At 61.2% G+C, this 54414-nt stretch carries 61 protein-coding genes (1 of these 61 only partly in view); 42 read left to right on the forward strand and 19 right to left on the reverse strand.

What is annotated here, in order from left to right:
- Positions 1-812: 812 nt before the first annotated feature.
- The 5 genes from PKE71_RS06100 to PKE71_RS06120 all read left to right on the forward strand — a co-directional run bounded on the left by PKE71_RS06100 (position 813) and on the right by PKE71_RS06120 (position 5496).
- Positions 813-1211, forward strand: a complete 399-nt coding sequence (locus tag PKE71_RS06100) for a hypothetical protein (RefSeq protein WP_271186077.1) — start codon at positions 813-815, stop codon at positions 1209-1211.
- 120 nt (positions 1212-1331) lie between these two features.
- A complete protein-coding gene (locus tag PKE71_RS06105; RefSeq protein WP_271186078.1) occupies positions 1332-3419 on the forward strand; it encodes a type IV secretory system conjugative DNA transfer family protein in 2088 nt (695 codons plus the stop codon).
- A 133-nt stretch (positions 3420-3552) separates the two neighbouring features.
- Positions 3553-3753, forward strand: a complete 201-nt coding sequence (locus tag PKE71_RS06110) for a hypothetical protein (protein WP_271186079.1) — start codon at positions 3553-3555, stop codon at positions 3751-3753.
- A 190-nt stretch (positions 3754-3943) separates the two neighbouring features.
- Positions 3944-4195, forward strand: coding sequence for a helix-turn-helix domain-containing protein (locus PKE71_RS06115; protein ID WP_271186080.1), 252 nt, complete (start codon positions 3944-3946; stop codon positions 4193-4195).
- Positions 4195-5496 carry a type II toxin-antitoxin system HipA family toxin gene (locus PKE71_RS06120; RefSeq protein ID WP_271186081.1) on the forward strand — a complete coding sequence of 434 codons (1302 nt, stop codon included), beginning with the start codon at positions 4195-4197 and terminating at the stop codon, positions 5494-5496. The genes PKE71_RS06115 and PKE71_RS06120 overlap by 1 nt, the downstream gene beginning before the upstream one ends.
- 34 nt (positions 5497-5530) lie before the next feature.
- Here the strand turns inward: PKE71_RS06120 and PKE71_RS06125 are convergent, their stop codons facing one another.
- Positions 5531-6031 carry an antirestriction protein ArdA gene (locus PKE71_RS06125; protein ID WP_271186082.1) on the reverse strand — a complete coding sequence of 167 codons (501 nt, stop codon included), beginning with the start codon at positions 6029-6031 and terminating at the stop codon, positions 5531-5533.
- Positions 6032-6217: 186 nt separating this feature from the next.
- Entirely contained in the window at positions 6218-6820 is a 603-nt protein-coding gene (locus tag PKE71_RS06130; RefSeq protein WP_271186083.1) for a hypothetical protein, read from the reverse strand.
- Positions 6821-7065: 245 nt separating this feature from the next.
- Here PKE71_RS06130 and PKE71_RS06135 point away from each other — a divergent pair, with 245 nt between their 5' ends.
- The 3 genes from PKE71_RS06135 (at position 7066) to PKE71_RS06145 (ending at position 10468) form a co-directional block, all read left to right on the forward strand.
- Positions 7066-7362, forward strand: a complete 297-nt coding sequence (locus PKE71_RS06135; protein ID WP_271186084.1) for a hypothetical protein — start codon at positions 7066-7068, stop codon at positions 7360-7362.
- The gene (locus PKE71_RS06140) at positions 7359-8990 is read left to right on the forward strand and encodes a recombinase family protein (RefSeq protein WP_271186085.1); all 1632 of its coding nucleotides are present in this window, start codon (positions 7359-7361) and stop codon (positions 8988-8990) included. The genes PKE71_RS06135 and PKE71_RS06140 overlap by 4 nt, the downstream gene beginning before the upstream one ends.
- Before the next feature lie 125 nt (positions 8991-9115).
- The gene (locus tag PKE71_RS06145; RefSeq protein WP_271186086.1) at positions 9116-10468 is read left to right on the forward strand and encodes a tyrosine-type recombinase/integrase; all 1353 of its coding nucleotides are present in this window, start codon (positions 9116-9118) and stop codon (positions 10466-10468) included.
- A 99-nt stretch (positions 10469-10567) separates the two neighbouring features.
- On the opposite strand, the gene PKE71_RS06150 is transcribed toward PKE71_RS06145, so the two are convergent.
- From PKE71_RS06150 to PKE71_RS06170, 5 genes are all read right to left on the reverse strand, one after another.
- Complete coding sequence (locus PKE71_RS06150) at positions 10568-11281, reverse strand: hypothetical protein (protein WP_271186087.1); 714 nt, start codon at positions 11279-11281, stop codon at positions 10568-10570.
- On the reverse strand, positions 11278-14286 hold the full coding sequence (locus tag PKE71_RS06155) for an HsdM family class I SAM-dependent methyltransferase (RefSeq protein ID WP_271186088.1): 3009 nt from the start codon (positions 14284-14286) through the stop codon (positions 11278-11280). The genes PKE71_RS06150 and PKE71_RS06155 overlap by 4 nt, the downstream gene beginning before the upstream one ends.
- A 54-nt stretch (positions 14287-14340) precedes the next feature.
- On the reverse strand, positions 14341-14631 hold the full coding sequence (locus PKE71_RS06160; RefSeq protein ID WP_271186089.1) for a hypothetical protein: 291 nt from the start codon (positions 14629-14631) through the stop codon (positions 14341-14343).
- Positions 14632-14759: 128 nt separating this feature from the next.
- Positions 14760-15641: a nucleotidyl transferase AbiEii/AbiGii toxin family protein gene (locus PKE71_RS06165; RefSeq protein WP_271186090.1), complete on the reverse strand. Its 882-nt coding sequence runs from the start codon at positions 15639-15641 to the stop codon at positions 14760-14762.
- Positions 15638-16462 (reverse strand): type IV toxin-antitoxin system AbiEi family antitoxin domain-containing protein, encoded by an 825-nt coding sequence (locus PKE71_RS06170; protein WP_065383219.1) that lies wholly within the window; start codon positions 16460-16462, stop codon positions 15638-15640. Before PKE71_RS06170 ends, PKE71_RS06165 begins: the two co-directional genes overlap by 4 nt.
- Positions 16463-16578: 116 nt before the next feature.
- On the opposite strand from PKE71_RS06170, the gene PKE71_RS06175 reads away from it, so the two are divergent.
- Both PKE71_RS06175 and PKE71_RS06180 read left to right on the forward strand, forming a co-directional pair.
- Positions 16579-17628 (forward strand): restriction endonuclease, encoded by a 1050-nt coding sequence (locus PKE71_RS06175; protein WP_271186091.1) that lies wholly within the window; start codon positions 16579-16581, stop codon positions 17626-17628.
- Positions 17625-18227 carry a hypothetical protein gene (locus tag PKE71_RS06180; protein WP_271186092.1) on the forward strand — a complete coding sequence of 201 codons (603 nt, stop codon included), beginning with the start codon at positions 17625-17627 and terminating at the stop codon, positions 18225-18227. The genes PKE71_RS06175 and PKE71_RS06180 overlap by 4 nt, the downstream gene beginning before the upstream one ends.
- 135 nt (positions 18228-18362) lie before the next feature.
- On the opposite strand, the gene PKE71_RS06185 is transcribed toward PKE71_RS06180, so the two are convergent.
- From PKE71_RS06185 to PKE71_RS06200, 4 genes are all read right to left on the reverse strand, one after another.
- Complete coding sequence (locus PKE71_RS06185; RefSeq protein WP_271186093.1) at positions 18363-19724, reverse strand: hypothetical protein; 1362 nt, start codon at positions 19722-19724, stop codon at positions 18363-18365.
- A 16-nt stretch (positions 19725-19740) separates the two neighbouring features.
- Positions 19741-20358: a type IV toxin-antitoxin system AbiEi family antitoxin domain-containing protein gene (locus PKE71_RS06190; RefSeq protein WP_065382765.1), complete on the reverse strand. Its 618-nt coding sequence runs from the start codon at positions 20356-20358 to the stop codon at positions 19741-19743.
- A gap of 249 nt (positions 20359-20607) precedes the next feature.
- Entirely contained in the window at positions 20608-22473 is a 1866-nt protein-coding gene (locus PKE71_RS06195) for a hypothetical protein (protein ID WP_065382764.1), read from the reverse strand.
- Positions 22474-22485: 12 nt separating this feature from the next.
- Entirely contained in the window at positions 22486-22716 is a 231-nt protein-coding gene (locus PKE71_RS06200) for a hypothetical protein (protein WP_065382766.1), read from the reverse strand.
- Positions 22717-23028: 312 nt separating this feature from the next.
- On the opposite strand from PKE71_RS06200, the gene PKE71_RS06205 reads away from it, so the two are divergent.
- From PKE71_RS06205 to PKE71_RS06225, 5 genes are all read left to right on the forward strand, one after another.
- A complete protein-coding gene (locus PKE71_RS06205; RefSeq protein WP_065382763.1) occupies positions 23029-24225 on the forward strand; it encodes a DUF932 domain-containing protein in 1197 nt (398 codons plus the stop codon).
- Between the two features lie 125 nt (positions 24226-24350).
- Complete coding sequence (locus tag PKE71_RS06210; protein WP_065382762.1) at positions 24351-26408, forward strand: ParB/RepB/Spo0J family partition protein; 2058 nt, start codon at positions 24351-24353, stop codon at positions 26406-26408.
- Positions 26409-26504: 96 nt separating this feature from the next.
- A complete protein-coding gene (locus PKE71_RS06215; RefSeq protein WP_065382707.1) occupies positions 26505-27545 on the forward strand; it encodes a DUF7146 domain-containing protein in 1041 nt (346 codons plus the stop codon).
- Positions 27546-27865: 320 nt separating this feature from the next.
- Positions 27866-28804 (forward strand): DUF2493 domain-containing protein, encoded by a 939-nt coding sequence (locus PKE71_RS06220; protein ID WP_065382896.1) that lies wholly within the window; start codon positions 27866-27868, stop codon positions 28802-28804.
- 120 nt (positions 28805-28924) lie between these two features.
- A complete protein-coding gene (locus tag PKE71_RS06225; protein ID WP_065382895.1) occupies positions 28925-29350 on the forward strand; it encodes a hypothetical protein in 426 nt (141 codons plus the stop codon).
- 235 nt (positions 29351-29585) lie between these two features.
- On the opposite strand, the gene merA is transcribed toward PKE71_RS06225, so the two are convergent.
- From merA to PKE71_RS06245, 4 genes are read right to left on the reverse strand one after another with little or no spacing between them, the layout of a single operon-like run.
- Positions 29586-31010 (reverse strand): mercury(II) reductase, encoded by a 1425-nt coding sequence (gene merA / locus PKE71_RS06230; RefSeq protein WP_271186094.1) that lies wholly within the window; start codon positions 31008-31010, stop codon positions 29586-29588.
- 4 nt (positions 31011-31014) lie between these two features.
- Positions 31015-31248: a mercury resistance system transport protein MerF gene (merF, locus tag PKE71_RS06235; protein WP_139069000.1), complete on the reverse strand. Its 234-nt coding sequence runs from the start codon at positions 31246-31248 to the stop codon at positions 31015-31017.
- A 4-nt stretch (positions 31249-31252) separates the two neighbouring features.
- The gene (locus PKE71_RS06240) at positions 31253-31558 is read right to left on the reverse strand and encodes a heavy-metal-associated domain-containing protein (RefSeq protein ID WP_065383361.1); all 306 of its coding nucleotides are present in this window, start codon (positions 31556-31558) and stop codon (positions 31253-31255) included.
- A gap of 17 nt (positions 31559-31575) precedes the next feature.
- Entirely contained in the window at positions 31576-31965 is a 390-nt protein-coding gene (locus PKE71_RS06245) for a mercuric transporter MerT family protein (RefSeq protein WP_065383360.1), read from the reverse strand.
- Between the two features lie 76 nt (positions 31966-32041).
- Here PKE71_RS06245 and PKE71_RS06250 point away from each other — a divergent pair, with 76 nt between their 5' ends.
- Positions 32042-32488: a MerR family transcriptional regulator gene (locus PKE71_RS06250; protein WP_065383359.1), complete on the forward strand. Its 447-nt coding sequence runs from the start codon at positions 32042-32044 to the stop codon at positions 32486-32488.
- Positions 32489-32985: 497 nt separating this feature from the next.
- Here the strand turns inward: PKE71_RS06250 and PKE71_RS06255 are convergent, their stop codons facing one another.
- Positions 32986-33120 carry a hypothetical protein gene (locus tag PKE71_RS06255; protein ID WP_255360663.1) on the reverse strand — a complete coding sequence of 45 codons (135 nt, stop codon included), beginning with the start codon at positions 33118-33120 and terminating at the stop codon, positions 32986-32988.
- Between PKE71_RS06255 and PKE71_RS06260 the strand changes: the two genes are divergently transcribed.
- Entirely contained in the window at positions 33119-33451 is a 333-nt protein-coding gene (locus tag PKE71_RS06260) for a DUF736 domain-containing protein (protein WP_065383358.1), read from the forward strand. The two genes, PKE71_RS06255 and PKE71_RS06260, sit on opposite strands and share 2 nt — an antisense overlap.
- A 43-nt stretch (positions 33452-33494) precedes the next feature.
- On the opposite strand, the gene PKE71_RS06265 is transcribed toward PKE71_RS06260, so the two are convergent.
- On the reverse strand, positions 33495-33722 hold the full coding sequence (locus tag PKE71_RS06265; RefSeq protein WP_271186095.1) for a helix-turn-helix domain-containing protein: 228 nt from the start codon (positions 33720-33722) through the stop codon (positions 33495-33497).
- 171 nt (positions 33723-33893) lie between these two features.
- Here PKE71_RS06265 and PKE71_RS06270 point away from each other — a divergent pair, with 171 nt between their 5' ends.
- Both PKE71_RS06270 and PKE71_RS17625 read left to right on the forward strand, forming a co-directional pair.
- A complete protein-coding gene (locus PKE71_RS06270) occupies positions 33894-34169 on the forward strand; it encodes a DNA -binding domain-containing protein (RefSeq protein ID WP_271186096.1) in 276 nt (91 codons plus the stop codon).
- A gap of 131 nt (positions 34170-34300) precedes the next feature.
- Complete coding sequence (locus tag PKE71_RS17625; RefSeq protein ID WP_370337555.1) at positions 34301-34708, forward strand: transcriptional regulator domain-containing protein; 408 nt, start codon at positions 34301-34303, stop codon at positions 34706-34708.
- Here the strand turns inward: PKE71_RS17625 and PKE71_RS06275 are convergent.
- Positions 34626-34844: a hypothetical protein gene (locus PKE71_RS06275; protein WP_271186511.1), complete on the reverse strand. Its 219-nt coding sequence runs from the start codon at positions 34842-34844 to the stop codon at positions 34626-34628. The two genes, PKE71_RS17625 and PKE71_RS06275, sit on opposite strands and share 83 nt — an antisense overlap.
- On the opposite strand from PKE71_RS06275, the gene PKE71_RS06280 reads away from it, so the two are divergent.
- The 23 genes from PKE71_RS06280 to PKE71_RS06390 all read left to right on the forward strand — a co-directional run bounded on the left by PKE71_RS06280 (position 34746) and on the right by PKE71_RS06390 (position 53701).
- Positions 34746-35015, forward strand: coding sequence for a DUF2285 domain-containing protein (locus tag PKE71_RS06280; protein WP_271186506.1), 270 nt, complete (start codon positions 34746-34748; stop codon positions 35013-35015). The two genes, PKE71_RS06275 and PKE71_RS06280, sit on opposite strands and share 99 nt — an antisense overlap.
- Positions 35016-35157: 142 nt before the next feature.
- On the forward strand, positions 35158-35937 hold the full coding sequence (locus PKE71_RS06285; RefSeq protein ID WP_271186097.1) for a hypothetical protein: 780 nt from the start codon (positions 35158-35160) through the stop codon (positions 35935-35937).
- Between the two features lie 156 nt (positions 35938-36093).
- Positions 36094-36378, forward strand: a complete 285-nt coding sequence (locus PKE71_RS06290) for a helix-turn-helix transcriptional regulator (RefSeq protein ID WP_034766571.1) — start codon at positions 36094-36096, stop codon at positions 36376-36378.
- Positions 36375-36881: a DUF2840 domain-containing protein gene (locus tag PKE71_RS06295; RefSeq protein WP_271186098.1), complete on the forward strand. Its 507-nt coding sequence runs from the start codon at positions 36375-36377 to the stop codon at positions 36879-36881. The genes PKE71_RS06290 and PKE71_RS06295 overlap by 4 nt, the downstream gene beginning before the upstream one ends.
- Positions 36878-37456: a S26 family signal peptidase gene (locus PKE71_RS06300; RefSeq protein WP_271186099.1), complete on the forward strand. Its 579-nt coding sequence runs from the start codon at positions 36878-36880 to the stop codon at positions 37454-37456. The genes PKE71_RS06295 and PKE71_RS06300 overlap by 4 nt, the downstream gene beginning before the upstream one ends.
- A gap of 13 nt (positions 37457-37469) precedes the next feature.
- Complete coding sequence (locus PKE71_RS06305; protein ID WP_271186100.1) at positions 37470-37817, forward strand: DUF736 domain-containing protein; 348 nt, start codon at positions 37470-37472, stop codon at positions 37815-37817.
- Positions 37818-37836: 19 nt separating this feature from the next.
- Positions 37837-38523 (forward strand): lytic transglycosylase domain-containing protein, encoded by a 687-nt coding sequence (locus PKE71_RS06310; protein ID WP_271186101.1) that lies wholly within the window; start codon positions 37837-37839, stop codon positions 38521-38523.
- On the forward strand, positions 38520-38768 hold the full coding sequence (locus PKE71_RS06315) for a hypothetical protein (protein ID WP_271186102.1): 249 nt from the start codon (positions 38520-38522) through the stop codon (positions 38766-38768). Before PKE71_RS06310 ends, PKE71_RS06315 begins: the two co-directional genes overlap by 4 nt.
- Positions 38765-40516: a relaxase/mobilization nuclease domain-containing protein gene (locus PKE71_RS06320; protein WP_271186103.1), complete on the forward strand. Its 1752-nt coding sequence runs from the start codon at positions 38765-38767 to the stop codon at positions 40514-40516. Before PKE71_RS06315 ends, PKE71_RS06320 begins: the two co-directional genes overlap by 4 nt.
- A gap of 13 nt (positions 40517-40529) precedes the next feature.
- Complete coding sequence (locus PKE71_RS06325; protein WP_271186104.1) at positions 40530-42533, forward strand: conjugal transfer protein TraG; 2004 nt, start codon at positions 40530-40532, stop codon at positions 42531-42533.
- Between the two features lie 24 nt (positions 42534-42557).
- A complete protein-coding gene (locus tag PKE71_RS06330) occupies positions 42558-42965 on the forward strand; it encodes a ribbon-helix-helix domain-containing protein (RefSeq protein ID WP_271186105.1) in 408 nt (135 codons plus the stop codon).
- Between the two features lie 136 nt (positions 42966-43101).
- Complete coding sequence (locus tag PKE71_RS06335) at positions 43102-43899, forward strand: phosphodiesterase (RefSeq protein WP_271186106.1); 798 nt, start codon at positions 43102-43104, stop codon at positions 43897-43899.
- Positions 43900-44113: 214 nt separating this feature from the next.
- Positions 44114-45049 (forward strand): P-type conjugative transfer ATPase TrbB, encoded by a 936-nt coding sequence (trbB, locus tag PKE71_RS06340; RefSeq protein ID WP_271186507.1) that lies wholly within the window; start codon positions 44114-44116, stop codon positions 45047-45049.
- Between the two features lie 38 nt (positions 45050-45087).
- On the forward strand, positions 45088-45378 hold the full coding sequence (locus tag PKE71_RS06345; RefSeq protein ID WP_271186508.1) for a TrbC/VirB2 family protein: 291 nt from the start codon (positions 45088-45090) through the stop codon (positions 45376-45378).
- Positions 45378-45644: a VirB3 family type IV secretion system protein gene (locus PKE71_RS06350; protein ID WP_271186107.1), complete on the forward strand. Its 267-nt coding sequence runs from the start codon at positions 45378-45380 to the stop codon at positions 45642-45644. Before PKE71_RS06345 ends, PKE71_RS06350 begins: the two co-directional genes overlap by 1 nt.
- A gap of 4 nt (positions 45645-45648) precedes the next feature.
- Positions 45649-48150 carry a conjugal transfer protein TrbE gene (gene trbE, locus PKE71_RS06355; RefSeq protein ID WP_271186108.1) on the forward strand — a complete coding sequence of 834 codons (2502 nt, stop codon included), beginning with the start codon at positions 45649-45651 and terminating at the stop codon, positions 48148-48150.
- Entirely contained in the window at positions 48134-48907 is a 774-nt protein-coding gene (gene trbJ / locus PKE71_RS06360; protein ID WP_271186109.1) for a P-type conjugative transfer protein TrbJ, read from the forward strand. Before trbE ends, trbJ begins: the two co-directional genes overlap by 17 nt.
- 4 nt (positions 48908-48911) lie before the next feature.
- The gene (gene trbK-alt / locus PKE71_RS06365; protein WP_271186110.1) at positions 48912-49187 is read left to right on the forward strand and encodes a putative entry exclusion protein TrbK-alt; all 276 of its coding nucleotides are present in this window, start codon (positions 48912-48914) and stop codon (positions 49185-49187) included.
- Positions 49188-49190: 3 nt separating this feature from the next.
- Complete coding sequence (trbL, locus tag PKE71_RS06370; protein ID WP_271186111.1) at positions 49191-50480, forward strand: P-type conjugative transfer protein TrbL; 1290 nt, start codon at positions 49191-49193, stop codon at positions 50478-50480.
- Positions 50477-51166 (forward strand): conjugal transfer protein TrbF, encoded by a 690-nt coding sequence (gene trbF / locus PKE71_RS06375; protein WP_271186112.1) that lies wholly within the window; start codon positions 50477-50479, stop codon positions 51164-51166. The genes trbL and trbF overlap by 4 nt, the downstream gene beginning before the upstream one ends.
- Positions 51163-52203: a P-type conjugative transfer protein TrbG gene (gene trbG / locus PKE71_RS06380; protein WP_271186113.1), complete on the forward strand. Its 1041-nt coding sequence runs from the start codon at positions 51163-51165 to the stop codon at positions 52201-52203. Before trbF ends, trbG begins: the two co-directional genes overlap by 4 nt.
- Before the next feature lie 5 nt (positions 52204-52208).
- Entirely contained in the window at positions 52209-53441 is a 1233-nt protein-coding gene (locus PKE71_RS06385) for a TrbI/VirB10 family protein (protein ID WP_271186114.1), read from the forward strand.
- 2 nt (positions 53442-53443) lie between these two features.
- Positions 53444-53701, forward strand: coding sequence for a DUF2274 domain-containing protein (locus tag PKE71_RS06390; protein WP_271186115.1), 258 nt, complete (start codon positions 53444-53446; stop codon positions 53699-53701).
- On the opposite strand, the gene PKE71_RS06395 is transcribed toward PKE71_RS06390, so the two are convergent.
- On the reverse strand, positions 53643-54414 hold the 3' portion of the coding sequence (locus PKE71_RS06395; protein WP_271186116.1) for a LysR family transcriptional regulator. 107 nt of this gene lie beyond the right edge of the window; 772 of the gene's 879 nt are visible here — the last part of the coding sequence; the start codon falls outside the window, past its right edge; it ends in the stop codon at positions 53643-53645. The two genes, PKE71_RS06390 and PKE71_RS06395, sit on opposite strands and share 59 nt — an antisense overlap.

Genomic DNA, 54414 nt, shown 5'->3' on the forward strand with positions numbered 1-54414 from the left:
CTCGTAGCGGCGACGGCCCATGATCCATATCCTCCTCGCGAAGGTTGAATCAGGCTTCGGCCAAAAACGGAATCCCGTTTATGAGTTTATGACCTAGCAACAGCTTAAGACATGCACCACGAGCGCGGAAATCTTCCATTATTCAATCTACCACGCAACGAACGTGGAGCGATCAGGACATCGATGATATCTTGCTCAAATTCTATAATAAGTTTCGGGATGCCTATGGCTTGGCACATGCCGATCATGCCGACCTAGTGTCCTTGGTAAGATAATAGGAATTTTGCGCTGTTCAGATTTTGAGCAACTTCGACGGCAGTTTCAGAAGACAACAGGCCCTTTGATCGATGGGTGCAGGGAGAGCAGAAATCTCACCTGCGAGTAGTCCAGCGGCGGCACGCTGGCGGCATCCAAACGGCGCACGGTTGGTCTCGATGACATCGTCTCCATGACATGGCCATGGGGGTATCGGGGGAGCTTGGAGGCTCCCTTGATCTGCGATCGAACGGCAGGCTGTTCGGACATGGGGAGGTGTCGGAGGGGAGAGGTCATTCTCCACCTCTGATGAGGGATCAATCGGCGATACGATTGGATGGTGCTGAGTAGGTTCAATACCTGGTCAGTGCCAAGGCTTGGGGTATCCAACAGGGGGCGCAGCAGCCCCTTTGGCAAGGTCGGCGTTGTAGTACAACGCACACCTTGCGCGTCAAAAAACGCGTCCAAATCGGGTGAAAACCGCGAAACACCCGGCTTTACTGCACTTTTGACGATTTCCGTGCTACGTCGATTCCCATCGAGACGTGGAGTGCGATGTGTCTGATAGCTGGGATGAGAAACACGCCCGGAACAAAGGAGCGGCGAAAAATGCCTTCGGAGAGAAGGCTTCGGACGCTCCAAAAGAGGAGCCGTCGAGCGACCTTTTGAAAGCGCTCGAAGGGCTCAATGACCGGCGATCGGGTGTCCCGGACCGCCGGAACTCTGACATTCACCGCATTGCACAAGAGCTTGAGGACGAGGCTCAGCAGGAAGAGGAAGCCGAACTTCCCGAACTGGAAAAGCCGCGTCCCAGACCACCTTCGTTGAGCCTGGGCGGGGAAACAATCCGGCCAGCTCCAAAGTATGCCGCGCCCGAACGCGATGAAGCTGCACGCGATCGTATGAGGGCTCTTTTGCAACGCGGCAAAGAGCAAGATCGAGAACGCGACCGTTAGTGAAAAAATCTGCGGGCATTGGCGGTTAATTTCGCAAAACGGGCGATTGGCTTAACTTTCGATAATAAACGGCACTCACACACGTTGACAGTTTTTCAACGTAAGAGGAGTGCCCAAACGATGGACCCAATAGTTTCGTGGTTCCGCTCTCTATGGGACAGCATTCAAGACTTAGCTGACACTGCGCTTTCCAGAGAGCCAAGCCCAAGGCGGAAGGTTGAGAAGTTTTTGAGGAGCAAGCCGCCCTCAAAATCGTCACCTGAGACGAAATCGAAGGTTAAACCTGATCCCAAACCATTTCTCAAATGGCTTGGCTGGGGCGCGATCGCTGTCTTCGGTGTGGCCGTCACGGTGGCCGTCGTGAGCTTTGGTTTCAGCGGCGAAGAAAGCGGCGGCAATCAAATCCAATATGATGCCTATGGCATGCCAATCGGCGGCGGTGATCTTGGCGCTTCTATGAATCCAATGCGCGGCCTCACCTTGAGCAGCCTCATGGGCGGATTTGTGCTCGGGGTTGGATTGGTCGCAATCCTAGCCTTTTGGCGTTGGGTTGTTCACAAGCATGGATGGGTGGCGCTCGTTGTTTTGTGCGCGTTGCTCGTGCTCATCGGAGACACAAGCGATTCTGCATCGACAACATCCATGGCGTCGATGCTGGCCTTTATCACTGGCTTTAGCGCGGGCATTGCCCTGGCGGCGAAGTTTCTTCTCGTCATCAGACCGCCTACGGAAATCCCGGACATCTTTGGTTCGTCACGGTGGGCGACGTTCGATGACATCACAGATGCCGATCTGATTGGTTCAATGGATAAGGGAGACGGTCTTTTCCTCGGCAAAGAGCAAGAAAAAGGCATCCCACTCGTCTATCGAGGCGACATGCACGCTTTGACGGTCGCGCCAACGCGTACGGGTAAAGGCGCTGCCGCCATCATTCCGAACCTTCTCCGGTCGAAAAGCTCCATTCTCGTCATTGACCCCAAAGGCGAGAATGCGCGGCGCACGGCGGCAAAACGTGCTGCGATGGGTCACAATATCAAAATTGTAGACCCTTGGGGCATTGCTCAAGAAGCTGACAAGTTTGGCCCTGGGGCCGATGCGGGCTTCCATGCCCATTTCAATCCTTTGGGCGCTCTTCGCGCAGATGATCCAGACCTTGGATCGGATGCGATGCAACTCGCGGATGCGCTCGTTGTCTCAACCGACAAGGAGCCATTTTGGAGTGACGAGGCCAAAGCGCTGATTGCTGGTTTCATACTCTATGTCGTCGTTGCTCCCGAAGAAGAGGGCAACCGAACGCTTGGCCGGGTCCGGGATATCCTGTCGCTGCCTCCGGCTGCGGATACGGAAGATGAGAATCTTCCTGGCACGATGGATGAGATTTTGATGCGGATGGCGGTCTCGCCTCATCCGCTGGTGAGCGCCGCCGCTTTCCGAATTGCTCAAAAGGCGGAGAAGGAACGCTCTGGTGTGATCTCCTCGGCGCAATCAAACACGCATTTTCTCGATAGCCCGAAAATCCGTGACAGCCTGGCCAAGTCAGACTTCAAGTTCTCCGATCTCAAAACCGCCGATGCGCCGACGACGATTTATCTGGTTCTGCCGCTCGATCGTCTCTCGACGTTCAACCGCTGGCTTCGGTTGATGATCTCAAGCGCCATGATCGATCTGACCCGCACCCCTGCGAAGTCGGACACTGAGCCGGTGCGCGTGATTCTGGATGAGTTTGCAGCCCTCGAAAGGCTGAAGATTATTGAGACGGCCTTCGGGACGATGGCGGGCCTCGGTGTGCAGCTCTGGGCGGTTACGCAAGACCTCTCCCAGCTCATGCGCCTCTACGGCGATAAGGGCTGGCAGACATTCGTCAGCAATGCGGGCGTGTTTCAGTATTTTGGAAGCCGCGACTATGAGACGGCGAAATACGCCGAACATTTGACCGGCATGACGACGATGAAAAAGCGTTCCATCAGCTTCGGATCGTCCTCATCAGCAACCACGTCTTACCCAAGTAGCTCGTCCACTACGGGCCATTCGAAAACTATCTCGTATGACGATGTGCAGCGTCCGCTGGCATATGCAGATGAGATGATGACGCTTCATCGCGATTTGCAGATTCTCTTCGTGGAGAACAACTATCCAATCATCGCTCGAAAACACTGGTGGTTTCGTCAAGCGAAGGCCAGTAAGCCTGTGAAACCTAAATCCTCATAGCATCGCAGCCTTTACGGATACGCGGCGCTGAACCGAACCGATCGACACCCATTGCCTGAAAATTGTGTGGCGGGACAGGCGAGGTGCTCGAACGGTTCGGTCGCCGCAATTACAAACGTAAAGGAGCGACGCGATGTCTCTTCAAATCATTTCAAAGGCGGAAGCTGCCCGCATGCCGATAGCGCAGCTTCGAGCGCTGCATCAATTGCTCGCTGAAGAGCTTGCAAACAGCGAATGCGGTTCAGAGCTTGCTCAAGCGATTGCGCATAATCTGCATATCGTCATAAACGAGCTAGCGGGTCGAAATCGGCTCAGCCGTCTGCCACGGCTTTAACTGCTCTTTCGAATTGGGTCGCCCGGCAGAGAGCGGGGCGACCTGGCAGCATGGGCCTCAAGTCACAGTCTTATGATCCATTTATCATATTTTGTTTTTATGATGATTGGATCATAATTAAGTTTTATGTCCTAAAGATCATATTGACATTTTATGAGTTTTAGATCATAATTCTGATAAAGGAGTCGCCATGCAAAAAATAATTCGTTCTCCAAAAGATTTTGGTCAACTGATCCGCCATGTACGTAAGCAGGCGGGGATGACCCAAAGCCAGCTCGCCGTTCGTAGTGGGGTCTGGCAGGAAACCATTTCCAAGATTGAGAATGGACATGCGGGCTCAAAGCTGGAGACAATCTTCGAGATTCTGGCCGCCCTTGATCTGGAGATTACAGGGCAAGAACGCTCGAAAGGATCAACAGACGATTTTGAGGATATGTTCTGATGGGGCGGCGTCGAAGTTACATACCGCTCAATATCTTTCTCAACAATCGGCTTGTTGGACAGATGGAACGTCAAAAGGGCGGCGCGATCAATTTTCAATATGCCAGGGAGTGGCTCGATTGGGATGCGAGCATGCCCATTTCTCTGTCACTGCCGCTGACACAAGATCGCTACACAGGCGGCACTGTTCTCGCCGTATTTGAAAACCTCTTGCCGGACAATGAAGCCATTCTACGCCGTGTTGCCGAACGCACGGGTGCGCAAGGCACGGACGCTTACAGCATGCTCTCGGCAATCGGGAGAGATTGTGTGGGAGCCCTGCAATTCGTTCCAGAGGGTGCGGATGCCACGCCTTCTGAAAAAATCGAAGGCCGTCCCCTGACGGATGTACAGATAGGCAATTTGCTTAAAAACCTGGACGTTAGTCCTCTTGGCATCCGACCAGAAAATGACTTCAGGATTTCGATTGCTGGGGCGCAGGAGAAAACAGCGCTTCTCTTCCATGAAGGGCAATGGATGGAACCTGTTGGCACAACGCCAACAACACACATTATCAAGCCGCAGATTGGCAAGCTGCCCAACGGCATGGATTTATCCAATAGTGTCGAGAACGAGTTCGTATGCCTGAAGCTGATGGAAAATTTCGGACTGCGGGTTGCCAAGGCAGAGATACAAACATTTGCCAAACAAAAAGCGCTTGTCGTGGAGCGCTTCGATCGTCTTTGGACGCGCAATAAGCGCCTGATACGCTTGCCGCAGGAGGATTGTTGCCAGGCGTTGTCAGTCCCGCCTACGCAGAAATACGAAAATGTCGGCGGGCCGGGCATCCCCGCGATCATGGAATTGCTACGCGCCAGCGACGAGCCGAACAAAGATCAGCGCGACTTCTTCAAAGCGAACATCCTTTTTTGGCTGATTGGTGCCACGGATGGCCATGCGAAGAATTTCAGCATCAATATTCTTCCCGGCGGACGGTTCCGTATGTCGCCGCTTTACGATGTCCTGACAGCAGAGCCGGAATATGCCGCGAACCGCATTCGCCGTAAGGATTACAAACTGGCGATGAAATGGGGAAAGTCGCGTCACTATAAAATCACTGATATACGCGCTCACCATATTCAAGAAACCGGCTTAGAGTCCGGTTTGTCCAGAGAGGCCATACAGGAAGTCATTCAAGAAATTTTGGATGACGCCGCACCTGCCCTTGAAAAAACAATTCGCGCGCTGCCGAAATCATTTCCGCAAGTGCTCATTGATGCGCTGTCCGGTGCCATCGAAAGCCGGTGTAAAATCCTTCAATAGACAATCGCGGTATAGGAGCGATGTCACGTCCAGCTTATAGCTGGACGATCCATTGACGATTGCCGAGTTCCAGTTCGGTGACTTCACCGCCCAGGCGCATGTCGCGGGCAAAGGCCTCGACATCGAAATAGTAGCGCAGGCTTTCCGGTAGCTGGTCAAGAAGCCCGGTGCTCTCGACGTAATCCTCGGCGAATTCGAGAAGCGTGCCTTCAAAGAGCATCACTTCGTCCAGGCGATCGATGATCTCTTCCGGCGCGATACATTCGTATCCAGCGAGGTATATGGCGCGGGCGGCCTCGTCTTCGTCGAGGTCTTCAAATTGATCGAACCACAGCGGCAGATTTGCTTGGTTCACGCCGATTGCTTTGAACAGCTCGTAATTGTCGCCATCAATGAACTGAATCTCATATTCTTCGACGGGATCGCCGTACTCGTTGCGATGTCGCGATGCTTTTTCGCGGTACTCATTGAGCGTTTTGAAATAGAAGCCCACCGCTGAAATGTCGTAGGGCGTAGCATGATAGATGTTGGGCATATTGTCCTCCTTAGCTTTGAACGCAGGAGGCTCGGGCGACTGGAATAAAGGCTCGCTGCAACTGCCTTCACGGTCACTGGTGCGGAAGGTCGGTTGCAGTGGGCCTGCCAGTCGCCACGGATGCGGTTATCTCAAAGCGGAGGACGGTTTTGCCCAGGCTCGGATGCCTCGGCTGACAGGAGGCGTTCAGGCTTTTCGTAGCGTTTGCTTACACGCCTCGAACATCATCGTCATATGATTGCGCCGGGTCGATCCCAATCGCTTCATAGCTTCATCGTCTTTGAGGGCACGGTCGAGTTCAATGTCGCGGAAACGGTCATAAACCAACGCCGTGAGAAACACCGATTTGAAGCTTCCTGTAGGAAGGCCGCGTTGCTCTGTTCTGAGATGCCGGAGTGTGCGGAGCAACATCGGGCGCGGCTGGACGAGCGGAAGGAACTCGCACGCTGAACAAAGGCGTCTGTTGCCGAGAAGGGCTGTTCCTGGACCATCGACCCCTTCGAACGACTCTCTGATTTCAGACGGACAGTCGAATACGCAGGTGTGAAGGCGCTGCCAAAGCGGATCGCCATCGTCAGGCCAGTCAAGCGGTAGGCCAATTTGATGAAATAGCGTGCCAGAGCGAGCAATCATGTCACGCAATTTGCGCATGGTTTCAGCGGCTGATCGCTCAGAAATACCCGCATTCTCACTAGCAATCGGCACAGAAAAGTTTGAGCAAACCGCCCAAAGGAGCGCTTCGACCTGTTCATTGCTCAGTTTTGAGCGGGCGATGTAACGGTTTGCCATAGAAAATATTATTTAATCTCAGAGGATTAACCGACTCTTCTTCCTCTGATCGGGACAGGTAATTGTCGCATCGCAATAAGCACCGCATTTTGAGTTCGAACATTGCGAAACGGTGCTTTTATGCCGGATAAGTTATGCACAAAAAGGGCTGAAAGCCCTGAAAATGCTGGACTTTTTAATCCGTATACGGCATAATAAAAATAGAGCCCCCTTCGCGTGCGTGAGACACAAGAAAGGAGTTCAGGATGCCAGACGATCACAAGAACATCCTGCAATCGTCAACCGTTGACGGTTTTAATCAGGAGGCTCGCAAGGTTCGTTTCGATCCTGAAGCGTACGCTCACCACATTGCACAACTCGACCTCACCGAGACGCAGAAGCTTACGCTCATGCGAACTGTTTGGGACCTTATGGTTCTGTTCGTGGATGCTGGCTTCGGAATCGATGGGCCGACTCTGGCAATGGCTGATAAAGAAAACCAAGAGGCTGAACGCGAGGACAAACCGCGCAAGCAGCTCGAAACGCCGGAGAGCACACCATGATGAATCTAACGAACAAGAAGAGCGAAACCGGCGGAATCGCAGTGATCTATTGCCGGGTGTCGAACGTCAAACAGACGACGCGCGGCGATGGCCTTGGAAGCCAAGAAACACGTTGCCGGGAATATGCTGGCTACAAGGGCTATCGCGTAGAGCAGGTCTTCACAGATGATATGAGCGGCGGCGTAGCTGATCGCCCTGGCATGATGGAGATGCTGGACTGGCTCAAAGAACACCATGCAGAAAACCCGGTTGTTATCATCGATGATGTGTCGCGTCTCGCACGGGGGCTGGACGCGCATATTCGATTGAGAACGGCAATCGGTGGCGCGGGAGGCCGGTTGGAAAGCCCATCGATCGAATTTGGAGAGGACTCAGATTCGGTGCTGGTGGAAAACCTTCTGGCCTCGGTGTCGCAACATCAAAGACAAAAGAACGCAGAGCAAACGACGAACCGCATGCGCGCTCGCGCGATGAACGGTTACTGGGTGTTTGCAGCGCCTAAAGGCTATCGCTTCGAGCGCTCCAACGAAGGCAAGGTTTTGGTTCGCGACGAGCCTCTCGCCTCAATCGTTCAGGAAGCTCTTGAGGGCTTCGCATCTGGCCGTTTCGGGACGCAAGCGGAGGTGAAGCGCTACCTCGAAGCTCAGCCTCTTTTCCCGAAAGATTTGCCGGGCGGATTTATGCGCAATCAGCGTGTGAACGATCTCCTCACTCAGCCGCTCTATGCCGGTCTGATCTCAATTCCGAAGTGGGGAATTGCGATGCGTGAAGGCCGTCATGATGGATTGGTCTCTGTCTCGACCTTCGAGAGAATTCAAAAGCGCCTGGCGAACCCTGACCGACAAATTATCCGCAAAGACATGCGCGAAGACTTTCCGCTACGCGGGGCCGCGCTGTGCGGTGATTGCGATCACCCTCTGACGGCGGCGTGGTCCACGAGCAAGACCGGAACAAAGCATCCGTACTATCTCTGCTATAACCGCGACTGCGAGAGCCATAGAAAGTCTATCAGACGCGATGCGATCGAAGGGGAGGTCGAAGCGGCGCTCGCAAGCGTTACGCCTGCCAAGAGCCTGTTTGAGCTTGCGAGAGCGATGCTGAAAGACCTCTGGGATGGTCGTGTCGATCAAGAGCAGTCACGCGCGAAAGAAGCCCAGGCGCGTATCAAGGAACTCGACAAGAAGATCGATCAACTCCTTGACCGGATCGTTGATTCAAACTCTTCACGCGTGATCGCGGCGTACGAGGCCAAGATCGAAGGATTCGAAAAAGATAAGCTATTGCTTCGGGAACAGACCAATCGTGTAGGCCAAAAACCGCACACCTTCGAGGAGATGTTCGAACTCGCCTGCCAATTCCTCGCAAACCCCTATGAAATATGGACAAATGGCACTTTAGCGGTGCGCAAATTGGTGCTGAAAATGGTGTTTCCAGCAGGTATTACGTATGATCGGAAAAATGGACTTCGAACCCCAGATTTAGCCTTACCGTTCAAGGTGTTAGGCGGTCTCGATGGGGGTGATTGTAAAATGGCGCACCCAAGAGGATTCGAACCTCTGACCTCTGCCTTCGGAGCTGGTCTAAGGGCCTATCCGAATTGCACGATAGGGCACGCCAGAGCACGATAACCACCTGAAAATTATTGATTTTCAGAATCCGCTCTCCGAAGTCTCTATCCGAGAATACGCCTTGATTTCCGCCCGCGTGCTTGCGTGGTGCTTACTCGAAATCGGGGCTTCCGAGGGACGGGAGCATGACCAAACTGACCAAACGGTTCGTAGAGACCGCCGAGCCGCAGAGCAAAGGTCACGTCATCTGGGATGACGAACTGCCGGGCTTCGGTCTTCGTGTCTATCCCTCGGGCAAGCGCAGCTACATCGTCCAGTACCGCTCTCGTGGCCGTTCACGTCGCTACACGATTGGCCTTCATGGCGCCTGGACGCCCGAGACCGCGCGCCGCGAAGCCAAGGCCCTGCTCGGACATGTCGCGCATGGCGGCGATCCTGCTGAAGAACGCGAGGAAGATCGCAAGGCGCTGACCATCAAGCAGCTCTGCGAGCAGTATATCGCCGACATGGAAGCTGGCCTCATCCTGGGAAAAGGCGGCCGGCCAAAGAAGGACACCACCATCGCCACCGATGTCGGCCGTATCCGCAGGCACATCATTCCTCTTCTCGGGGCACGACGTGTGCGGGACATCACCAAGCCGGACATGAACAATCTGATGAAGGACATCATTGCCGGCAAGACGCGCGTGACCGTGAAGACCGAAAAGCTCCGCGGCAAGGCCATCGTCCGCGGCGGCCGCGGAACCGCGATCCGAACGATGGGTCTGCTTGGCGGCATCTTCTCATACGCAGTCGAGGCTGGGGTGATCGAGCACAATCCCACGCATGGCCTCCGCAAACCGAAATATCAGGTCCGCGACCGCCGGCTCAGCGAAGCCGAGTATCGGGTTCTAGGCAGCATTCTCAGGGAGGCGCAGGGAAGCGACCGCTACAGGATACATGCCGAGATCCTCCGGCTGATCGCGGTGACGGGCTGCCGGCGCGGCGAAATCGTCAATCTCAAATGGAGCGAGGTCGATCTCGAAGGGAGCTGCCTGCGGTTGATCGACAGCAAGGAAGGCTCCTCGGTTCGTCCGGTTGGGCTCCCCGTCGTGGAGTATCTAGAGGAGGAGCGGCCTCAGAGAACCGGCACCTACGTCTTTCCCGGCCAGGGCATCGACAACGTGGTCGGAAACTTCCCGCAGAGCTGGAAGAAGCTGTTCAAGGACACACCGCTCTGGGACGTCACACCTCACGTGCTCCGGCACAGTTTCGCGAGCATCGCGAACGATCTGGGCTTCACCGAGATCACGATTGCCGCGCTGATCGGTCATGCCAAGGGATCAGTCACGAGCAAATACGTCCACACACTCGATTCTACACTGATCATGGCGGCAGACACCGTGTCCGGCTATGTGAAAGCACTGCTGGAAGGCGTGGAGTTCAGGCGGAACACCTACACATTGGATCGGCAATCCCGGAGAAGCGCTATCGCTTCAATGCTAACAGCATCAAGGCCAGCAGAAGTGAGCCCCACCGACGAAGTCATGTCGCGCTAAATGGCATATTTGGCAGTTAGCACAGCATTCACTGTCAAATATGGCAGCCAGCATGATCGCGCAGTTGGAGTTGGCGTGTCTGCGATCAACTTTCTCATCTCATAGCAACCAAAGATGCCAGACAGAGATCGGACCAGGTTGCGCCGCCAACGCTGACGAACCGCAATAGATGAAATTGCGTCCATGGCGCGAATGTGCCAAGTCCATCTTTCCCGCCCCTATGGCAGCAGGCAGATCTTCGATGAGATAGCCTGGCGGAGATTGTGCCATCGCGTTGGAGAGGAAGGGCGTCAGCTTGGCACCAATCGACGAACCGTCGCGAACATAGGCAATCATATATGCTTCGCGATTACCCCATGCATATTCGCCATCGACGAACCGACGAAGACCATTGTCACAGTATAGGGTTTCCGTTTTTGAGTTTGCAGCATCGATGATCTTGGCTTCCACCACGAGCGGGAATCCACGGTGTTTACCCGACAGGTAAATCGAGAGGTCGGGCCTTTTCTCAAGGTGCGAACCGTCGTAGCTGACGCTTTCCTTCCCACGAGCAACGCACAAAACTAGCTGGCGCCAGAGCGGATCCTCCTCAACCATGCCGTTGAGGCGCGCCTCAAGCAGCGCGGTAACTTCCGCTTCGCTTCCAGACATCACTATAGTGGGGGAAGAGGCGCGAACCTGACTGAAAGCGTGAAGAAGCCCTTCTGCGATAATTTCAAGGTGAACAGCTGATAGTTTCGGGAGCGGGAGTTCGAGTCCGCGTGTCAGCTCGGCTATCTGGTCAGGACGCGGCCGGATCGCAGGTAAACTCATCCCTTCGCCGTCCCTTGCAGGAAATCCACGTGAGACCAGACAATGCGCTGGGCGAGTAGACGGGCTTGAGTTTCGCTCCAGTATCGCCGCTGGGAAAGCCGTCCGATAAGCAAGGTTCCCGATCGGCTATGCACCAAAATCTCGGATGCCGCAGCGTCGTCTGCAGCACGCAGGAGACCTTTCCAGTCACTGTTTGAAGTGGGGTCTAGCTCGCTCTCTGATGTCCGCACCTCCAACCCATACCAAGGCAAGGCAGTCGAATGATCTAGTGAGTGAACATGCAACTCAGAGCCTAGTCGCTTGCTCCAAGGGGTGAGTTCCTCGGCTAAAACCTCGCAGAAGCGCACCTGCTCTTGCCGCGATGGCATAGCTTGGGCATCGCTTTTGTTTTGCGCAAAGGGCAAATTGAACTCCAAGGTGTCAGAGATCACTTGCAGGTCACGCCGTCCAAGGCCGTACAAATTTACAACCCACTCATCGACCTCTTGCCAGGTTACATTGTCTGTGCGCAAACCTTCGTAGAGTTTTTCGATCTCAGCTATTTTCTTCCGATTGAATTTTCTAAAATCTGGCAAGGGAATGCGATCTAACGTCGCTTTTTCGACCACCTCTCGTTCAAAACCGAATTCACCACTAGTCATCAGAGCAAACCAAACAGCAAGCTTGCTCCCTATGACGAGGGCCAAATAGGACGTCAGGCCGCGCGGATCTGCAAAGTCACCTGGACTGTAGCCGTAAAAGGTCTCGTTAAAGACGGCGTCCTTTTCGGAGACGGCTAAGCCAATGCGACCACTAATCGCGGGAGGTGATTTATGGACCACAAGGAGAGGGCCGACAAATAACTCACGTGATCGAGGGTCATGAATTCTCTCTTGCGAAAACAAATCTAGCTCCGCCGGATCAACAGAAACGTCCGTAAACGTCGCCGCAGTGATTTCCGGTAGCCCATGCAAATAGCGCGCATCGACGCCGGGCAAGCCGTCACCGGTCTTACGTATACGGCTGCTTGGCCTTAGCTTCTGATATCCGTTGCCACTTCCTTTGAGATATCCGCGATCGGTAGACCCAATCGCCTCCCGCCAGAAGGTATCCAGCGTCGGATGTAGTTTGCTGCGTATCCTCTCAATAATTCCGAGATCGGCCTTCGTTCCTCGAAATAATATCTTAAGAATCTCAGGCGTCTCGCGAAGCTCGCGCGCCGGAATCACTTCTGCATTCGATGCATCGATACGCATAATGCCGGACTCATTTAGTGACGATTCAATACGTGGGCTGACTAGTCGAAAGCCAGCACTGTTTTCCGGTTTCCGATTGGTTGCGAATAATAGACAGAAGGGTGCTGAAATTTCGGGCCAGACTTTGGTCTGGCGCAGCTCGACGCCATTGATGACCGACGAAATATCGAGTGCATCGAATAAGGCTTGACGGGCTTCCCCCATGCCATCGCCCTGTTGGAATAGTAGCCTGGCATGCAGCGCAAAGGTAATCTGGCCACCTGGCTTGGCCCATTCCATGGCTCGCCAAATGAACGGAATATCGAGGACTTCGTTCGGTAACGGAGGAGCTTCTGTGATGCCGCGTTCAGCGGCAATCCGTGCAACCGTCTCACAAACCAAATGCCAATCGGGTAGTTTCGTGCCACTCGCCCATGGCGGATTTCCGACCACCAAGTCGTAGCATCCGCCATGCTCGTCACCAACCAGTGGACCAAGGCTTCCAAGCCGTGCACCTGCCACCTCACTTTCAGCCGAGATGCGATGCAGTACTTTGCCGCGCAGATTTTTGAACCGCAATTTGTCGACGGGCCGTGGATTTGGGTCGAGTTCGATCGACATCAGGTACAAGCCCAAGGCAGCGAACCTCAGCGCTGCTTCGTTGATATCGAAACCTACAATTTGGCCGTCTAGTATCGAACGAAGAGCGCTAGTGTCTGGTCTTTGCCCTTCAATGCGCCAGCGCTCCGCGACCAGCTCACGGAATGCAGTAAGGAGGAAAACGCCCGCCCCAGCTGCTGGATCGAGAACACGGGCCAGATGAGTTACCTCCTGCCGTTCTAGAGCTCTGAATGAAGCACGAACGAGGAGGTCGGCTATTGATCGAGGGGTGTAGTATCCACCTTCACGACGCTGCCGGGCTGGGGCGTGATTGCGTAGATAGAGCTCGTATGCCTGACTAAGAACCCCCACCGGAATGTGTGAGAAATCAAGATTGTCCCACTTCTCTTCCCATCCTAGAAAGAGTTGGCTGTCCGGCGCGCGCCGCAAGACGTCGCCAAGAACTTGGTACGCATTATCCGGCAGATGCGAAAAAATATCATCGGACAGTGGCAGAAGATCTCCATTAAAGGTTCTGTCGAGCCAAGCCGATGTCTTTTCTGCAGACGCACGATTGTCGAACAGGCTGGGTGTGACCGTTTGGGCCGCCATGCTCTTGGGTAACAAGTCGCGATCTGCAAGGAACCGCGTAAACAGCGCGCGGCCGACAAGTGAGATGGCGTCCTCATCTGACACGCCGCCAGCCTTGATCAGTTTGTCGATTGATCCAGTAAGAAGATTGAGGACAACGTTCGAAATCCAATCCCGCTTGCCGATTGCGGCATGGGGACGAATGTTGCCGAGACGGGCAAATGCGGTTGATTCATCGCCGCCGTCCCCCCACTCGACGCGAGCCTCCGCCGGGGATTTACGATCAAGCGCAAGTCGATAGACGTGAAGTTGTCCGGGCGAGACAAGCCCGAGATAGGGCGCATCACCGCGCATAGCGAGCAAGCGTCTGATGCGATGCAACTGGCTCTCATCAGTGACTGAGTCAGCATCGATAAGAAATATCAGCGGTGCCCCTTGCCACTCGTACACCGCACGCACGATGCCCAAATCTTCGTCGCCGGCGCGCCGGGCCGTCAGCAGCGTGGCATAGGGCAGCAGATCCGGACTTTCGCTATCGAATAGGTGCAACGATCTGGGATCGGCACCAAAGGCTGAAGCATTGCTTTGAAGGTCAGCCATGACAGCACCTCACATCAGCGGTGCGTCGAGCGAACAGAAGGGCGCAGGCTCCGGTCATGGGACGAGATCCAAGCTGCTCTGACGATCACCGCCAAAGTGGCCTTTCCGGGCACCGCCGCGAACCTTCTTCGGTGTTAGCGCCACCTTCGACATAGCCTGGCGATAGTCGCCGCCCAGCTCGCTCATCCCTGTGATCAGGACCGCAATCAATGCAAGGTGTGTGGGAAGTTCGCCATTACGCGCATAGTTGGAGATCGAATTCGGATTCATACCGACAAGCTCGGCGAACGCGCGAACGCTCAGTCCCGCTTTGCCCAGCTCTACAAGAAAATCGGCGTATGGCATATCATTCTCAGCCACATATTTTAATGTATCTTGCCACATATTTTTATGTGCGTAAACGTTCGTCGCGTTACTGCCACTCGCATCCCGATAGGGTCTATCGAGTGTCTGTCGTATTGATGAATGCGTGCTCACGACGATCTCTCGGCGATTTCAGAGAGACTTAGTTGATGCGAGACTTCGTCGGTACGCGCCCACCTCTGACCAGGAATCCGCTCGATCACATCTGTGAACACCCTGATGAATGCGGCGCGTCCGGCAGAGGCATCAAGTGCGTCGGCGCGATCGGGGGTGAGTAGTGCGCGGATATCTCCTAAAAGGTCTGGTCGCGCGAATTTCGCGAGCATCCGCTGTTCTGCTTCAGCCCGGGAGATGGCCTGACCTTGCTGATCAAGATAGCGCACAAAAAGCGCGACGACCCGTTCGATGTCCAAATCGGGAAGCGCATTGAGCGCATGATCGAGATCGAAAAGATCGCGTCCTTTATCGCGTTGCAGCAAGGCACGTAGCTTCGTCGCCAGAAGCTCTTCCGCGGAGAAGGACGCTATGGTCGTACTTCCCTTGAACCACGGGTTCTCAACGGCATATGGGATTGAAGCCGGTGGATCGAAGGCTTCGATCTCTGAAATGTTGATCTCGACCTTCAGACGAATCTGCGCTTCGGGATCATCCTCGGCCGGCACACGAAAGCGTAACTTCGGAGCAACTTGGCTCGACGCAAAATTCGCTTGCCCTAACCAAGGTTCCAGCACCTCTCGCATAGCATCAAGAATGGGGCCGATAGGCCCTGCGGTCGTCCGAACGAGATCAATGTCTTCGGAATACCGTAGCGGTTCCGGAAAGATCACTTTGTTGAGGGCCGTACCACCTCGGAACCTCAGCTCAGATCCTAGGAGATCGTGATTGAAAATCTCCACGAGCGCTCGCGAGATGATCAAATCTTGCTCAACCTGCCTCGGCTCAGCCCAGGGCGCCGTCAGACTCCAGGCGGTGATGTTCGTCTCGGGGATCATTGTTCATCGACCTCAATTGGCCGGCGGACAATGACGTGCCAGCGTGAGCTGCGTTCTCGTTCGTCGCTGGACGCGATTACGCTTGCTTCTCCAGGTTCGAGTTCGACCCACGGCACATTGCCGTTACGGAGATGCCTCTCCAAACTGGATGCTATCTCCTCTTGTCCAAGGTGTTCGAGAATGTATCCGAGGCGCTGAACGACAGACCGCTCAAACTTCGGCGCCAACGCGTCGAGGCGTTCTGGGTCAATTTGGGCGGCGAGTTCGTTAAGAACACCTGCCGCATGACTGATGCCTCCGCTGGCTTGTGGATAGCGCACAAGGTCCAAGGCGGTCAAAGCCGGTGATGACACGCGCATCGAACCTGTATCGGTCTTTCTTTGCTCGATACCCTGCTCAATGCTTTCCATGTCTTTGCGGAAATAAAAGGCGAGCTTGGAACGCCCGGCCCGAATGGGTTTCCACTGTCGATCGGTTACGACTTGGAACTCCATCACTGCCTGGTGTGACGCCCCATGGACTTCTGCAGCCTTCAGAAGCGCCACGTAGTAAGGCCTCTCTGCATCCTTCATCATGGCATCGATGTACCAGCTCGGCGGTGGCGCACCCCACTTCAGATAGCGCGTGGGCGTGATCACGTAGAAACCTCGACGCGGCACGACGACATGACCACGCTTCTTGAGGCGTGCGGCCGCATCGAGGAACGCCCCATGGCTTACACCCAGGGCTTCCATTGCATCCTCGCGGGTGAAGCTGATGCGTCCACTTGACGCCAGTTCTTCAACATAGGCCGCCAAGGAGGTGGTGCGCTCAGGTATCATATCTCAAAATCCGCTCTACCAGCCGAGTTTTTAATATGATATTGGAATGCAAGCAAGCTTGATATAGATAACTCCGCGTTTAGCGCGGACTTTAGCATACAATCCAAGGCGCGCCGATGTCAGGGACAGACGATAGCGATCGGTTGATTCAGGAGGTCCTTTCCGAGCTCGGTTGGGATGAGGATCCGAAGACAATCGCGAACAAGGTCAGGCAGCTCGACCAAGGCCTACCAGCAGAGGACGAGTTCACAGCCATCTGCAGCTGGCTCGGACGAGCCCGCCTCGTTCACAAACTTGACCAGCATCAAGCGCCCGTGGCCTCTCGCTTTTTATATCAAGTTCCAGACCTATTGGCGGAGTTCGAGCATGGCGGCCCCGTCCTCATAGAGGTGAAATCAAAGACGAAACCGAAGCTCTCCTTCACGCCGCGCTATCTCGACCGTCTCCACGCCTACGCCCAGCTCGTCAACATGCCCTTGCTTATCGCCTGGAAGCTTCATGGCATCTGGGTGCTGTTCGAAGTCAAACATCTCACCAAAGCTAAGAAGAACTTCAACATCACGTTCGGCGACGCCATGAAGGAGAATCTGCTTGGTATCTTGGCAGGAGACGTTTCTTACAAGATCGCATCCGGTGCGGGGCTGCGCTTCCGCTGCAGGAAGGAAGAACTCGTAAGCCGGCGAGAAACCGACGGCACGGTGACCGAACAATGGCAAATGAGGATCGACGAGGTTGGTTTCATGATCTCCGGGGGCAGGCCAGCTGAGCACCTAGACCCAGATGTGACGACGCTCTTCACGACATGGGATCTATCAGAGGAGCAATCACACAGCGACACGCATATCGAACTTCGCTTCGTTGCCGGCGATGATGACGGCATGATGTTCGGCCACATGGCCCTGACACATCTCCTGCATTGGCACCTCCCACAAGGTGCGACGATCAATTGGCGTCACGCGATCAGACGCGACGCAGTCGTGAGCAACATGACCAATTTCGGACGCGCACTCGAACGCGCCCTGGAGCAAAAGGTCGTACACCTCATACTCCATCAGCAACCGCACACCTGGCCAAGCTTCTTACCGAGAGAAGAGGTCAACACGACAGGGCCGTCACCTCGCGCGGACCAAGACACTCCAGCCGAGCAGCAGGGGAGCGCCTCATGAAGCAAGCATTTGGCCGAGCCGAACAACTCGAAGCTGCGTTGGGCCTGGATCAGGTCGTCGCCCCGAAGCTGGCATCGATTATCGTCTTTGCCGCGAACATCGAATACCACCTTGAACGCGCCATCTGGGTCCTTGATGGTGTTGATCCCAAAGGCATCCGACCGAAAACAGACGGAAAACCGATCAGCGAGTTGATCGCAATGCTTGAACAACATATCGGCAACGCAGCAGGTGATGACGTGCAGAGCATGTTGGAGACTTGGTGCAAGGCTGCTCGATCCGGCTTCATTGTCCGCCACAACATCGCACATGGCGTCTCTTTCAAAATGGAGACAACACTCGTGTTCTCGCGAAATCCACGTTGGCAGGGCGAGGTTCGCCGCCGCGAGTTTGGCGATCTGTGGTGTGAGCCAAACACCTTGGATCTGATCCGCGAGTCATTCGCCACTTTGCTGCGCGTCATCGGAACGATTGCGCAGGACCGAAAGCCGCTTCCAGAAATCGCGAGTGCGAGCGCACTGCGCGCTTTGCGAGAATCTCGATCCATCTTGGGTGAGTTTGCTGATCGATTCTACAATCCAAGCTTCGAAAAATACTAAAGCGTCCGGCCTCTCTTTTTGTGTCTGCGTACGGTATTCATCTGCGGTAGGCGGCACCTCATACTTCCAGCCCAAGGATGTCTTTTCGGAGGCCGCTTCCGGAGCGAGGCGGAAGACTGCGACGTGGCCGTTGGCTCACCCGCGTGAAATTTGGACCCGCTCGGGCTCTTTATCGTGTTCGACAGCCAAGCCATCTAGATCCAAGTTTGGATTCACGACTAACGCACCGTCCCCATCGGGGTCCGGATCGTCGGGCTTGACCGCAAAGGTGATGGAGCGGCCAGCGGCCACGACATCACGCATCCACCTTTCCAAAAGTTCGGATTGCGGAATGTTTGTCCCCACCCATGCGCCCTTGACCATCATTGTGAATGAGGTGTTGTCGAAGTATCGACCCACATTCGAGTACGCTAGACGGCGACCGCCCCGCGGGCCCTTAAATCGGTCGTCTTTTTCAAGAAGCTTCCAATAGGCATGGGGGATATACATTCCTTTCGTCAGGCCTGTGCTATCGGGTTCGAACTGAATTCGTGGGCAAAACTTCAAAAAGAACGGGTTGTCGCTAAAGCGAAAATCATCCAGTGCCGAGGCGGCTTTTACCTTGGACAACTCCTTGAGAAACCTGTCCATTCGATGAAGTTCATCGGTGAGTTTTGCCTCAGGGAACCGAAAGATCGCACCTAAATCGTCATCCGCCTCCATGGCCTTGTATTGAACCATGACGAACGCCCTGAACCGTTCATTGTAGTAGATCAGATCAGTCCCGGTCTGCTCCTCGAGCGGCTGCCGATTGGCCATTATCACGGTAAGGCGGTCGTCACCGTCAGCGAAAACGGCAGCGGCAGCATTGGGAATCTCTCGGAGGTAATCGTAGCCCGGCACCTGTCGCATATCTTGGATAACCATCGGATCCTCGCGCATGCGAACCTCCGGCAACCCGTCCAAGAATGACCCGGGGGCCTCATCCTCCAACGACCACTGAGCCAGTGGCGCACGGTCGATCCCGGCGAGGCTCAGGGCAACGGCCAAAGCTTCCTTCTGATAGGCAAGGCTATCTCGCGCCCGCTCGCTCAGCCGCTCAAGACGCTGGCGGGTCGATGTTGTGAAACGATCGACCAAGCTACGAGCCCCTGGCGCGAGCCGGACAAAAACATCGATCGCTTCCTGGAACGCCTTTGGCGAAAGCAAGCCGCCACTAAGGAATCTCTGTTCGACGGCCTTCCGATTGCGATTTGGCACGCCGCCGATAATGCTTTGAATGGAGACAACATCATCGACCGAATGGATTTCCTCAATGTTGAGTCGGCTTTGCTGCGTTCCCGCGTTCACCCCCCGTCGTCCCCGCCCGATATGCGTGACACGGCCAGACGGATCGACAATGAAACAGACTAGAGGCGCATTGCGGCTGTGGCCGAACAACGGCACCGCTTCCGCGAAACGGCCATACTCATCCACGGCATGATGAAAGACATCGCGCCGCTCATGGGTCAGACGCAAGACATATCCGCCAGCCTTAGCCATTGGTGGTCAGTGCCTCCAGATAAGGGCGGATCACCGTGCCGACCCCGCCTGTGTCCGCTGCCCTAGCGATCTCGGCCGGCGTGGATTTGCGTTGGCGCAGAGCCTCTTGGAGACCCTCGAGCGCGACGGCGAGACTGATCTTGCCGCGATGGCGGAAGCAGTCCGCGACGGTCTTCGCCACGCCGAACACCTTTACCGATACGCCTTCGATCACATGGGTTTCGACGCTTTCGATGAGCAGATCGTCCGAGAAGCGCAGCACACGAATCTGCATGTCGCTTGGCTTCGGCGTCCAGTCATTCCGGCCAATCGCCATCCATATCTTCTTGGGAAGCTGATCCGCGAGGCCATGAAAGGCGAGCGCCGAGACGAGGCAGATCACGCCCTTGGGTAAACGCTTGGCCGCTTCGGCAAGGCTGTGGTTTGCGTCGAGCTCTGCGTCAGGGAGCTGGTAGAGCCCGCGCGCCAGGCGGATAACCTCGCCATCCTTCTCCATGCGGCTGACGGTTGCGGCGGTGACACCGGCGTCCCTAAGTTCCGCAAGGCGTAGAATCCCACGCGCCGCTAGGAGATCGCGGACTATCTCGCGTTGGGAGCGGGTCTGGGGCATCGATATATATTCTCACACTTCAGCATTTATAGTGTGAGGTTTTGTATCGCGCAGAGCGGTGAAAGGAAAGACAACACATTGAAGTCGACCTTTGGGCTCTGATCCCGACAGCAAGGATGGGAGTGTCTCTCTGACGGGTGGAATCCGCCCCATCTGCATCCGACGGTTTCGACATGCCACTAACATATGCACGTTCCAGAATGGACGCACATCAGATCATGACAATTGGGTTTCCAGGCAAGATCGCATTCAGGCCACATGTTCTTCCGGGACGTCCGCCGTCTTGATCAGTTCCTTCGCATAGCGCTTGGCCTGAGATATGCTCTGCTTGTAGTCATCTGCAGCCAGCGAAAGAGATTCGGGCGAGGTGGCACGGTCGAGATCGTCGCTCGACCAGTCGTCAGAGAGTCGTTTGCTGATGGCGTAGCAGGTGGCCTTCCCAACTCGGAAGGCCATGAACTTGCGAGAGGCCCTTAGTATCGCAGTGCGCACTACTTCCGGCTCGCCGGACGTCCGTAGCTCGGCATCGAGTTCGACTGCCATACGTTCCACGACAGAGTACAAACCGTTCACGAACAGCGTTTGGGCATCCTTGTAAAAACGTCCCGCGCGGCCTTTCAGATTCTTCTCCGCGATTTCTTCGGGATCGGTGAGGATCTTGATCTCCGGCACGCGCTCCAACGACTGGGCGGAACGGGAAAGTTTTGCCCCATCCGGCGCCTTACGCACCTTCTTATGCTTGGCGCGTTGGCTCTTGCTCGGGTCGCGCTTGTCCCCGTTCTCATCTAGCTCGTCGCCCGTTTCCGGGAAATCCGTATCGAGGTCGACGGGATCGGACGTATCGGTGCCCTCAGCAGTATCCTCAGTCGGGGATGCCATCGGACGACGAGAGGGACTAAGGGTCGCCGTGGGGACACGGAACTCGTCGAGGAGTTTCTGAAGGTCGGTTTGGAGATCATCCAGATTGTCGTCGGAGGATGGTGACTCGGAACGAATGACCTCCCTGACCCATTCGGGCATGAGCTCGCGCACATAGGCATCGAAGTCCTCAGCGACCATCGGCGACCGGTCATCGGGCCAGGTCAGTCCATCACGATACTGATTTGGCATGGCGACATTGTCAGCAAGCTCGATTTCGATCGTGAGGACCTTCGAGCCGAAGGGAATACCGAAGTTCGGGGCTGCCGCCGACCAAGCCTTCTTCGACTTGATGTCATAGCGCTCACCTTTATGCACCAGCGCGCAAAATGTCGTGGAACTCGTCGCCGGATTGGCGAGCGCACTTAGCGAATGGCTGTGCCGCTCATGCTTGGGGTCGTGGATATAGTGTACAATGACCTCCCCGCCGGGCGCTTCGACCCTTTCATGGTTGGGCAACTCGTCGACCACATCTTCCAGCGTTTTCAATCGACGCGTACGACCTGTCTCGCCTTTGCCGCCGCCTTTGGTCATGGCGACATCGACGCGAACTTCGACTCCCTCTCCAAAACGCGCAAAACGCCGGAAGATCGCCGACGGAATGAAGCTTCGGTCCAGACTTTTCCCTTTGCCCAGCGGCTCGGCTACGGTGTCGTGATCTTCGCTTTGACCGAGCAGGACGACTTCCGTCCAGTCGAACGCGGTGTCCTGTCCCGCTTCACGGGCCACGTCGGTAACGTCATAGACAGTGTCCGAGCTGCCGTCAGGCAATTCGACAGGGAAGCGGACATAGGTGCCTTCGTCAGCATCGAAGCCGATGGTGACTTCGTTGACGATGCCACTCTTGCACGACCGATAGCGTATCCCTTCGCGCGACATGGTGAGACCTGAGACCTTCGCCCCAATCCCGAAATTGCCATCAAGCGCCATCTCTTTGTTGATCGAAGATGATAGATCGGTCGCTTGCTTCAACTCTCTATCGTCCATACCCACGCCCGTGTTCCAGAAGGTCAGCTTGCGTACGCCATCAATCGTCGTGGGGTAGATTTCGATACGACGATTCCCCGTTTCCGCCAGAACAGCGCTTTCGTCGGCATTCTTGAAGAACTCGCGAACCAGCGTGCTCACGGGCGCCTGTTCGATCAGCCGGTTTATGAGAAATCGCTTGTCGCGAATGTTAAGTGGTTCAGCCTTCATGGATTGCGCCCCCTACAGCTTGAACTTGTCTGCGCCATCGCCCGAAGTCGATCCGAACTTTCGCTCTATCTCGCCTGTCGCATCTCGGAGCGCTTTGATGATCTTCTTCACGTCAGCATCATTGTATTCGTAAGCCCGGCGGTTCGAGAGGTTGCCAAGTTTCCGAATGGCGTCGAGCGCAGACTGAGTCCGCCCCTCGGCCAGCCGAACAAACTTCTCCCGTTTCTCGCTGTCTTCAGACATCAATCCATCACCGCCTTCTGCATCCTTCACTGAAATTCAGGTAGTTTCTACGCCGCGTTGAGTCAATAGATTCTATGAATTTCATGCCATATTTTGCAATAGTTTAGGGAAATATGTGCCGAATATCGATGCAAATGCGCCGTCTGGACGCCAACATATTGCCAACGACCTTCTTGTTGGGGCGGTGTCGCAACGCTGAGATTCTCTGCTTTCGTCGGTGCAAGAGAGAGTGAGAGTTCGGCGGCTTTCGCCGTGACGGGTTTGGAGGTCGAGAGAGAGTCTCCCGGCCGGCCCGTCCACGGAGATTGACCCATGACGAACCTTGAAACCCTGGACGGTCGGCGCGACGCGAGCGGCGGCTACAAAGTTGATATCTCGCGCGGAGAGCGGATCGGCCGCGTCTCCTCGGAATGGTTTTCCCGGCCGGATGATGAGCGCTATCTGTCCCTGTCGGAGCTTTACACCTCGGTGAAAGGCCGCGCCGAGCGCAGCCGCACGCGGACGGTCGAGAGCGCGGTGATCCGCGTCGAAGCCCATCGCGACGATCCGGAAAACCTGGCGCTCATCCTGCCCGACGCCGAGGCGCCGGTCGCGCCGACCCATTGGAGCTTCGGCCAGCTCGCCAGCCTGGTCAGCGCGCCGGCTGCCTATCTGCGCCAGCTCCCGGCGCCGCTTGCGGGCATCAACCTGCAATACGGGCTCACCTCGCACCGCGCCGAGCAGATCAAGACGCTGGAAACCGAAGACGGGCGCACGGAACTGCGCGCCGTCACCGGCCCGGATTATGGCCGCATCTACGACCACGAACTCGTGGCGGCCGTGCAGAAGATCGCGGGGAATGGAACTGGCGATACGCGCTGGAAAGTGCCCGGCACGCTCGACTGGTCGAGCGGCGTCTACAACCCGATGGTCGACATCACCAAGGATACGACCACGCTCTACGCCTCTGACCGAGACGTCTTCCTCTTCCTGGTCGACGACATGAACCCGATCGAGGCGGGCAAGCTGCCCGACGGATCTCCCGATCTCTATTTCCGGGGCTTCTATTGCTGGAACTCGGAGGTCGGCGCGAAGACGCTCGGCATCGCCAGTTTCTATCTGCGCGCCGTCTGCCAGAACCGCAATCTTTGGGGCGTCGAGGACTTCCAGGAAATCAGCATCCGGCATTCCAAATACGCCGCCAATCGCTTCGCGCACGAGGCGGCGCCAGCTCTGACCCGCTTCGCAGATTCCTCGCCGCGACCTTTCGTCGAAGGCATTCGAGCAGCGCGCGAGCGGATCGTCGCGCGCAACGATGACGATCGCACCGACTTCCTCCGTAGGCGGGGCTTCTCCAAGGCGGAAACGGCCAGGATCGTCGAGACAGTCCTCGCCGAGGAAGGCCGCCCGCCCGAGACCGTTTTCGACTTCGTGCAGGGCATCACCGCCGTCGCCCGGTCGAAGCCGCAGCAGGACGCCCGGCTCGATATGGAGGGCAAGGCGAAGAAGCTTCTGGAGCGCGCGACGTAGCTGCGGCCAGCGCTCCGTCTCTCCGGTCCGTCGCTTCCTCAAGAGGAAGAGGCGGGCCGGGTTTTTCGTGACGGGTTTGGAGGTCGAGAGAGAGGCTTTCGGCCAGCCCGTCGCGGAGAACTGACATGACCAAGTCTCAGAAGATCACCCTCAGCGCCTCGCGCGACATCCCCTTCAACAAGCTGGTGCTGAGCCAGTCCAATGTCCGGCGCATCAAGGCTGGCGTCTCGATCGAGGAGCTCGCCGAGGACATCGCCCGGCGCACGCTTCTGTCCTCGATCACCGTCCGGCCGGTGCTGGATGAGGCCGACGCGGAAACCGGCATGTTCGAGATCCCGGCCGGCGGACGCCGCTACCGGGCGCTCGAACTTCTGGTCAAGCAGAAGCGGCTGAACCGCACAGCGCCCGTGCCCTGTATCGTGCGCACGGACGGCCTCGCCGAAGAAGACAGTCTCGCCGAGAATGTTCAGCGTGCGCCGCTTCATCCGCTCGACCAGTTCCGCGCCTTCCAGGCAATGCGCGAAAAAGGCAAGAGCGAGGAAGAAATCGCGGCGGCCTTCTTCGTCTCGGCGAATGTTGTCAAGCAGCGGCTCAAGCTCGCCGCTATCGCGCCGTCGCTTCTCGACGCCTACGCCGAGGAGGAACTGACCCTCGACCAGCTCATGGCCTTCACGGTCAATCCCGACCATGAGCGCCAGGAACAGGTCTGGGAGTCGATCAAACGGAGTTACGCGAAACAGCCCTATGAAATCCGCCGCATGCTGACCGAAGGCGCCGTGCGCGCCTCCGACCGGCGGGCGCAGTTCGTCGGGCTGGGCGCCTATGAGGCGGCCGGCGGCGCCATCCTTCGCGATTTCTTCCAGTCCGACGATGGCGGATGGCTGCAGGACGCAGGCCTGCTTGCGAAACTCGTCGATGAAAAGCTCGAAACCGATGCGGAAGCGATCCGCGCCGAGGGCTGGAAATGGATCGAGATCGGCACGGATTTTCCCTACGGCCATACCTACGGTCTGCGCCGGATCATCGGCGAGACCGAGCCGATGAGCGAGGACGAGATCGCGAGCTTCCACGCGCTGAAGACTGAATACGACAAGCTCGAAGACGAGTACGCCGACGCCGAGGAGTTCCCGGAAGATATCGACACCCGGCTCGGCGAGATCGAAACGGCGATGGAAGCCTTGCAGGAGCGCCCCGTCCGCTTAGAACCGGATGAAATCGCCATGGCCGGCGTCTTCGTCAGCATCGGCCATGACGGCCGTCTGCGTGTCGAGCGCGGCTATGTCCGCCCCGAGGATGAACCTTGCGTCGAATCCGACGGACAGGACGAGGTCGATGGGATGGACGCGTCTGCCGAGGAGGACGTCGACGACGCTACGAACCCGGATGCCAGCGACGAGGCGGAAGAGGAAGACGATGGTCTGAAGCCGCTCTCCGACCGCCTCGTCATGGAATTGACGGCGCATCGCACGCTCGCCCTTCGCGACGCGCTTGCCAACGATCCGCAGACGGCATTCCTCGCCGCCCTGCACGCGATGACGCTGCGGCTCTTCTATCACTATCCGCTGGATAGCTGCGTCGAGATCACGCCGCACAGCGCCGGTTTCGGCGCCCAGGCGCCGGGTCTCGGCGACACGGCTTACGCGCTCAGCATCGACGCTCGCACGACGAGTTGGCTAGGGGCGCTGCCGAAAGCGCCTGAAGATCTGTGGGACGCACTGGTCAGGTTCGACAACGACAGCCGCGAGGCGCTGTTCGCGCATTGCGTCGCCATGACGGTGAACGCCGTCCATGAGCCGTACAACCGCCGCCCGCGGGCGCTCGCCCATGCCGATTTGCTGGCGACGACACTCGGGCTCGACATGGCGAGTGCGGGCTGGACGCCGACGGGCGAGAGCTATCTGGCACGCATCACCAAGGCCCGCATTCTGGAAGCGGTGCGCGAAGCCAAGGGCGACGAAGCGGCCGACCGCATCGCCAGCCTCAAGAAACCGGAAATGATCGCGGCGGCCGAAGAGCTTCTCGAAGGGACCGGTTGGCTGCCCGAAGTACTGCGCATGCCGGCTCTCCCTGAGAGCGAAGCGCAATCGGCGGATAACGGCGGCGAACCGGCCATGGGCGATTCCGCCGTCATCACCGATGATGAACCTGTCACCGGCAACGCCTTCGCCACTGCGGCCGAGTGACCGGGAGCCAAGCCCCCCAACGGCTCCCGCAGCCGCCCCTGGAGCCCGCCCAATGTGGCGGGCTCCTTCTTTTTTGCTCTCAGCATGGAGGCGCAAATGAACAGCGCAGCATCCGAAATCGCACGACGGCTCGGCCGCGAGGCGGAGGCCGTCTGCCGCCATTACCTGTCTAACGGTCGCAAGCAGGGCCGATACTGGATCGTCGGCGACATCGAGAACACGCCCGGACGCAGTCTTTATGTTCGCCTGACGGGACCAGCCCACGGTCCGGGCGCCGCCGGAAAATGGACCGACGCCGCCACGGGCGAACATGGCGACCTGCTAGATCTCATCGCCGGCGCCCGGCAACTTCGCACATTCGGCGAGACGCTTGATGAGGCGAGGATCTTCCTGAGCCTCCCACGACCTGAACCGCCAACCCGCGAACGCGTGGTCGCGCCCAGAGGATCGCCGGAGGCTGCGCGGCGCCTCTTCGCCATGGGAAGACCGGTCGGTGGAACGCTCGCCGAGCGCTATCTTCATCGACGCGGTCTTTCCGGGCTTGGCGACGCGCCAGCGCTGCGATTTCATCCGTGCTGCTACTATTGGCGAGAAGGTCAGCCCCAAGACACCCCACCGGAGACCTGGCCTGCATTGCTCGCCAAGGTCACGGACGGGAACGGCAATCTCACCGGCGTTCACCGCACATGGCTCGATCCGGCGACGGCTCGCAAGGCGCCCCTCGATCCATCACGCAAGGCGATGGGGAACCTGCTCGGCCATGGCGTGCGGATCGGAACTGTGAGCGACATCCTCGCTGCTGGCGAAGGGCTGGAAAGCACGCTCTCCGTGCGCATGGCGTTGCCCAACATGCCCGTCATATCCGCGTTGTCGGCCAATCATCTCGCCGCGCTGATCCTGCCGACCGGGCTTCAGCGTCTCTATATCGCCGCCGACGCCGACGAGGCAGGCGCCATGGCCGTCGCCAGTCTGGCCGAACGCGCAGGTGTACTCGGTATCGAGACGATCCGGCTTTCCCCTTTTGGCGGCGACTTCAACGAAGATCTTCGCAAGCTCGGGCGGGACGGACTCCGGACGCATCTGGGTCAGCAACTGGCCGAGCCCGAGCAATCGCGGTTGCTTTCCGACGAACACTGAGCGGCTGAGCAGGCCCGTCACTGGTCTGGTCGCCATCGTCAGATCATCTCCTAATTCGAGAGCCTCGCCTTCGGCCTTCCGAGAGGAGCGAGACGGAGCGGAGACTGGCCGGGCCGGCAACGGCTGCGGCGTCACTCTTTTCCGCCGCCGGGCATAGAGGCCCGGCTTTGCATCGCGAAACAAAAGAGCGCCGCCTCCGCCGTCCTCCACCTTTGGCTCCGGCCGCCGTGACCGGCGGTGCAGTCCCGGCCAGCCCCCGCTTTCCCGTCGCTCGGGAAGGCCGCGAGAGGCGCGGCCCATGCCGAACAGGAGACGATCCCATGACCGCCGAGACCACCGAACCAATGGCCAGCTCCGCAACCGCGGCCGTACTCGAAGAATTGCAGCTCTATGGCTATCGGGCTTTTGCCGACGAGCCCGACCCGAGACCCTTACCCGAAGCCGACGCCCTCCAGGGTGCGATAGCCGACATCTTCGAAGCGCTCGCCGCCACGCTGGAAGACACGCGTCTCGAACCGGATCTCGAAGACCTGCTCTGGTCATTGACGAACCTGTTCCATCGCACAGCCGCCCGCGTCGACCGCGACCTCGACGACAACGAGCAGGCCCAGAAACGATCACAGCGTGAACAGGACGGCTCGGAAGTACGCTCGGTAGAACTTGAAGCCCTGACGGCTCAGGGCGTCACTCTGATCGAGCGGCGCAACGCTTACGAGCTCATGCGCGATATCGCAGCCGATCACTTCGAAACCCATATCGGTCAGACTTGGCGACCGCACTCAGGATCACGGATCAGTCACCGTACGCTGACAGCGGCCATGATCGACAGCCGCGACTTTCTGTCGGCGAAGCGACGCGCGGAGATCGAACCGCTTCTGCCCACCGGGCCACGGGTCGCCTTCTCCGGCGGGCTCGACGTCACCGACCATCGGGCCATCTGGGCGGCACTGGACCGGGTCAAGGCCAAACATGCCGACATGGTGCTTCTGCATGGCGGTTCGCCCAAAGGCGCCGAGAAGATCGCCGCTTGCTGGGCCGATAACCGCAAATGCCAGCAAATCGTCTTCAAGCCCGACTGGAAGCGCCACGGTAAGGCTGCGCCATTCAAGCGCAACGACGCGCTTCTTGAGGCGATGCCCATCGGTCTCATCCTCTTTGCAGGCTCCGGGATCACCGACAATCTCGCCGACAAGGCCAAGAAGCTCGGCGTCCCACTCTTCGATTTTAGACCGAAGAAAAACACTGCGCAGGCAGCGTGATGCATAGAACGCATCACTTGATGCGCGCGCCGGAAGGTTCCGGCGCGCGCCGCTTTGCGCTATACTTCGAAAAGCGCCATGGCGGTTGGTGGAGGCGCTCCATCCAAAAGGAGACCGCCCATGTTTCTGTCCGCATTGCTGAGTGTTATCGGCCTTGGTTTTCTATGCTGGCTCTTGTTCAGCCTGGCTGTCTATGCGCTTCCATTCTTCGTCGCAATAACAGCTGGCTACTACGCCTTTGAAAGCGGCGCGGGACCGATCGGAACGGTCGCCGTCGCGCTGCTTGGCGGCGCTATAGTCCTTGTTCTCGGACAAGTGGCCTTCGCTACAATCCGCTCACCGATTATCCGCCTTGCGCTCGGGGCACTTTACGCCTTGCCGGCAGGTCTTGCTGGGTTCCATGCAGTGAAGGGTCTTTCACAAGCCGGCGGCGCAGGTGAGACTTGGACGCTCGTCTTCGCCACTGTCGGCGCGATCATTGTCGGCGTCACAGCATGGGTGCGTATTGCGTCTCTTGCAGGGCCAGAAGCACCTCACCCGCTTTGAAAGCAGCCGCTCGAAGAGATCGCAGCGAATTCAAACTTCGAGCCCACCTTGTTCATCGTTGCAGTAAGCACCACAGTCTCGAGAGGGCGGATTCCGATCGTTCGCTGCGCCAATGTTGAATACCGGTTCGCAGACGCTGAGTTGCCACGATCGTGGCAACTTTCTCACTCTATATCCCAATTGTCCTGAGATCGGTCGCCAGTTTAAATGATGTATCAATACTCGCGTTTTTGGATCACCCCGCACAACAGGACAGTTTCGCCACGTCCATGTCGAAGGTCTGCGCGGCGAGCTTCAGGCCCTCGGCCGTGGTGAGATAGGGAAAGATCGTCTCGCCGAGCGCCTTTGTCGTCATGCCGAACTTCAACGCCAGGACGAGCGTCTGGACACTGTCGGCTCCCTCCGGCGCCATGATCACGCCACCAAGGAGGCGGTCGGTCTGGACATCCGCGATGAGCTTGATCAGGCCGCGGGTGTCGCGGGCGGCGAGCGCGCGGGGCACGTTGTCGAGGGTCAGCACACTGGTCTTGACGTCATGACCCGCCGCGCGCGCCTGCGCCTCGATCAGCCCGACGCCGGCGACCTGCGGATCAGTGAACACCACCCACGGCATCGCGGCGTTGTCGTAGCGCTCCGCCCCGCCCAGTACGGCGTTGCGGGAAGCGAGCTTGGCTCCATAGGCGGCCATGTAGACGAACTGGTCTCGGTCGGTGACGTCGCCCGCCGCAAAGATGCCGGCCTTCGTGGTCTGCATGTCATCGCCAACCCGGATCGCACCGCATGCGTCGGTCTCGACGCCCATCCCCGCGAGGTCCAGCCCCTCGGTGTTGGGCGCGCGTCCCGTCGTCAGGACGAGGCGGTCGGCCGTCAGTTCGCGCTCCGCGCCATTCACCGTCACGGTCAGCACCGCACGGTCCCCGTCGCGCCGCGCGGTGTGGTAGGTCGCGCCATCGACGATGGCAAGACCTTCGGCGCGCAAGACCTCGGTGAGCGCCTGCGCCACCTCCGGCTCGGTGCGCGGCAACAGGTGCGAGCGGCAGACGATCGTAACCCGCGTGCCCATCCGCGCCATCATCTGCGCCAGCTCCACTCCGATATAGCCGCCGCCGAGGAAGATCAGGCTTTCGGGCAATCGGTCCATCTCCAGCAGCGACGTGCTGTCGAGCGTTGGTGCGTCCTGGATCCCAGGGATGTCGGGCACGGCGGGTCGGCCACCGGTCGCGACGATCACCTTGGGAGCCGTGATCCTGCGCCCGCCGACCTCGACCCCGCCGGGGACGAGACGCGCTGGACCCTCGTCGAGATAGGTCACACCGCCGTAGCCCGGCAACAGATCGGCGTACTTCTTCTGGCGCAGAGTCGCGACAAGATCGTCCTTGGCCGCAACCAGCGTCGACCAGTCGGCGACCCGCGCCTCGCCGTGCAGGCCCGGGAACCGGCGCGCCGACTGCGCACCGTACAGGGCTTCTGCGGCCCGGATCATCATCTTGGACGGCACGCAGCCCACGTTCACGCAGGTGCCGCCGATGGTGCCATGCCCAATCAGCGCGACCCGTTTGCCACCTTCCGCGGCGGTGATCGCGGCCGAGAACCCGGCCGATCCGGCGCCGATCACGGCAAGGTCGAAATCGCCCTTGGGCGCGCAGCAATCGTCTTTCATCAAGTCATCCATCCGTTCGAGTGGTCTGGCGCCGCTGCCGTCTCCAGACCGCGTACACGGTCAGCCCGACGAAAATGGCGAGCGCGGGCAGCAGAACGTAGTCAAGCCAGCCCAGCCAGGCCGACAGCCCCACGGCGCCGAGAAGCACGACCAGCACCGGCGTGAAGCAGCAGAGCGCCGCGATGACGGTGCCGACGACACCTGTCGCGATCAGCTTGCGGTCGGTCTGCTCGGTCATCCCGTCAGCCCGCGATGCGCGCCGGGTAGCCTGCATTGGCCGACGCGGTCGCTATGGCGTCGGCACTGGTAGTGGAAGTATCGAAGATGACCGTGGCGGTGCGCGCCTCGAAGTCGATCTCGACGGCACGGACGCCGGCGACGCCTTCCATCGCGCGCTTCACCGTCACGGGGCAGAGTGCGCAGGTCATGTTGTCGACGGTGAAGGTCACGGTCTGCTCGGCGGCGACGGACTGCGCGGCAACAGGGATGGCCGTGATCGGCGCGACGGCGGTCAGGCCGAACAGCACTAGTGCAAGGATCTTCTTCATGGGGTTTCCTTTCGGGGTCAGTAGAGCAGCGGCGCCCACCAGTCGATGGTGAGCGCGGCGACGACGAGGATCAGGGATGCCCAGAGCGCAGTCTTGGTAATCCGCGCCGAGGATGGCCTTGCGCAATAGGAACCGGGCTCGCAGACGGTCGGCTTGCGGAAATACACCTGCCGGAATCCCACCCCGATGAAGCCGAGCGCAATGACAGCGAAGATCGGCTTGTATGGCTCCAGCGCCGTCAGGTTGCCGATCCAGGCCCCCGAGATGCCGAGGGTCAGCAGCACCAGCGGCCCCACGCAACAGGCCGAAGCGAGGAATGCGCCGAGCACCCCGCCCGCCGCGAGCCAGCCCTTTCGGGCCGGGCGATCCGCGCCAGTGCTGTCAATTCTGTCGTCTGTCAGCGCCATGTCGCGCACCTCTCGTCTGTGATTGACGATGGGTGTAAGGTCTGTAGCAACTACAGGCTCAAGAGGAAACTTGCTCATGACCGATCACAAGCGCGAGAGCGGCTTCACACGCGGAGACCTGGCCCGGGCGACCGGCTGCAACATTGAGACGATCCGCTATTACGAGAAGACCGGCCTTCTGCCCGACCCGCCGCGCACCGCCGTCGGCTACCGGATCTATTCCGCCGCACACGCCACGCGCCTACGCTTCATCCTGCGCGCCCGCGAACTCGGGTTCTCGATGGAGGACATTCGTGGGCTGCTGGGGCTCGAAGACGGCACGGCGCCGACCTGTGCTGAGGTCAAGGAGCGGACGGAACGCCACCTTGTCGATATTCGCACGAGGATCGCGGATCTCCGGCGAATCGAAGCCGTCCTCGCCGCAACCGCATCCAGGTGTTCGCGCGCCAAGGCCCCGGACTGTCCGGTGCTCGACGCAATTACGCACCCATACAAAAACGCCGCAACCATAAACAGCTCGTGAGCGGTCATTCATTAAATTGCCGGTCGAACGGCGACTCTGGGCCGCGAGCGAAACTGCCGGCGAGTAACGTCAATAGTAGCCCGGTCCGCATAGCCCCTTTTCCAGCTGCTCCCCAGATGTCAGCTTCTTGACTGAAATTCGCAGCGCGTGCACCGGGCTCACCAGAGAGTGCTGTGGCGGAATTCGTGCGCTGACAGCGGGGGGGCGTTCGAGCGCGCCGCTTCGGACGACGACAATTCACAGCCTTGTCGATCTGTCCTCCCCGGATGACATCATTCATCTCTTGGCCCAATGCGAGCAACCATCTTTCGAAACAAGTTGCCGGCGTTTATCGGTAATCGCTGACGACTTTCAACGGTTCTCTTGAAGCTCATCACCCACGCCCGACGCGGCCTCTCATGGACTGATCTGGCCGGGATCGGCTGACGCCTCGACCGCCTTGGCCGCAACGGCGGCGCCGGACTTTCTTCCCCTGGGCGTCGCCCATTCCTCGCGAGTCAAGAAACTCTGTCTCCGCCGTCCTCCTCTGCGCTGCGGGCCGCATGGGCTGCGTCGGCGGTCGTCCCGGCCTCGTCGATCGCCATCGAGGCCGCGACGGGCGCGGGCTCGAAAGCCAAAAGGAGAACTGACATGGCCACCATCGGAACTTTTAAGAAGTCCGCCAACGAATACGTCGGCGAAATCGTCACCCTCAGCGTTCAGGCGAAGAATGTAAGGATCATCCCGGAAGAGGACCGCGTGAACGAGAACGCACCCAGCCACCGCGTCTTCGTCGGGCGCGCCGAGATCGGCGCCGCCTGGTCCAAGCGCTCGAACGAGGGCCGTGACTATCTGAGCCTCAAGCTCGACGATCCGAGCTTCACCGCTCCGATCTACGCCAACCTCTTCGACGACACCGTCATCGAAGGTGAAGACAGCTACAGCCTCATCTGGTCTCGGTCGCGCCGCCAGAGCGGCGATTGACGCCCCCGGTAGCCCCTCCCGGACTAGCCGGGAGGGGTAGCCATCATGCCTTTCGGCTCTTCCCATGATCGTCCAGAAGTGCCGCCGGTTTGACGTCGAGCGCTTCGGCCACATGCCAGAGCGTAATGATGGTGACATTCTGCTGGCCGCGCTCCATCGCGCTTATATGCGCGCGGTCAACGCCCATTCTGTCCGCCAGGGCGGCCTGGCTGAGGCCAGCTTTCTCTCGAAAAAACTGCAGGTTTGCGCCAAATACTTCCCGAATATCCATCCGCCAGTAAAATGCGGATCGCGTATTTTAATGCGACGTACTATAATACGCGGAACTGGGCAGGCCCCCCAGCCCTGTCGCAGCTGGATCTGGAAATTTCAACCGACCGGCGCTTGCGTCGATTATGGTTTCCGGTTCATTAATAAGAGCGCCAGACCCGTAGGGACGCCGATGCCCGCCAGCCAGTTCACGATCGCCGACACACCGCCGAACGACGCGGCCGTGACCGTCTATGACCGTGACCATTTGAAGCTTTACATGCGTCTTCTGGATGCCAATGACGCTGGCGCAACGCTGGAAGAAGTCGCCTCGATTCTACTGGGTATCGACGCTACACAGGAGCCGGAACGCGCCCGTCAGGTTCACGACAGCCATCTGTCCCGCGCACGATGGATGACTGAACAGGGCTACCGCGACCTTCTAAGGAACGGTCTTCCAACCGCTTAGACCGTTCGCCGATGCACCCAGTGCATCACGCGATGCCTGCAACCATACTATGCAACCGCAGATTTGCATTGAAACATCCCAAGGAACTGACGCCGTTCAAATTTTCGGCGCGTTGTTGGGAGGAAGTCGCGATGTCCACCGATTGGCGCGATGACCACGAGTACGATCATTTTGATGATCTCGGAATCTCGGGACTCGCCTGGGAATGCCTTCGGCGAAACGCCGACTATCGCAAAGAATACGATCTGATGAGGGAGGGAAGCGGCGCTCCCGCCGACTGGGGGTTACGATTTTCCAGCGGATCCCAAACTCAACGCGCTCAGCGCTCCTGTCTTCTGGCTGCCCTCCGCAGCTCCAGCTGCGGTCCACCTGATCGCCTCTCTCCCCGACCTCGGACTGGGCAGCGCCATTCTCTCCGAGGCCATCACGGACAGCAGAACCGGCGCCGATGGATTGTCATGGATACGGCTGCAAATTGGCGACGTTCTTGTCGGCGATACGACCGAAGATCAGCCAATCGGCATCCTGCTGCCGATTGATGACGACTGGCACGTAAGGCTTGGCGCCGCCAACCGATTGTATCATCAACTCATCAGCCATCACGCTGATCCACCACTGACGCCACAACGGCGAGAACGCTTGAAACGCGCTCTGCGCACCGTAGATGGTCGACAAAGCGGGGCAACCTATCGCGCCGTCGCTACGGCCTTCTACGGCGCCGACCGCGTCGCCGCCGAACCGTGGAAAACAAGTTCACTCAAAGCGCAAATCGCAAGACTTGCCGCCTACGGCCGCATGATGATCGATCACGGATACAAGCAGCTTCTTCGGGGCAGGAACCGCTGAACTCACACCCGGACCAACGCAACTGTGCCATTTGAACAGTTTCCGTTATGTTCGTCGAATGACGCAGCCATCGCATACACTAACCTCCAACCTTCCCAAGATTATGGGACGCACGCGTCGATTGCCTTCGCAGCAAAGAGCCGTGTTCGACCAGATCTTTCACAGTGGCGGCGGTTATGTCCTCGACTTCTCCGATCGAACCATGGCCGAGTGGTTTGAGGAGAATTTCGACATCCAGATTTTCCAACAGCGCTTCCAGGTCGAAGGCGCCAGCAAAGGCAAGACACTCCGAGGCTTCGTCGAGGTCGCCGAACCGCGTCTCGTCGCCCAAATTCTCCGAGTGTTGTGGGCGTATCGCTGCGGACTCGACGGATATGTGGAGCCCGATCCTGCCAAGGAAGAACGCCTGAAGGCTTGGCTTGAACAGTTCACCAATGAGTTGGAAAACGCTTCTGCGCTGGACCTCGATGACGCGTTCAAAGACTTCTCGCGCGACACCACGCTTCGCAAACTGCGTGCGTCCATCGCCGCCGATCTCGTCGCCGAGAAACCGGATGTCGCGCTGGACCGTGTGCATACCTATTGCGTCAAACGCTTCCGCGATCTGCTCGCCTCGCGCAATCAGGCCGTCGATGCAAAGACCCCGCTCGACGCCATATTCGGCGCATACGGCAAGGCGTTGCGTGATGAAGGCGCCGTCAGTGAGTTCGCGCTGCCAACGCTACGCGTCCAGCACAAACTTTTCGACGGTCTGAACCAGGCGCGCAACAAGCGCTCTTTCGCCCATGACAATGAGCTCCTCGACATCTCGGAAGCGCAATTCATCATCGACTGCGTCCTCGCATCGCTTGCGTTTATCGAACGCATCGAAGCTTCGAGGCAGTCACCGGCCGCGGATCCGGACGACGAAATCCCGTTCTGATCGAGCCTGGCGAAACGCCGATACCGCAGATCATTTGGGGGTGATGTTTTCGCCGCGCTCTGATCGTCATCCCTCCCGGCGCGCATCTTACGCTTTTCTCGTCTCCGACAGTCCCGCGCTTCCCGCAGCGGGAGGACCTAACCGGAGACGCGACCCATGCCCGATCCCAATGCCGGACTTCCCCCTCGCTATTTAAGAACGCCTGAAGCGGCCCGTTTTCTCGGCCTTTCGGGGCGGACACTCGAAAAACATCGCACCTACGGCACGGGACCACGCTACTCGAAGATCGGCGGGCGCGTCGTCTACGCGATCGAGGATCTGCAAGCCTGGGTCAGTCGCGGAGAGAAGAACTCTACCTCGGACGACACGGGCGACGAGGTGTTGCCCGCCAAGCGGCATGCAGCGATCTCGCCCGCCTATGCACGGAAGGCCCGCTCATGAGCGGCGGCGCCACTGTCGAACTCGTCTGGATCGAGAAGCAGATCGAGCACTGGATTCGCTTCGGCCGGATCGTGCGGACAACGATCCAGAGCCGCAGTCGCAGCATCGTCGCTTTCGATCCCGGCGCTGTCTTCGCCTTCGTCCGCTGGCAGTCAAATGATTTCGGTACGGCGGAAAGCCGGATCGACATCCTGCGTGCGCCCCGCCCGGGTGAGTCCTATGCGACCGTGCCGCAGGTGACACCCGGCGGCGACAGTCTGCTGCGTCTCTCCGGCTGGCCAAAGGTCGAACGGGTCCTTCAATTCGCCGATGCGATCGAAGCGCTCGGCATCGAGCCAGCTGACGCCGCGCCGGACTATTGGCGCCACGTTCACAACAGGCTGTCTGCAGGCCTGGAGCCGCGCGGCTACACATCCGCTCAACATCGCGCCTGGCTCCTGCGCCAGACCTGTCCGCCCGCGCCAACGACACAGCGCGCCACATCGGCGGGGAGCGCGTCATGACCCGGTTCGGTTACGTCATGACGACCTATCTCTCCGTGCTCGCGATCAGCGGACTGGCCTTCGTTCATGTCAGCCCTAAGCTGATCTGGAACGCGTCCGCAAGCGCGCCCATCGGGCTATACGCCGTCGCGTCGGACAACGATCTTGCCTTAGGCGATCTGGTCGTCGTCGATCCGCCGAAATCGCTTGCGATCTATCTCGTCGAGCGTGGCTATCTGCCTGAAGGCGTGCCGCTCATCAAGCATATCGCCGCGCTTCCCGGACAGCGCGTCTGCCGTGATGGCGCCGCTGTCACTGTCGACGACATCAGCGTGGCGCAAGCCCAGCCGAGTGACCGTTTCGGCCGTGCGCTGCCCGTTTGGCAGGGCTGCCACTTCGTCGCCAAGACGGAACTCTTCCTCCTGAATCCAAGCCATCCCGACAGTCTCGACGGTCGCTATTTCGGCGCACTCCCGGCTGACGCCGTGATCGGACGCGCCGTTCCGATCCTCACCGATGAAGACGGCGACGACCGCTATGTCTGGCGCGCCGATCGCGACGCCGACGCTCTTCCAAACTCATCCGACCGCAAATGAAAGGAACTGCCCCATGGCTCAGATCGGTCAATTCACTCGCACGGACTCTGATTTCACCGGACGCCTCCACACGCTCATTCTCTACCGAGAACTCACCCTCGTTCCGGCAACATCGTCGGACAGCGAAAACGCGCCCGACTATCGCATCCATCACGGCGATCACGACGGACCAGAGATCGGCGCCGGCTGGAAACGCACCGGCGAGAAGGCCGGCGAATACATCTCTTTGCAGATCGACGACCCGACCTTCGCATTCCCGATCCGCGCCAATCTCTTCAAGACCGACGCCGAAGACGGACATTGGGCGCTCTATTGGAACCGCCCTGCAAAGCGCCCCGAGAAACGCGATGAGCGCGGCTAGACCGTCTCGGCGCTGCGCGATGATGGCGAAGTTCCTCCTCTGCGGTCTGCTCTCCGGCGTGGTTGTCTCTCAAGCCGTATCAGCAGAACCCGCATCCTCCAGGACGGAACAAGGCGGCGGTTCCTATGCCGCCTATATCGCCGAAGCTGCGCAGCGATTCGGCATCCCGGCGCATTGGATCCTCGCCGTCATGCGCAAGGAAAGCGCTGGCGACGTGCGCGCCGTCAGCGAAAAAGGCGCGATGGGGCTGATGCAGATCATGCCCGACACCTGGGATGAGCTGCGCGCGCGTTACGGTCTGGGGCGCGATCCGTTCGATCCTCGCGACAACATTCTCGCGGGCGCCGCTTATCTGCGCGAACTGCATGACCGCTTCGGATCGCCGGGCTTCCTCGCCGCCTACAATGCGGGACCGACACGCTATGCCGAGCACCTGGCAACGGGTCGCCCGCTGCCCCGAGAAACCCGCGATTATGTTGCGGCGCTGACGCCGTTCCTCGGCGCATCGGTTGCAGCAGAACGGCGAGAGCAGAGCGCGCTTCTGACCGTGGACTGGCGCTCGGCGCCGCTCTTCGCCGCGCATACTAATCGGCAGACGGCTGCTGACGAAACGCATCCAGGCAGCAGCACAGACGTTTATCCTCCGCACACATCGGGCGCTTCCGACAGCCTTTTCCCGCCACATGGAACCGGGGATCGGCGATGACCCCGCTGATCGCATTCCCGCGCAGTCCGGCGCGCGATGGCGTGCTTCCGGGAGGAAGGACGGGGACGGACGGTGCAACAACAACGGGAGGGCGAGATAAAAGGCGCGGCACGGATGTGCGCTATGTGATTGTTTTACTGCGGCTTTCTGCACACTCTGACCCCATCCGCGGTGCTGCACAGACCGTCAACACGCTGATTTCGCGTGGATTTGACCGTGCCGCCGCGTCCGAGGCGAGCATATGAGCGGGCGCGACAACGACATCCGCATTCGCCCCGGTCGCATCCGCGATCGCGGAACTTCGGGCCGCAAGGCGCAGAGTTTCGTCGGCCAGGTCATGCGCGCCGCCCGCCAGGCGGGGCACACCGGCTACAGGTTCGGCGGATCGTCCCGCGCAGGACGTTCGACCTTCGGACGGGGCCGTTTCGCCGCGACCGCGCGCGGCCTGTCGAGCACCGGGCGGCGGGTCGTCGTCAAGGCGCGCATCGTCCGCCATCGCGGACAGCGTTTCCGGTCCGCGCCGCTTGCCAAGCACATCGCCTATCTCAAACGCGAGGGCGTCAGTCGTGATGGACGCGACGCAGCGATGTTCGCAACCGACCGGGACGCGGTGGACGGACGTGACTTCACCGCGTCCTGCGAGGACGACCGGCACCATTTCCGGTTCATTGTCTCGCCCGAGGACGCCGGGCAGATGGAGGATCTGCGCGCCTTCACCCGCGACCTCATGGCCCAGGCCGAGCGCGACCTCGGCACGAAGCTCGACTGGATCGGCGTCGATCACTGGAACACCGACAACCCGCATGTCCACATCCTCGTCCGCGGCAAGGCGGACGACGGCAAGGACCTCGTCATCTCGCGCGACTACATCTCGCGCGGCCTGCGCGGACGCGCTGAGGACCTCGTCGTCCTCGAACTCGGACCCCGCAGCGAGAAGGAGATCGCGGCCGGTCTCGACCTGGAGGTGGAGGCCGAGCGCTGGACCGGGCTTGACCGCGCCTTGCGCGCCTATGCGGACGATGCGCTCGCCATAGCCGACCTGCGTCCCGGCGCGCCCGGTCTCGAAGATCGCGACTTCACGAACCGCATGATCGGGCGCGCCCAGACGCTCGAACGCCTCGGCCTCGCCGAAAGGCTCGCGCCCTCGGTCTGGCAGCTCAGGCCCGGCATGGAGGAAACGCTGCGCGACCTCGCCATCCGTGGCGACATCATCAAGACGATGCACCGCGCGATGGGAGGCCGGACCCGCGCGGCGTCCGACTTCGCGATTCAAGCGATACCAAGCGAGCCGATCCTCGGACGCCTCGTCGAGCGTGGTCTGCACGACGAACTCAAGGGCGAGGCGTACGCCGTGATCGACGGCGTCGACGGACGTGTCCATCACGTGCGCTTCGCCGATCTCGACGCGACGGGGGACACACCACCGGGCGGCATTGTGGAGACCCGCAGCTGGTCGCCGAAGGACGGCGGCCGCCAACGGCTCGCTCTGGTCGGACGGTCCGACTTCGTTCTCGACCCACAGGTGAGCGCGGACGGCGCGACCTGGCTCGACCGGCTGGCGCTCGCCAAAGACCGTTCACCGCTCTCGAACAACGGATTCGGCGCCGAGGTCCGGACCGCACTCGAACGCCGCGCCGACCATCTCGTCGCCGAAGGTCTCGCGACCCGGCAGGGCAAGCGGGTGACCTTCGCCCGCGACCTGCTCGCAACCCTGCGCAACCGCGAGATCGATACAGCCGCGGCGAAACTCGAGGCCGAGACCGGCCTGCCGTTCCGCAAGCCCGCCGAGGGCGACGGCGTCGCCGGAATCTACCGCCAGCGCTTGGACCTGGCCTCTGGCCGCTTCGCCATGCTGGACGACGGCATGGGCTTCGAACTCGTCCCTTGGAAGCCGCAGCTCGAAAAGCATCTCGGTCAGACCGTCTACGGCACCATCACACCCGGCGGCGGGATTGACTGGACGCTCGGCCGCAAGCGCGGGCTCGGCATCTGATGGAGCGCGACCAATGACCAAGGGCCACGCCTCACCCGCCACGAAAATCCTCTGGGGCCAGATCGTCATCGTCACGAGCGTTGCGCTGCTCTTCGTCTGGGCGGCGACGCAATGGGTCGCGTTCCGCCTCGGCTTCCAGCCTCAACTGGGAGAACCGATGACCGAGATCCTCGGCCTGCCGGTCTACGCGCCTTGGAACGTCTTCGTCTGGTGGTACTGGTATGACGCCTACGCGCCGCGCGTCTTCATGGAGGGCGCGATCGTAGCGGGCACTGGCGGCATCGCCGCGATTGGCGTTGCGATCTTCCTCTCGGTCCTGCGCGCCCGCGAGGCGAGCGACGTGACCACCTACGGCTCCGCCCGCTGGGCAAGTCGCAAGGATGTCGAAGCCGCGGGTCTCCTTGGCGACAACGGCGTCGTGCTCGGCCGCTACGAGGCCCGCTATCTCCGCCACGACGGACCCGAGCACGTGCTCTGCTTCGCGCCGACCCGCTCGGGCAAGGGTGTCGGCCTCGTCGTGCCCTCGCTCCTGACCTGGCCGGGCTCGGCGATCGTCCACGACATCAAGGGAGAGAACTGGCAGCTCACGGCGGGCTGGCGGTCGCGGTTCTCTCGCGTGCTGCTGTTCGACCCGACCGATCCGGTGAGCGCGGCCTACAATCCGCTGCTCGAGGTCCGCCGCGGCGACAGCGAAGTACGCGACGTCCAGAACGTCGCCGACATCCTCGTCGATCCGGAAGGCCAGCTCGAACGCCGGAACCATTGGGAGAAGACCAGCCACTCGCTGCTCGTCGGTGCCATCCTGCACGTCCTCTACGCGGAAGCCGACAAGACGCTCGCCGGGGTCGCCGCCTTCCTCTCCGATCCGAAACGCCCGATCGAGGCGACCCTCGCGGCCATGATGCGCACGCCGCATCTGGGCGACCGACCGCACCCGGTGGTCGCGCAGGCGGCGCGCGAACTTCTGAACAAGTCCGAAAACGAACGCTCGGGCGTGCTCTCGACCGCGATGAGTTTCTTGGGACTCTACCGCGACCCCGTCGTCGCGAAGGTTACCAGCCGCTGCGAGTGGCGGATCGACGATCTCGTTTCCGGCGACCGACCCTCGACGCTCTACCTCGTGGTGCCGCCATCGGACATCTCGCGGACCAAGCCTCTCGTCCGGCTGGTGCTCAACCAGATCGGGCGCCGTCTGACAGAGGAGCTCAAAGCGAAGGGTCGGCGTCACCGGCTGCTTCTCATGCTCGACGAGTTCCCCGCGCTCGGCAGGCTCGATTTCTTCGAGAGCCAGCTCGCCTTCATGGCGGGCTATGGGCTGAAGGCGTTCCTGATCGCGCAGTCCCTCAACCAGATCGAGAAGGCCTATGGCCAGAACAACGCCATCCTCGACAACTGCCATGTCCGCGTCGCCTTCGCGACCAATGACGAGCGCACGGCCAAGCGCGTCTCGGACGCGCTCGGAACGGCGACCGAGATGCGGGCCATGAAGAACTATGCGGGGCACAGGCTTAGCCCTTGGCTCGGCCATCTCATGGTTTCCCGGCAGGAGACCGCGCGCCCGCTGCTCACCCCCGGCGAAATGATGCAGCTGCCGCCGTCCGACGAGATCGTGCTGGTCTCCGGCGCGCCGCCGGTGCGCGCGAAGAGGGCGCGGTATTATGAGGACCGACAGTTCAAGGCGCGGATTATCGCGCCGCCGTCACCTTCCTCTGAGACACCAGGCTCCAACGCTCAGTCCACCGACGATTGGAGCGGGCGTCCGCCGATCGCCGCGCCGCCACCAGCGAAGAAGAAACGCGCGGGCAGCGACGAGGACAGCGATGGCGGCGTGCGCCGCGAGCCCACGCTGCCCGAACACGAGGCAATCGCGCCCGAGACCGCGCCTGTCCGGGCGGAGTTCGCGGGCCTCGACGACGAGCCCGACGACGACGCACAGCGCGCACGGGCGATGCAAGACAGGTTCCGAGGGGTCGCGCGCCAGGCTTCGCTCGATCCCGATGACCGGATCGAGCTCTGAGCGATGGCCGGGAGAGGAAAAAGAATGAGAAAAGATCGTCTCAACGTCTATTTCGACGCCGCGCTTTCGGCCGAGCTGGAGGCGCTTGCCGCGCGCCGCAAGGTCTCGAAATCGCAGATCGTCGAAGCCGCGCTCGCCGCGTTTCTCTCGCCCGACGGCGCCGACCAGCGAGAGGCAGCGATCGTCCGCAGGCTCGACAGGCTTACCCGTGCGGTGGAACGGCTAGAGCGCGATGTCACCATCGGCAACGAGGCGGTCGCGCTGTTCGTAAAGTTCTGGCTGAGCACCACACCGCCGCTGCCCGACACGATGCGCGAGGCAGCGCAGGCGAGCGGGCGCGAGCGCTATGAAGGGTTCGTCGAGACGCTCGCCCGGAGGCTCGCGAAGGGAGGGACGCTGGCGAAGGAAGTCTCGGAGGAGCGTGGTAGTTGAGCCTCTATACGCGCCCACTTACCGCTCTTTGTCGCGGCGAAGGTCCGCTTGGAGCCCAAAGCTGGCAGTCGATATTGCATGTTTGTAGTCTACATGCTTTGTTGAAAATCAACGTCATAGCCGGGGTGGGGGCGAAATGCTGATTGCTCATCTTTCCGACCCCCATCTGAGGCAGAAGGGACATCTCTATCAGGGATTGGTCGATTCCAATGTGATGTTCGATCTCGCGATACGGACGCTTTCGGCACTTAGGCCTGCGCCCGATATCGTGATCATAGGCGGCGATCTGGTCGACGAGGGGACGGAGGCTGAATATGAAACCGTCCGGGTCGCCCTAAGAAGATTACGCCAGCCGGTCTATGCGATCCCCGGAAATCATGATGAGCGAGAAGGCTTCCGGCGGTGCTTTCGAGGCGCAGATTACATCGCCGCTTCCGGCCCACTGCACTTCGACACCAGGGATCGGTGGCCCATTTGGGTAATCGGTTTCGATGTGACGGTGCCCGGTCGGCATCACGGGGATATCGGGGACGAAGCGCTCGACTGGCTTCGATACCGACTGATCGAACACCCGGACCGGCCGACTATCCTGCTGATGCATCAGCCCCCGATCAACAGTGGGATTGCCTATATCGACGCATACAAATGCTTGCGGGGCGAGCGACTTTCCGAGCTGCTGCGGCAACACCGGAATGTCGAGCGCGTTCTCTGCGGGCATATTCATCGCTTCATGCAGGCAAGCTTTGGGGGAACCGTGCTGATGACTGCACCAAGCACCGCAACCTCAATCGCGCTCCGTTTGACGGAAGACGCCGAGCCTGCATCATTCATCGAACCACCAGCATTCCTGCTGCACTATTGGCGCCCCGGACAAGAGTTGCTCACCCATTGGGTTCCGGTCGGGGGTTTTCCGGGGCCGCTTCCATTCTTTTGAACGACCGCTATGTCCGCACAGCAGACCTCTGACCCGGTCGCCTAGGATCGCCCCGAACCTTTCGCCTGCCTTCACGCGCCGCCACACTACTACTCCAACACCACTGTTGCTGAAGCGCCGATAACGGTCTTCTTGATCGACCCCGTAACCAGATGCGGGGCCGCCAGTGACCGTCCACACTCTCAAATCAGAAGCGATCGAGCGCGGCTCCCGCATGCTCCGGACGGCGCTTGGGCCGGATGTCTCCGCCTGGCTCGCGGACCCGGGTGTCATCGAGGTGATGCTCAATCCCGACGGTCGGCTCTGGATCGACCGGCTCGGTGACGGGCTCTCGGATACGGGCGAGCGGCTCTCGGCGGCGGACGGCGAGCGGATCGTCCGCCTCGTCGCGCACCATGTCGGGGCCGAGGTCCATGCGGGATCTCCGCGCGTTTCGGCCGAGCTGCCCGGGACGGGGGAGCGGTTCGAGGGGCTGCTGCCGCCGGTCGTCGCCGCGCCCGCCTTCGCGATCCGCAAGCCCGCCGTCGCCGTGTTCACGCTCGCCGACTACGTCGCCGCCGGGATCATGGATGACAGCGCGGCCGAGGCGCTACGCGAAGCCGTCGCATCCCGCGCCAACATCCTCGTCGCCGGCGGAACCTCGACCGGCAAGACCACGCTCACCAACGCGCTCCTCGCCGAGGTGGCGAAGACCTCTGACCGCGTCGTCCTGATCGAGGACACGCGCGAGCTGCAATGCCTGACCCCCAACCTCGTGGCGCTGCGCACCAAGGACGGTGTCGCGACGCTTTCTGATCTCGTGCGCTCCTCGCTGCGCCTCCGCCCCGACCGCATCCCGATCGGCGAGGTACGGGGCGCGGAGGCCCTCGATCTCCTCAAGGCCTGGGGCACGGGCCATCCCGGCGGGATCGGGACGATCCATGCGGGCACCGCCCTCGGCGCGCTCCGCCGCCTCGAACAGCTCATCCAGGAAGCCGTCGTCACCGTCCCGCGCGCGCTGATCGCCGAGACCATCGACATGATCGCCGTGCTTGCCGGTCGCGGGACCGATCGCCGCCTCGCCGAGCTCGCCCGCGTCACCGACCTCGATGACGCCGGCGATTACGCAATCGAACCTCTCCTCAGCCACCCGAAAGGACACGACAAGTGACCCGATCCACGACCCTCTATCCCCGCTGGCCCTACTATGTGAGTGCCCTGGCGCTCGGCCTCCTGCTCGCCGCCGATCCGGCTCACGCCGCCGGGTCTGGCATGCCCTGGGAAGCGCCGCTTCAGTCGATCCTGGAATCGATCGAAGGGCCGGTCGCCAAGATCGTCGCGGTGATCATCATCATTATCACCGGTCTCACGCTCGCTTTTGGCGACACGAGTGGCGGCTTCCGCCGGCTGGTGCAGATCGTCTTCGGCCTCTCGATCGCCTTCGCCGCGTCGAGCTTCTTCCTGTCCTTCTTCTCCTTCGGCGGCGGGGCGCTGGTGTGATGGACGGGTCCGGCATCCCCGGCTTCACCGCGCCGGTGCATCGCGCGCTGACCGAACCGATCCTGCTGGGCGGAGCCCCGCGCACCTGGGCGATCGCCAACGGCACGCTCGCCGCCGCGGTCGGTCTCGGCCTCCGGCTCTGGGTGGTCGGGCTCGTGGTCTGGCTGGTCGGCCACCTGCTGGCGGTCTGGGCGGCGAAGCGCGACGCGCAGATCGTCGATGTCGCGCGGCGGCATCTGCGCTTCCCGACCTGGTTCGGAGTCTGAGCCGATGATGCGCCTCGCCGAATACCGCTCGAAGGTCTCGCTCCTCGCCGACTTCCTGCCCTGGGCTGCGCTGGTGGGCGAAGGCGTCGTCCTCAACAAGGACGGCAGCCTGCAGCGCTCGGCGCGGTTTCGCGGCCCCGATCTCGACTCCTCGACACCCGCCGAACTGGTCGCGACCGCTGGACGGCTCAATGGCGCGCTCCGGCGGCTGGGTTCGGGTTGGGCGGTGTTCGTCGAGGCGCAGCGCGTGCCGACGCGCGACTACCCACTCTCGCACTTCCCCGATCCGGTCTCGGCGCTGGTCGATGCGGAGCGCCGCGCGCAGTTCGAGGAGGCTTCGAGCCACTTTGAGAGCCGCTACTATCTCACGCTCGCCTGGATGCCGCCCGCCGACGAGGCGAGCCGCGCAGGCAAGTGGCTCTATGAGGATGCGCCGGAGAAAGGCGCGAACCCGCGCGAGCACCTCGCAAGCTTCACCTCGCGCAGCGAGCGGCTGCTCGACCTTCTTGAAGGGCTCATGCCCGAGGCCGAGTGGCTCTCCGACGAAGACACGCTGACCTATCTGCATTCGACGGTGTCGACCCGGGCGCAGCGCGTGCGCGTTCCCGAGACACCGATGCATCTCGACGCGCTATTAGCCGACGAGCCGCTGGTCGGCGGGCTGGCACCAAGCCTCGGGGACGCGCATCTCCGCACACTCTCCATCATCGGCTTCCCGACTGCGACCTGGCCCGGCCTGCTCGACGAGCTGAACGGCCTCGCCTTCGAGTATCGCTGGGCGACCCGCGCCATCTGCCTCGACAAGACCGATGCGACCAAGCTCTTCGGCCGCATCCGCCGTCAGTGGTTCGCCAAGAGGAAGTCTGTCGCCGCGATCCTCAAGGAGGTGATGACCAACGAGGCCTCAACGCTCCTCGACAGCGACGCCGCCAACAAGGCGCTCGATGCCGACGAGGCGCTGCAGGAGCTCGGGTCGGACCTCGTGGGCGCAGCCTATGTCACCGCCACGATCACCGTTTGGGATACGGACCAACGCACGGCCGAGGCCAAACTCAAGGCCGCCGAGAAGGTCGTCCAGGGTCGCGACTTCACCTGCATCCCGGAAACGCTGAACGCGCTCGAGGCCTGGCTGGGTTCGCTCCCCGGACACCTTTACGCCAATGTCCGCCAGCCACCTGTCTCGACGCTCAACCTCGCGCACATGATCCCGATCTCGGCGGTCTGGGCCGGGCCGGCAAGGAACGATCATCTCGGTGGCCCGCCGCTCTTCTACGCCGAAACCGAGGGTTCGACCCCGTTCCGGTTCTCGACCCATGTCGGTGATGTCGGCCACACGCTCGTCGTCGGACCGACCGGCGCGGGCAAGTCGGTGCTCCTCGCCCTGATGGCGCTGCAGTTCCGCCGCTATGCGGGCGCGCAGGTCTTCGCCTTCGACTTCGGCGGCTCGATCCGCTGCGCGACGCTCGCGATGGGCGGCGACTGGGAGGATCTCGGCACCGCGCTGTCAGCGGACGAGGCCGCGGTCCAGCTGCAGCCGCTCGCCCGGATCGATGACGCGGCCGACCGCGCCTGGGCGCAGGATTGGCTCGCGGGTCTCCTCGCCCGGGAAGGGGTGACCGTCGATCCGGTCGAGCGCGACCATCTGTGGTCGGCGCTCACCTCGCTCGCCTCGGCGCCGGTCGAAGAACGCACGCTTACTGGGCTTTCGGTGCTGCTGCAATCGACCAATCTGAAGCGCGCGCTCGCACCATTCTGCATCGGCGGTCCGTTCGGGCGGCTGCTTGACGCCGAGGGCGAAGCGCTCGGCGGCGCAGACGTCCAGGCCTTCGAGACCGAGGGGCTGATCGGTTCCGCCGCAGCGCCCGCCGTGCTCGCCTATCTCTTCCACCGGATCGAGGCGCGGCTGACCGGACGGCCGAGCCTGATCCTCGTCGACGAGGGCTGGCTCGCGCTCGACGACACAACCTTCGGGGGCCAGCTGCGCGAATGGCTGAAGACGCTGCGCAAGAAGAACGCGAGCGTGATCTTCGCCACCCAGTCGCTTGCCGACATCGATGGCTCATCGATTGCGCCCGCGATCGTCGAGAGCTGCCCAACGCGGATCTTCCTGCCCAACGAACGCGCCTTCGAGCCGCAGATCGCCGAGATCTATCGCCGGTTCGGATTGAACGACCGGCAGATCGAGATCGTCGCGCGGAGCCTGCCGAAGCGCGACTATTACTGCCAGTCGCGGCGCGGCAACCGGCTCTTCGCGCTTGGGCTCGGCGAGGTCGCGCTCGCCTTCACCGCCGCCTCGTCCAAATCCGACCACGCCGCGATCGACGAGACGCTCGCCGACCATGGGCGCGACGGGTTCGCCGCCGCCTGGCTCGAACGCCGCGGCCTCGACTGGGCCGTCGAACTGCTCGGCCCCGCGGACACCATCCTCGAGACCGCGCAGCCGCAATCACCCAACACCCCTGAAGCAAACCACGACAAGGAGACTACCCATGACCAGAACCCGTAAACTCGCCGGACGCGCCGTCGCGGCGCTGCTGCTGTCGAGCGCCATCGCGCTCTCGCCGGCCACCGCGCCGCCCGCCCACGCGCTCTTCGGCGGGTTTGGCGGCATCGTCTACGATCCGACCAACCACGCAGAGAACCTGCTGACCGCCGCGCGGACGCTGGAGCAGATCAACAACCAGATCGCCCAGCTCCAGAACGAGGCGCAGATGCTGGTGAACCAGGCCCGCAACCTCGCGAGCCTGCCATATTCCTCGCTGTCGCGGCTGCAATCCTCGGTCCAGGAGACGCAGCGACTCCTTGGCGAAGCGCAGCGCATCGCCCATGACGTCACCGAGATCGACCGGGCGTTCACGGAAGACTACGGCGCCGCCGCCGCGCGCGGCGACTTCGACCAGATGATCGCCGGCGCGCGGGGCCGCTGGGAGACCTCAGTCGCGGGGCTGGAGGATTCGCTCAAGGTCCAGGCGGGCGTCGTCGGCAACATCGAGACCGCGCGGGCCGAGATGGGCGCGCTTGTCGCAGAGAGCCAGGCGGCGACCGGTGCACTTCAGGCCGCACAGGCCGGCAACCAGCTCCTCGCGCTGCAATCGGGGCAGATCGCCGACCTCACCGCCGCGATCGCCGCGCAAAACCGCGCCCAAACATTGGAAACCGCGCGACGCGTCTCGGCCGAGGCGCAGGGCCGCGAGAACCTCGCGCGGTTTCTCGACTACGGGTCCGGCTACGAGCCGACCACCGTGCGCATGTTTGGCGGCTGAGGCGATGCGGACCGGTCCCGAGAAGGTGCTGAAGCTCATCGCCATCGCCATGGGCGGCCTCGTCGTCCTCATGGCGGCGATGGAGCTTCAGGACGCCGTGAAGAAGGAGCGGGGCACCGAGGTATCGGTCCCCGCCAGCGATCCGCTGCGCGCCGAGCTCGCCCGCTGCCGGGCGCTGACACCGGACGAGCTCGTGACCGACACCGCCTGCCGCGAAGCCTGGGCCGAGAACCGCCGTCGCTTCTTCGACGGCGCGGTGCCGCGCGGCCTGGACGAATAGGACATGGGCGGCGTCGGCGTCATCGATCGGTTCCTGGAGGTCTTCGCCTCCTACATCGACTCAGGCTTCGGCCTGCTCGCGGGCGACGTCGCCTTCCTCGCGACCACGCTCATCGTCATCGACGTGACGCTCGCCGCACTCTTCTGGGCCTGGGGCGCCGATGACGACATCATCGGCCGGCTCGTCAAGAAGACGCTCTTCGTCGGCATCTTCGCCTACATCATCGGCAACTGGAACGCGCTTGCGCGCATCGTCTTCGAGAGCTTCGCCGGGCTCGGGCTTGTCGCCACCGGCGGCAGCATCAGCGCCGCGGAACTCCTGCAGCCCGGCCGGATCGCCGAGGTCGGACTCGAAGCGGGACAGCCGATCCTCGCTTCGATCGCCGACCTCATGGGCTTCGTCTCCTTCTTCGAGAACTTCATCCAGATCGCGATCCTGATGTTCGCCTGGATCGTCGTCGTGCTCGCCTTCTTCATCCTCGCGATCCAGCTCTTCGTGACGCTGATCGAGTTCAAGCTCGCGACGCTCGCGGGCTTCATCCTCGTGCCCTTCGGTCTTTTCAACAAGACCGCCTTCATGGCCGAGCGCGTGCTCGGGCTCGTCATCTCCTCCGGCGTCAAGGTGCTGGTGCTCGCGGTAATCGTCGGGATCGGATCCACGATCTTCGGCGAGTTCACCGCCGGATTCGCGGTCGAGCCGACCATCGAGGACGCGATGGCCGTCGTGCTCGGGGCGCTGTCGCTCCTCGCGCTCGGTATCTTCGGCCCCGGCATCGCCAACGGCATCGTCTCCGGCGGTCCGCAGCTCGGCGCGGGCGCGGCAGTCGGCACCGCGGTCGCGGCTGGCGGTACGCTTGTCGCTGGAGCGGCAGGCGCCAAGATGGGACTCGCCGCCGCGGGGGCCGCCGCCAGGGGTGGAGCCGCTGTCGCGGGCGGCGCCTCGACCGCCTACAGCATCGGCGCGGCGTCGGGATCGACCACGGCGGGCAAGGTCGCGGGTGGCATGACCGCCGTCGGCCAGGCCGGCATGAGCGCGGCGATCAACCCGCTGAAGAAGAGCCTCGGCGACAGCTACCGCTCCGGCTCGCGCGCCGCTTTCACCGCCACCGGCGGCCAGTTCTCGAACAGCCCTTCCGCGATGCCCGCTCCTGCGAATGACGGCCCGCCCGCCTGGGCGCGCCGCATGAAACGCCAGCAATCCCTCCACCACGGTGTCGCCACCGCCGCCCATGTCGTCCGCTCCGGCGACCATGGCGGCGGCGGAACATCCGTCAGCCTCTCGGAGAAACCATGAGCCTCTTCAAACGCCCCAGCGTCAGATACTCCAAGACCCCCGAACCGGTCACGCCCTATCAGAAGGCCGCCCAGGTCTGGGACGAGCGCATCGGCTCGGCCCGCGTCCAGGCGCGCAACTGGCGGCTCATGGCGATGGGCTGCCTAATCCTTAGCACGGGCACCTCCGCCGCGCTGGTCTGGCAGTCGACCCGCAGCACAGTCGTTCCCTACGTGGTCGAAGTCGACCGGCTCGGCGCGGCGCAGGCCGTCGCGCCCGCGACAGAGAACTTCCGCCCGACCGATCCGCAGATCGCCTTCCACCTCGCGCGCTTCGTCGAGAACGTCCGCCAGGTCCCAGCCGACCCGATCGTGCTGCGGCAGAACTGGCTGCGCGCCTACGACTTCACCACCGACCGCGGCTCGGTCGCGCTCAACGACTACGCCCGCGTCAACGACCCCTTCGCCCGCGTCGGCGACGAACAGGTCGCGGTCGAGATCTCCTCGGTCATCCGCGCCTCGGACTCGAGTTTCCGCGTCGCCTGGACCGAGCGGCGATACCTCAATGGACAGCTCGCCCGCACCGAGCGCTGGACCGCCATCCTCACCGTCGTCCTGCAGCCGCCGCGCACCGCGGAGGCGCTCCGCAAGAATCCCCTCGGCGTCTTCGTGCACGCCATCAATTGGTCACGGGAGAACGCCCAATGACAGACACGATCCGTGCGACACTTCGCATCTCAACACTGATCTTCACCGCAGCCCTCGCGGGCTGCGCCACGAACCCCCCGCTCGAGATCGCCTATGACGATCCGGTCGCCGCGACGCTCATCGCCGATCCCCTGCGCCCGGCCGAGATCGTCGAGCGCCCCGAACCGCTGCCTCTTCCCGGCCAGCTCATGCGCGTGGATGCCGACGACCGTCCGCCCGAGGCCGCGGAACCTGCCGAGCGGATCGACCAGGCCAACGCCGCTGCGCGCATCGAACCGGTGCGCGACGGGTTCATCAACGCCGTGCAACTCTATCCGTATTCCGCCGGCGCGCTCTATCAGGTTTACACGTCGCCCGGACAGATCACCGACATCGCGCTGCAGCCCGGCGAAAGCCTCGTCGGTTCCGGTCCGATCGCCGCCGGCGACACCGCGCGCTGGATCATCGGCGACACCGAGAGCGGGTCCGGCGAGAGCCGCCGCATCCATATCCTCGTCAAGCCGACCCGCCCCGATCTCACCACCAACCTCGTCATCAACACCGACCGGCGGACCTATCACCTCGAGCTGCGCGCCACGCCATCGGCTTACATGGCGTCGGTCTCCTGGACCTATGCCGAGGACGCGCTGATCGCGCTGCGCCGCCGGAATGGCGAGGCCGAGGCCGCACTGCCGATCTCCCGCGAGGTTGCGCTCGAGGATCTCAACTTCCGCTATCGGATCGAGGGCGACCGGCCGCCCTGGCGCCCGCGCCGTGCCTTCGACGATGGGCGGCAGGTCTTCATCGAGTTCCCGCGCGGCATCGGTCAGGGCGAGATGCCACCGCTCTTCGTGATCGGACCCGAGGGCGAAGGCCAGCTCGTGAACTACCGCATCCGCCGCAACTACATGGTGGTCGACCGGCTGTTTGCCGCTGCCGAGCTGCGTCTCGGCGATCGTCAGCGCGCCGTGCGGATCGTGCGCACCGATGGGGTCAGGCGCGGCGCGCACCGGGATGAAACGGTCGTCTCGGCCTCGCGGCCGGACGATGATCGGTGAGCGCCATGAGCAATCCTGAAACCGACCGGGAAGAGAAGGAAGCGGGGCGCCAACCGATCCGAGATACGCCGCGCTCCGAGAAGGACATCGCCGCCGAACTCCGCCTGCGACCCGATCCGCCCCGCGTCATGCGGCTGTCGCGGAGAGCCATCGCGGTGCTCGCCGGCGCAGGCGGGCTCGGGCTAGCGGCAATCCTGATCGTCGCGCTGCAGGACGGGGGCTCGATCGACGGACCGGCCGAGCTGTTCTCGACCGAGCGTGTCCAGCAGGCTGAGGGCCTGATCGGGCTTCCGAGCGATTATGGCCAAGTGCCGCAACTCGGCCCGCCGTTGCCGGGCGAACTCGGTCGTCCGGTCCTCTCGGCGCAGCGGCGGGGCACGCCGGTCCCACCGGTGTTCACACCGGCGGCGCCGGCGGTCGATCCTGCGGAGCAACTCCGCATGCAGGAGGAGGAAGCTGCCCGACTGAGCCGCCTGTTCGCCGAGGCCAACACCGCCGTGAACGCGGCCGCGCCTCCAAGGAGTACGGTCGCGCCTCCGGCAGGAGAGTTTGGCGCGTTGTTCCCGGCCACGGCGCAGCAGGCAACGCAGCTCGACGAAACGGACCGCAGAGAAGACTTCCTGAACCGCGAGGTGGATCGCCGCACCACCGCCGCCGACAGGCTGCAACCGCCGCCGAGCCCCTACGTACTGCAGGCGGGGTCGGTGATCGAGGCGGCGCTACTCACCGGCCTGCGCTCCGACCTGCCGGGCCAGATCAGCGCCCAGGTCACCGCCAATGTCTACGACAGCCCGACGGGGCGGTTCCTGCTCATCCCGCAGGGATCCCGCCTCCTCGGCGAATACGATAGCCGCGTCGCCGCCGGCCAATCGCGGCTGCTGCTGGCCTGGACGCGGCTCATCCTGCCCGACGGGCGGTCGATCGTCCTCGAACGCCAGCCCGGCACCGACGAGGCGGGCTATGCGGGCCTCCAGGACCGGGTCGACAACCATTGGGGTCGGGTGTTCCTTGCCGCGGGCTTGGCCACGGTGCTCAACATCGGCCTCGAGACCGGGCGCGACGATGACAGCGACATCGCCCGCGCGATCCGCGAGGGAACCCAGGACACGATCGGTCGCACGGGCGAGGAGATCGTGCGACGCCAGCTCCAGATCCCGCCGACGCTCACGATCCAACCGGGCTTCCCGGTGCGGGTCATGGTGACGCGGGACCTGATCCTGGAGCCGTTAGGAGACTGACGATGACGAAACTCAAGCTTGGCGCGATCCCCGACGACAAGCCCGTCAAGCTGACGGTCGAACTGCCCGCCGATGTCCACCGCGACCTCGCCGCCTATGCCGAGGTCTTGGCGCGCGAGACCGGCCAGACCCTCGAACCGGCCAAGCTCATCGCGCCCATGCTTTCGAGGTTCATGGCGACGGATCGCGCGTTCGCAAAGCTCAGAAAAGAGCGCCGCTCCGCTTCGCCTCGATCCGCGCCAGGCTCAGAAACCGCCTGAGCGCGGGATTGTCGTTCTCGGGACGCCAGGTAATGGAGAAGGGAACGGTCTCGTCCACTTCGCCGATTGGAACGAAGGCAACGTTCGGGTAATGGACGCCGCGCCAGTGATCGGCGACCAAGCTGATGCCGACTCCAAGCCCGACCAGGTTCATGATCCCTTCCCGGCCGAGTTGATGCCGCCGAACTGTCGCCGAGCGTCCGAGATCGCTGAGGTGACGTACAATATAGTCATGGATCTCAGGACCTGGTTCGTGCGTACTGACGATGAAGGCGGCGTCGCCGACATCGGCCCAAGCGAGGCGATCTCTTTTGGCATAAGGACTGTCGGTGGCAACCGCGAGAAAGACGTTTTCGCGGTCGAGCAAGAGGCTGTCCCCAAGTTCGGCGGGCGGTTCGCCAGCCGCAATCACTACATCAATGGCCCGGTGACTGAGCTGTGATAGAAGCCTGTTCCTGTGAGACTCACTGAAACTGACGTCAATTTGCGCATGAGCGTGCAGGAATGATTCGATGAGGTTTCTCACAGAACCATGAGAGAGAGACGCTATAACGCCCACGCGCAATTCGCCGTTGTCGGCGACTCCTGCAGCCTGTGCGGTGAATATGGCGGCATCGAAACGACTAGCGATCTCTCTGGTGTCGTCGGCGAAGCGCGTGCCGGCACGGGTAAGCCGAGCACCGCCCTGCCAGCGTTCGAACAGAGAAACGCCA

The sequence above is a fragment of the Maricaulis virginensis genome (assembly GCF_027922185.1).
Classification (GTDB): Bacteria; Pseudomonadota; Alphaproteobacteria; order Caulobacterales; family Maricaulaceae; genus Maricaulis; species Maricaulis virginensis.

Excerpts from the sequence above, each read along its gene's own strand:
- PKE71_RS06315 (WP_271186102.1), top strand. The coding sequence starts at position 38,520 with ATGACCCCGCTGATCGCATTCCCGCGCAGTCCGGCGCGCGATGGCGTG.
- PKE71_RS06225 (WP_065382895.1), top strand. The coding sequence starts at position 28,925 with ATGTTTCTGTCCGCATTGCTGAGTGTTATCGGCCTTGGTTTTCTATGC.
- PKE71_RS06250 (WP_065383359.1), top strand. The coding sequence starts at position 32,042 with ATGACCGATCACAAGCGCGAGAGCGGCTTCACACGCGGAGACCTGGCC.
- PKE71_RS06305 (WP_271186100.1), top strand. The coding sequence starts at position 37,470 with ATGGCTCAGATCGGTCAATTCACTCGCACGGACTCTGATTTCACCGGA.
- PKE71_RS06390 (WP_271186115.1), top strand. The coding sequence starts at position 53,444 with ATGACGAAACTCAAGCTTGGCGCGATCCCCGACGACAAGCCCGTCAAG.
- PKE71_RS06165 (WP_271186090.1), bottom strand. The coding sequence starts at position 15,641 with ATGATCCCCGAGACGAACATCACCGCCTGGAGTCTGACGGCGCCCTGG.
- PKE71_RS06330 (WP_271186105.1), top strand. The coding sequence starts at position 42,558 with ATGAGAAAAGATCGTCTCAACGTCTATTTCGACGCCGCGCTTTCGGCC.
- PKE71_RS06205 (WP_065382763.1), top strand. The coding sequence starts at position 23,029 with ATGACGAACCTTGAAACCCTGGACGGTCGGCGCGACGCGAGCGGCGGC.
- PKE71_RS06110 (WP_271186079.1), top strand. The coding sequence starts at position 3,553 with ATGTCTCTTCAAATCATTTCAAAGGCGGAAGCTGCCCGCATGCCGATA.
- merA (WP_271186094.1), bottom strand. The coding sequence starts at position 31,010 with ATGAAAGACGATTGCTGCGCGCCCAAGGGCGATTTCGACCTTGCCGTG.
- trbF (WP_271186112.1), top strand. The coding sequence starts at position 50,477 with ATGAGCCTCTTCAAACGCCCCAGCGTCAGATACTCCAAGACCCCCGAA.
- PKE71_RS06190 (WP_065382765.1), bottom strand. The coding sequence starts at position 20,358 with ATGCCCCAGACCCGCTCCCAACGCGAGATAGTCCGCGATCTCCTAGCG.
- PKE71_RS06175 (WP_271186091.1), top strand. The coding sequence starts at position 16,579 with ATGTCAGGGACAGACGATAGCGATCGGTTGATTCAGGAGGTCCTTTCC.
- PKE71_RS06145 (WP_271186086.1), top strand. The coding sequence starts at position 9,116 with ATGACCAAACTGACCAAACGGTTCGTAGAGACCGCCGAGCCGCAGAGC.
- PKE71_RS06160 (WP_271186089.1), bottom strand. The coding sequence starts at position 14,631 with ATGCCATACGCCGATTTTCTTGTAGAGCTGGGCAAAGCGGGACTGAGC.
- PKE71_RS06200 (WP_065382766.1), bottom strand. The coding sequence starts at position 22,716 with ATGTCTGAAGACAGCGAGAAACGGGAGAAGTTTGTTCGGCTGGCCGAG.
- PKE71_RS06260 (WP_065383358.1), top strand. The coding sequence starts at position 33,119 with ATGGCCACCATCGGAACTTTTAAGAAGTCCGCCAACGAATACGTCGGC.
- PKE71_RS06150 (WP_271186087.1), bottom strand. The coding sequence starts at position 11,281 with ATGAGTTTACCTGCGATCCGGCCGCGTCCTGACCAGATAGCCGAGCTG.
- PKE71_RS06215 (WP_065382707.1), top strand. The coding sequence starts at position 26,505 with ATGAACAGCGCAGCATCCGAAATCGCACGACGGCTCGGCCGCGAGGCG.
- trbL (WP_271186111.1), top strand. The coding sequence starts at position 49,191 with ATGGGCGGCGTCGGCGTCATCGATCGGTTCCTGGAGGTCTTCGCCTCC.
- PKE71_RS06240 (WP_065383361.1), bottom strand. The coding sequence starts at position 31,558 with ATGAAGAAGATCCTTGCACTAGTGCTGTTCGGCCTGACCGCCGTCGCG.
- PKE71_RS06245 (WP_065383360.1), bottom strand. The coding sequence starts at position 31,965 with ATGGCGCTGACAGACGACAGAATTGACAGCACTGGCGCGGATCGCCCG.
- PKE71_RS06300 (WP_271186099.1), top strand. The coding sequence starts at position 36,878 with ATGACCCGGTTCGGTTACGTCATGACGACCTATCTCTCCGTGCTCGCG.
- trbE (WP_271186108.1), top strand. The coding sequence starts at position 45,649 with ATGATGCGCCTCGCCGAATACCGCTCGAAGGTCTCGCTCCTCGCCGAC.
- PKE71_RS06310 (WP_271186101.1), top strand. The coding sequence starts at position 37,837 with ATGATGGCGAAGTTCCTCCTCTGCGGTCTGCTCTCCGGCGTGGTTGTC.
- PKE71_RS06125 (WP_271186082.1), bottom strand. The coding sequence starts at position 6,031 with ATGCCCAACATCTATCATGCTACGCCCTACGACATTTCAGCGGTGGGC.
- PKE71_RS06320 (WP_271186103.1), top strand. The coding sequence starts at position 38,765 with ATGAGCGGGCGCGACAACGACATCCGCATTCGCCCCGGTCGCATCCGC.
- PKE71_RS06170 (WP_065383219.1), bottom strand. The coding sequence starts at position 16,462 with ATGATACCTGAGCGCACCACCTCCTTGGCGGCCTATGTTGAAGAACTG.
- PKE71_RS06140 (WP_271186085.1), top strand. The coding sequence starts at position 7,359 with ATGATGAATCTAACGAACAAGAAGAGCGAAACCGGCGGAATCGCAGTG.
- PKE71_RS06180 (WP_271186092.1), top strand. The coding sequence starts at position 17,625 with ATGAAGCAAGCATTTGGCCGAGCCGAACAACTCGAAGCTGCGTTGGGC.
- trbB (WP_271186507.1), top strand. The coding sequence starts at position 44,114 with ATGCTCCGGACGGCGCTTGGGCCGGATGTCTCCGCCTGGCTCGCGGAC.
- merF (WP_139069000.1), bottom strand. The coding sequence starts at position 31,248 with ATGACCGAGCAGACCGACCGCAAGCTGATCGCGACAGGTGTCGTCGGC.
- PKE71_RS06265 (WP_271186095.1), bottom strand. The coding sequence starts at position 33,722 with ATGGATATTCGGGAAGTATTTGGCGCAAACCTGCAGTTTTTTCGAGAG.
- PKE71_RS06290 (WP_034766571.1), top strand. The coding sequence starts at position 36,094 with ATGCCCGATCCCAATGCCGGACTTCCCCCTCGCTATTTAAGAACGCCT.
- PKE71_RS06325 (WP_271186104.1), top strand. The coding sequence starts at position 40,530 with ATGACCAAGGGCCACGCCTCACCCGCCACGAAAATCCTCTGGGGCCAG.
- PKE71_RS06105 (WP_271186078.1), top strand. The coding sequence starts at position 1,332 with ATGGACCCAATAGTTTCGTGGTTCCGCTCTCTATGGGACAGCATTCAA.
- PKE71_RS06385 (WP_271186114.1), top strand. The coding sequence starts at position 52,209 with ATGAGCAATCCTGAAACCGACCGGGAAGAGAAGGAAGCGGGGCGCCAA.
- trbK-alt (WP_271186110.1), top strand. The coding sequence starts at position 48,912 with ATGCGGACCGGTCCCGAGAAGGTGCTGAAGCTCATCGCCATCGCCATG.
- PKE71_RS06130 (WP_271186083.1), bottom strand. The coding sequence starts at position 6,820 with ATGGCAAACCGTTACATCGCCCGCTCAAAACTGAGCAATGAACAGGTC.
- PKE71_RS06270 (WP_271186096.1), top strand. The coding sequence starts at position 33,894 with ATGCCCGCCAGCCAGTTCACGATCGCCGACACACCGCCGAACGACGCG.
- trbJ (WP_271186109.1), top strand. The coding sequence starts at position 48,134 with ATGACCAGAACCCGTAAACTCGCCGGACGCGCCGTCGCGGCGCTGCTG.
- PKE71_RS06155 (WP_271186088.1), bottom strand. The coding sequence starts at position 14,286 with ATGGCTGACCTTCAAAGCAATGCTTCAGCCTTTGGTGCCGATCCCAGA.
- PKE71_RS06335 (WP_271186106.1), top strand. The coding sequence starts at position 43,102 with ATGCTGATTGCTCATCTTTCCGACCCCCATCTGAGGCAGAAGGGACAT.
- PKE71_RS06220 (WP_065382896.1), top strand. The coding sequence starts at position 27,866 with ATGACCGCCGAGACCACCGAACCAATGGCCAGCTCCGCAACCGCGGCC.
- PKE71_RS17625 (WP_370337555.1), top strand. The coding sequence starts at position 34,301 with ATGTCCACCGATTGGCGCGATGACCACGAGTACGATCATTTTGATGAT.
- PKE71_RS06295 (WP_271186098.1), top strand. The coding sequence starts at position 36,375 with ATGAGCGGCGGCGCCACTGTCGAACTCGTCTGGATCGAGAAGCAGATC.
- PKE71_RS06135 (WP_271186084.1), top strand. The coding sequence starts at position 7,066 with ATGCCAGACGATCACAAGAACATCCTGCAATCGTCAACCGTTGACGGT.
- PKE71_RS06115 (WP_271186080.1), top strand. The coding sequence starts at position 3,944 with ATGCAAAAAATAATTCGTTCTCCAAAAGATTTTGGTCAACTGATCCGC.
- PKE71_RS06195 (WP_065382764.1), bottom strand. The coding sequence starts at position 22,473 with ATGAAGGCTGAACCACTTAACATTCGCGACAAGCGATTTCTCATAAAC.
- PKE71_RS06120 (WP_271186081.1), top strand. The coding sequence starts at position 4,195 with ATGGGGCGGCGTCGAAGTTACATACCGCTCAATATCTTTCTCAACAAT.
- PKE71_RS06255 (WP_255360663.1), bottom strand. The coding sequence starts at position 33,120 with ATGTCAGTTCTCCTTTTGGCTTTCGAGCCCGCGCCCGTCGCGGCCTCG.
- PKE71_RS06210 (WP_065382762.1), top strand. The coding sequence starts at position 24,351 with ATGACCAAGTCTCAGAAGATCACCCTCAGCGCCTCGCGCGACATCCCC.
- PKE71_RS06350 (WP_271186107.1), top strand. The coding sequence starts at position 45,378 with ATGGACGGGTCCGGCATCCCCGGCTTCACCGCGCCGGTGCATCGCGCG.
- trbG (WP_271186113.1), top strand. The coding sequence starts at position 51,163 with ATGACAGACACGATCCGTGCGACACTTCGCATCTCAACACTGATCTTC.